Genomic DNA, 57,671 nt, shown 5'->3' on the forward strand with positions numbered 1-57,671 from the left:
CGACGAAGCCTTTCAGGCCGATCAGGAAGCCGCTGTCGTAATAGAGAGTTGTAATCGGGACGATGAGTATGCCCGACAGCGCGCCGATCACCGACGCCAGCAGGAAGGCGATCTGCCCCGACAGCGAGGTGCGGATGCCGGCGAGCCGCGCGCCCAGCCGGTTGACGGCGGTCGCGCGCAGCGCCTTGCCGTAGCGCGTGAAGCCGAAGAACAGCCAGAGGCCGACGATGAAGGCGATGGTGATGCCGTAGACCGTGATGCTCTGGCCGGTGAAGCGAAGCGCGCCGAGCGTGAAGGCCGTCGACAGCACCGCCGGTCCGCGCTGGCCTTCGGCGCCGAAGAACAGAAGGCCGAGGCCCTGCAGCGCGAGATGGACGCCGACGGAGGCGATCAGCAACACGAGCACGGAGGTGTGCGCCAGCGGCTGGAACACGATGCGATAGAGCGACACGCCGATCAGCGCGACGATCACGAGCGACAGCGCCATCGAGACTGCGACCGGCGGCTTCTGGCCGGCGAAGTAGAGGGTCACCGCCAGCACGAGTCCCGGCAGCACGATGTTGGCGAGGAAGGTGCGGAGGATCAGCCGTCCGTGCAGCGCTTTGCGCGCTGCGAACAGGTCGAACACAAAGGCGACGATGCCCATGGCAAGTGCGAGCTTGGCCGTGCCCGGCATCTGCCCGGAGGCGAGCGAGGCATAGGTCAGCGCACCATAGGTGACGAATTCGCCTTGCGGGATCAGGATGACGCGGGTGACGGCGAATACCAGCACCAGCGCCAGTCCGAGCAGCGCATAGATCGCGCCGTTGGTGATGCCGTCCTGGATCAGGAACAGCAGGATGGTGGTATTCAAGACCGGACGCTCCCCCTCAAGATCCGGGCCGATCCCGCTTTCGCGGTGAATCGTCCCTCACAGCCATTGAAAATCGCTGACGATATTTGATATGGTCAATAACAATTATCGAATATAACTTCAAGGGCCGGGGAACACCGGGCCTCAATCTAACGGGATTGCGAGCAACAGGCGATGACCGTTTCCAAAGCGGCGGAAAAATCGGCGGAAGTAACCGCAAAGGGCGCGGAGGCAGCCAGGGCGCGCAAGGACGCGAATGATGATGCCAGCGAGGCCATTCAGCTTGGCGAACTCTCCGAACAGCTCGGCTACGTGCTCAAGCGCGCCCAGCTCAAGGTGTTCGAGAATTTCCTGCGTTGCATGGCCTCTCTCCAGCTCACGCCGGCTCAGTTCTCCGTGCTGCTGCTGGTCGAGAAGAATCCCGGCCGCAATCAAACCGAGATCGCCTCCACGCTCGGCATCCTGCGCCCGAATTTCGTGGCCATGTTGGATAACCTCGAGAGCCGCGACCTTTGCGCGCGGATCCGCTCCACCAACGACCGCCGCTCGCACATCCTGGTCTTGACCGACAAGGGCAAGGCCGTGCTGTCCCGCGCCAAAAAGCTCGTCGCCACCAAGCACGAGGCGCGGCTGAACGAGCTGCTGGGCGGGGCCAACCGCGAGTCCCTGATCGCCATGCTCTCCAAGATCGCCAACGAGTTTTGAGGCGAGCTGTTTCTCGACTCTAACGCTGTTGCCGAATGCCTTCGCAGTCGAAGGCGATTACGCTGCAGCGAACCGGTCGGGCAAGGCAGGCGCTTCCGGGGACAGGAAGCGGCGCTCGATTTCGGCTGCGGGCAGTGGACGGCTGAACAGGTAACCCTGCATCTCCGTGCATCCTTCCGCCGCGATCCGGTCGAGCTGCTCGCGCGTTTCGACGCCTTCCGCGGTCGCCGTCATCCCCAACCCGCTTGCGAGCGCAGCAATCGCCCGCACGATGTTGAGCGATCCGGCATCGGTGGCGATGTCGCGTACGAAGGAGCGGTCGATCTTGATCTTGTCGAACGGGAAACATTGCAGATAGGTCAGCGACGAATAGCCGGTGCCGAAATCGTCCATCGCGATCCGGATTCCGAGCTCGCGTAGCCGGTGCAGCGTGGCGAGCGTCCCCTCCTTGTCCTGCAGGAGGACGCTCTCGGTAATCTCGATTTCGAGCCGGCTGGCGTCCAGCCCGGCGGCTGCGAGCGCGCCAACGATCACCTCGGCGAGACCGGCGAAGCGGAATTGCACTGCCGATATGTTGACGGCGACGTGGAGGTGCTTTGGCCATCGGCTGGCGGTCATGCAGGCCTGTCGGATCACCCACTCGCCGATCGGCACGATCAGGCCGATCTCCTCGGCAAGCGGAATGAAGCTGCCCGGAGGGATCAGTCCGCGCTGCGGGTGCTGCCAGCGGATCAGCGCCTCGAAGCCGCTGATCGCGCCGCTGTGGCTCTTCACCAGCGGCTGATAGTGAAGCTCGAATTCTCCGCTGGCGAGCGCCTTGCGCAGATCGCGCTCGAGCGCGCGGCGGCTTTGCACCTGCTCGTCCATGGCCGGCTCGAAATAGCGGTACGTACCCCGGCCGTCGCTCTTCGCCCGGTAGAGCGCAAGGTCTGCATTCCGCAGCAATTGCTCCGGTGTTGCTCCATCGGCCGGCGCAATGGCGATGCCGATGCTTGCCCCTGCGATCGTCTGCTGGGCGTCGATCTCGAACGGCGCGCTCATCTGCCCGATAATGCGCTGCGCAAGTGTGCCTGCTTCGCTTGCCTCGCCGATCGGGGTCTGCAGGACGACGAATTCGTCGCCGCCCATCCGGGCGATCGTGTCGCTAGGGCGAACGAGGCGGCGGAGACGCTCGCTGACGCCCTTGAGCAGGGCATCGCCGGCATGATGACCCAGCGTGTCGTTCACCGACTTGAACTTGTCGAGGTCGATGTGATGTACGGCGAACGTCTGTTTCGACGCGAACGCCTGCTCGAGCCGCTGGTTGAGCAGGGCGCGATTGGCGAGGTCGGTCAGCGCGTCGTGATGCGCCATATGCGCGATTCTGAGCTCGGCCCGCCGCTGCTCAGTGATGTCTTCGTGGGTCGCCACCCAGCCGAGATCCGGCATTGGGCGATGGCGGATCTTGAAGGTGCGCCCGTTTCGCATCTCGACGATGCTATCGACGGGCTCGGCCGAAACGACGACGCCGGTGCGCCATTTCATGTACTCGTCCCGCGACATCGCGGGCACGCTGCCGGCCTCAAAGCGCATGTCGACGATGTCCGTCAGGGGCGTGCCGGGACCGACCCGCTCGGGCGGCAGACCGTACATGTCGATGAAGTCCTTGTTGCACACGATCAGCCGGTGATCGGCATCGAAGAAGCACAGCCCGTGCGACATGTTGTTGATCGCGATGTCGAACTGCATGTTGCGCTGTTGCAGTCGCGCACTGAGCTCCTCGCGTTCTGTGATGTCCTCGTGGGTGGCCATGCCGCCGCCATCCGGCAGAGGATGAACGGCATAGGCGATGATCCGTCCGTCCGCGAATTCCTGCACGGTCCGCTCGTTGACGACCGCGCGCTCCGTCCGCGCGCGAACATAGTCCTCGGCCTCACCGCGAATCTTCAGCCCCAGCTTGAGCCGATGCTGGATCAGGCTGCTCACCGGTGTGCCCGGCCGCACCTCGTCTGGCGCAAGGCCGTACATGTCCATGTAGCGCTGGTTGCAGTAGATGACCTCGCGGCTGCGGTTGAACAGGATGATGCCGAGCCAAAGATTGTTGACCGCTTGCTCGAGCAGCCCGCCCAAGGCGAGCGAGCCGAGCCCGCCGTTGTCGGCGACCAGCCTGTCGCGATCCTCCATGTGTGTTCGCCCCCTTCCAGCGCGGCAAGCATTAGAGCAGAGGCCGGTGAATGGTCTCCACGATCTGCCGCCCCCACAGGCAGCTTCCTGAAGTTGCAGCGAATTTCACGTTAAGGAAGCGCGACGAGATTGCAGCATGCGGGCAATTTCTTCTTGATGTGCAGTGCAGCATAATTGATGCTTGATACATCATTTTAGATATAATATGTTTGCTTTATCAATCATGGCACCTGCCATGGAGGCGCTTTCAGTGATTACCGCCGCGCAGCTCCGGGCCGCTCGGGCCCTGCTCGGGATCGACCAGCGCGAGCTGGCGCAGCGCTGCTCGCTATCGCTGCCGACGATCCAGCGCATGGAGGCCTCCGAGGGCGTCATTCGCGGCAACGTCGATTCCCTGATGAAGCTGGTCGAGGCGCTCGCGGCCGCGGGCATCGAACTGATCGGCGAGGGCGCGCCCTCGACCGGAGGCGGCCGCGGTGTGCGGCTGAAATCCCAGCCGAGCGCGGGCGAGGGCAACAAATGACGACGCGCGCACAACTCGCAACCCGGGAACTCTGATGATCTCGGTGGCGCTATGGTCGGTGGCACTGCTGCTGGCGATGGCGCCGGTCGGGATCGCGCTGTCGACGCGTCCGCGCGGTTCGATCGTGCTCTATGGCGTCTGCCTCGTCATCACGGCGGCGCTCTGCGCCACCGCGCTCGTTCACTTGCTCGATCCTGCGCATCCCGTGTTGAGCGCTACGCTTCCGATCGGCCTGCCCTGGCTGGGGGCTCACTTCCGTCTCGATGCGCTGTCGGCTTTCTTCCTGGTCGTGATCAACATTGGTGGCGCAGCCGCGAGCCTGTTCGCGCTCGGCTATGGCGTTCATGAGGAATCTCGCGGCCGCGTGCTGCCGTTCTATCCGGCCTATCTCGCCGCCATGAACACCGTGGTGCTCGCGAACGACGCCTTCAGCTTTCTGGTGGCGTGGGAGTTCATGTCGCTGACCTCCTGGGCGCTGGTGGTGGCGCATCATCGCGAGGCCGACAACGTTCGCGCCGGCTACGTCTATCTCCTGATGGCGAGCTTCGGCACGCTGGTGCTGCTGCTCGCCTTCGGCCTGCTCGCCAATGGTGCCGGTTACGATTTCGATGCGATCCGCGCCTCGCATCCGTCGGCCGCGCTCGCCGGCACGGTGGTGATCCTCGTCCTGCTCGGCGCCGGCTCCAAGGCTGGCCTCGTGCCGCTGCACGCCTGGCTGCCGCTGGCCCATCCCGCCGCACCCAGCCACGTCTCGGCACTCATGAGCGGCGTGATGACCAAGGTTGCCGTCTACGGTTTTGTCCGCGTCGTTTTCGACCTGCTGCCGGAGCCTGAGTGGTGGTGGAGCATGGTGGTGCTGCTCGTCGGCGGCCCCACCGCGACGCTGGGCGTGCTCTATGCGCTGATGCAGCGCGACATCAAGCGCGTGCTGGCCTATTCGACCATCGAGAACATCGGCATCATCTTCACCGGTCTTGGGCTCGCGCTCGCCTTCAAGGCGCAGGGGCTCGACTGGGTGGCGGCGCTCGCCTTCACCGCGGCGATGCTGCACGTCTTCAATCATGTGCTGTTCAAGAGTCTTCTGTTCTTCGGCGCCGGCGCGGTGCTGGAAGCAACCGGTGCGCGCGACATGGAGAAGCTCGGCGGGCTGATCCATCGCATGCCCCGCACGGCCTTCGCGATGCTGGTCGGCTGCGTCGCGATTTCGGCGCTGCCGCCGTTCAACGGCTTCGTTTCGGAATGGCTGACCTTCCAGGCGATCCTGCTCTCCCCGCAACTGCCGTCCTGGGGCCTGAAGCTCGCCATCCCCGCCGTCGGTGGGCTGCTGGCGCTGGCGGCCGCATTCGCCGCGGCCTGCTTCGTCAAGCTCTATGGCATCAGCTTCCTCGGCCGGCCGCGCACGGATCTCGCGGCGAACGCGCATGAAACCGACCGCTTCTCGCTGGCCGCGATGTTTGCGCTCGCAGCACTCTGTCTCGTCGCCGGCATCCTGCCCGGCCTTTTCATCGACGCCCTGGCGCCGGTGAGCAAGGCCATGGTCGGCAACGCCATGCCGCATCAGACCGGACTGCAATGGCTGACCGTGGTGCCGATCGCGGAGAGCCGCAGCTCCTATAACGGCCTTCTGGTCTTCCTGTTCGTCGCGCTCTGCGGCACCGCCACAGCGTCGGCGATCCATCGGCTCGCCTCCGATCGCCTGCGCCGCGCTCCGGCGTGGGATTGCGGCTATCCCGATCCCAGCCCGCTGATCCAGTACTCCGCCTCGAGCTTCTCACAGCCGATCCGCCGCGTATTCGGCAGCGTGATCTTTGCAGCACGCGAGATCGGCGAGATGCCGCCGCCGTCCTCGCCGGCGCCCGCGCGTCTCACCGTCCAGTTGCATGACCTGATCTGGGAGGTCCTCTACGCGCCGATCGCAAAGGGCATCGGCTTCGCCACCGAGCACATCAACGTTCTCCAGTTCCTCACCATCCGCCGCTATCTGACGCTGGTTTTCGTGGCGCTGATCGGGCTGCTCCTGGTGGTGGCACTATGAATGCGCTGCGCGACGTCATCTCGCAAGGTGCGCAGATGCTGCTGGTGCTGATGCTCGCGCCGCTGCTCACCGGCTTCGTGCGCAAGGTGAAGGCGCGGCTGCTCCGCCGGCGCGGACCGCCGCTGCTCCAGCCCTATCGCGATCTCGTCCGTCTGATGCGCAAGGATGTCGTGCTCGCGGACAACGCCTCCTGGCTGTTCCGCGTCATTCCCTATCTGATGTTCGCGGGCACCTGGGTGGCGGCCTCCCTGGTGCCGACCTTCGGCAATGGCCTGTTGTTCTCCTGGACCGCCGATCTCATCGCCATCATTGCGCTGCTCGGCAGCGCCCGTTTCTTCCAGGCGCTTGCCGGCATGGATGTCGGCACTGCCTTCGGTGGCATCGGCTCCAGCCGCGAGGTGATGATCGCCTCGCTCGCCGAGCCCGCGATCCTGATCACCGTATTCTCCGTCGCAATGATCGCCGGATCGACCCAGCTTTCCAACGTCGCCGAGTTCATGGGCTCGGATGCGGTCGGTCTGCGCGTGTCACTTGGCATGGCGTTCGTCGCGCTGACCGTCGTGGCGCTGGCGGAGAACGCCCGCATTCCCGTCGACAATCCTGCGACCCATCTCGAGCTCACCATGGTCCACGAGGCCATGGTGCTGGAATATTCGGGGCGGCATCTCGCGCTGGTCGACCTGTCGTCGCAGCTCAAGCTGCTGCTTTATGTCTCGCTGATCGCCTGCGTGTTCCTGCCGTGGGGTACGGCGGCCGGGGATGCGAGCGTCGCGACACTGGCGTTGGGCGCGTTGCTGTATCTCGGCAAGCTTGCAGTCCTTGGCTTCCTGCTCGCCGTGTTCGAGACCTCGATCGCCAAGATGCGCGTGTTTCGTATTCCGGAGTTTTTGGGCGCGGCGCTGATGCTGGCGCTGCTCGCGACCTTGCTGCGCTTCGTGTCGGGGAGCCTGTAAGACATGAGCAGCCTGCAATTCGATATCGCCCACCTGCTCGCCGGCTCGCTCGTGCTGGCGAGCTTCATGCTGCTCTACCAGGACCGGCTCTATGCGCTGCTCAACGTCTATGCGCTGCATGCGACCGTACTGGCGCTGTCGGTGGCCTGGCAGGCCTACGTCCAGGCCGCGCCGCATCTCTATGTCACCGCGCTGATCGCCCTCGTTTTCAAGGCCATCATCATTCCGGTGGCGCTGCATCGGATTATCCGGCGGCTCGGCATCCATCGCGAGATCGAGAACGTGATCGGTATCGGGCTGACCATGATGGCCGGCATCGGCCTCGTCGCGCTGTCGATGGTGGTGATGCTGCGGGTCACGCCTGGCGCAGATGCGCTCGCGCGCGAGGACCTCGCCTTCGCGCTGTCGGTGGTGCTGCTCGGGCTCTTGATCATGGTCACAAGGCGCAATGCGGTCAGCCAGGTGGTCGGCTTCATGTCGCTGGAGAACGGCTTGGTGCTGGCGGCGACGGGCGCCAAGGGCATGCCGCTGGTGGTCGAGATCAGCGTCGCCTTCTCGGTCCTGATCGCCTTCATCGTGATCGGCATCTTCCTGTTCCGCATCCGCGAGCGCTTTGACAGCGTCGACGTGCAGGCGCTCGACCGCTTCAGGGGAGAGCGACGATGACGATCGACGCACTCGGTGCGATCCTGCTGATTCCGGCCGTTTCGGCCGCGCTGCTTGCGATCCTGCCCGGCTACCTCTTGACGGCGAAGCTCAATGTCGTGGCATCGCTCGCAACTTTCCTCACCTCGCTCTCGCTGTTCGTGATCGAGCCGACGTCAGGGCAATACCTGCTGCTCGATGACCTCAACAGGGTCTTCATCGTGCTGACGACATTCGTCGGATTCACGACATCCGTGTTCAGCGCCAGCTACATCCATCACGAGATCGAGACCGGGCGGCTGACGCCAACCTTCCTGCGCTTCTATCACGCGATGTACCAGACGCTGATGTTCGCGATGAACCTCGCGCTCGTCGCCAACAATATCGGCCTGATATGGGTCGCGGTCGAGATCGCGACGTTGACGACCGTGCTGATGGTCGGCATCTACCGCACTCATGAGGCGCTGGAGGCCGCCTGGAAATATTTCATCCTCGGCAGCGTTGGCATTGCGCTGGCGCTGTTCGGCACCATCCTGGTCTACATGGCGGCGCGCCCGGCGGTGGGTGAGGGGCTCGACGGCATGGTCTGGACCGTGCTCGTGCAGCACGCCGCCGCGTTCGATCCGGCGCTGCTCAACGTCGCCTTCGTCTTTCTGCTGCTCGGCTACGGCACCAAGGTCGGCCTGGCGCCGCTGCATGCCTGGCTGCCCGATGCCCATGCCGAAGGTCCGACGCCGATCTCCGCGGTGCTCTCGGGCCTTCTGCTCAATGTCGCGCTCTATGCGCTCCTGCGCTTCAAGATGATGCTCGCGGTCAATTCGGCGGCGATCGCGCCGGGGCCGCTGATGGTGACCATGGGCCTGGTCTCGGTGATCTTCGCGGCGCTGATGCTGTATCGCCGCCGCGACATCAAGCGCATGTTCGCCTATTCCTCGATCGAGCACATGGGAATCATCGTCTTTGCCTTCGGCATGGGCGGGCCGCTCGCGAATTTCGCCGGCCTTCTGCACATGACCATGCACTCGCTGACCAAATCCGCGATCTTCTTCGCGGTCGGCCATGTCGCGCAGGTCAAGGGTACCCAGAAGATTGCCGATATCGGCGGGCTCACGGTGACCAATCCGGTGCTCGGCTGGGGCCTGATGCTCGGCGTCATCGCCATCGTCGGCCTGCCGCCGCTCGGCATCTTCATGAGCGAGTTCCTGGTCGTCAGCTCGACCTTTTCTCGCGCGCCATGGCTGACCGCGATCCTGGTGCTCGGCATCATCATCGCGCTCGGCGGGCTCCTCCTCCGAATCGGCGTCGTGATGTTCGGCGAGCCCAGGGGCAAGACCGCGCCGGCGGAAGCCTCCTACGTGCCGATGTTCACGCATCTGGCGCTGGTCGCGATGGCTGGCATCTATCTGCCGCCGGTCCTGGTGACCGGCTTCACGAACGTTGCAAGGCTGCTGGGATAGGCGATGGGCATCCTCGACAGCATCCCCCATGTTCACGCGGTGCCTTCACACCGGCCCTGGCCGCGTGTCGTCGTGGCGGAAGCGGGCTGGCGGGCGGCGATCGACCAACTGGTCGCCGGACGCCTGACCCTGCTTGGCTTTTGGGGCGAGCCGGCCGATGTTCACATGGCGCTGCTCGATGGAGGCGTAGCCGAGATCGCGGTCGTCACCTACGAATGTGCGGCGGGTCACTTTCCAAGTGTCGCTCGCCATCACCCGCCTGCGCTGCGGCTGGAGCGTAGCATCCACGACCTGTTCGGGCTGACGCCAACCGGCGCGGACGATACGCGGCCGTGGCTCGATCATTACGTTTGGGGCAAATCGTTTCCGCTCGGCAGCCGCAACGCGCCGCGCGAGGCGGTCCCGTATAAATTTCTGCCGGCAGAAGGCGAGGCGCTGCACCAGGTTGCGGTCGGACCCGTCCATGCCGGCATCATCGAACCGGGCCACTTCCGCTTCACGGCCAATGGCGAGCACGTGGTGCGGCTGGAGCAATTGCTCGGCTATACCCACAAGGGCGTCGAATCCCTGATGCAGGGCGCAAGCCTCGAGGGCGCGGCCAAGCTCGCCAACCGAACCTCCGGCGACAGCGCGGTCGCCTATGCCTTCGCCTTCGCGCGCGCCGTCGAAGCGGCGCTCGACATCGAGGCGTCGCCGCGCGCGACGTATTTGCGGGCGCTGATGGCGGAGTTGGAGCGGCTCGCCAATCATTTCGGCGACATCGGAGCGATCTGCAACGACGCCTCCTTTGCGCTGATGCATGCGCAGACCGGCATTTTGCGTGAGCGCTGCTTGCGCGCCGCCGATCTCGCTTTCGGTCATCGGCTGATGATGGACGTCATCGTGCCCGGTGGCGTCGTGCGTGACATCACGCCGGACGGCGTCGCAGCACTGCGCACGGTGCTTGCCGAAATCAACAAGGTGTTCCCGCGTCTGATCGAACTCTACGACAACACGGCCTCACTTCAGGACCGCACCGTCACAACGGGCATCGTGAAGGCGGAATATGTGCGCCAGTTCGGCGCCGGCGGTTTTGTCGGCCGCGCCTCGGGTCGCGATTTCGATGCTCGGCGCATGCTTCCTTATGCACCCTACGATCGCTTGTCGTTCGAGGTTCCAGTGCTCGAGACGGGCGACGTCAATGCGCGGGTCTGGATCCGAGTCCGCGAGGTCGAGCAGAGTGTCGCGCTCATCACGCAGATTCTGGACCTGATGGCGCCGGGCGAGATCATGCGCGTGCTGCGCGCTGCGCACGGTGAATGCGAAGGCCTGGCCGTGACGGAAGCGTTTCGCGGCGACGTGCTGGTCTGGCTCAGGCTGGACACCGAGCTGCGTGTGCAGCGCTGCCACCTGCGCGATGCCTCGTGGTTCCAGTGGCCGCTGCTGGAGACTGCGATCGATGGCAACATCATCGCCGACTTCCCGCTCTGCAACAAGTCGTTCAACTGTTCCTATTCGGGCGCGGACCTCTGAGCCATGCGCAAGACCCTGCTCGAAAGCCTCACCCACGGCTCTCTCACCGAGCCCGCCCCGGCACCCGACGATACGGCGCTAGCCGAACTCGCGGCGAAGGTCGACCGGGCCGCGCAGGCAAGACTTGGCCGCTCGCTCGCGATCCGCCAGGTCGATGCCGGATCCTGCAACGGCTGCGAGCTCGAGATCCACGCGCTCTCCAACGCCTTCTACGACATCGAACGTTTTGGTCTGCGGTTCGTCGCCTCGCCGCGCCATGCCGACGTGCTGCTGGTCACGGGACCGGTGACGAAGAACATGAGGCAGGCGCTGGAGCGCACCTACAACGCCACGCCCGATCCGAAATGGGTGGTCGCCGTGGGCGGCTGCGCCGCGGATGGCGGCATCTTCAAAGGCAGCTACGCCTGCGTCGGCGGCGTATCCGAGGTCGTGCCGGTGGACCTGCACATCAAGGGCTGCCCGCCGACTCCAACGGATTTGCTGAAGGGCCTGCTCGCGCTGTTGGAGCACGTCGGCAGGAATGGGTGAGCTGCCGCTATACCCTCAGTCGTCATGCCCGGGCTTGACCCGGGCATCCACGTCTCTCCACATACACGGCGGCACGTGGATGGCCGGGTCAAGCCCGGCCATGACGGAGGAGAGGCCCGTCTCTCAATCCACCAAAATCACCCTGATGTCGTTCACGTTCGTCAGCGTCGGCCCCGGCAGCAGCAGATCGCCCGTGGCCGCAAGAAACGCCGTCGCGTCGTTGTTGTCGAGATAGGCCTGCGGTTCCAGCGCCAGAGCGTTCATCTTCGCAAACGTCGCCGCGTCGATCATCGCGCCGGCGGGGTCGGTGGGCTTGCCCGCGCCGCCGTCGGCGCCGTCGGTGTCACCGGCGAGCGCGGCGATGTCGGGCGTGTCCTTCAGGAGGCTGGCGAGCGCCAGCGCGTATTCCTGGTTCGGGCCGCCGCGGCCGTTGCCGCGCACGGTCACCGTGAGCTCGCCGCCGGAGAGGATGGCGGTGCGTTTGCCGGCGGCGCGCGCCGTCAAGGCCAGCCTCGCATGCTCGGCGGCAACCTCGCGCGCCTCGCCTTCGAGATCGGCGCCGAGATCGATCACCTCATAGCCCGCCTCCTTCGCGAGCTTGACTGCGGCGTCGAGCGACTGCTTGGGCCGCGCGATCAGTTCGAAATGTGCGTGCGCAAACGCGGCATCGCCGGGCTTGCAGCTTTCGTTGGCGGGATCGTCGAGCGCACGGCGAACGGCATCGTCGATGTCGAGCTTGTATTTCGCGACGATCGCGCGCGCGTCAGCCAGCGTGGTCGGATCGGGCACGGTGGGGCCGGAGGCGATCGCGGAGGGGTCGTCATGCGGCACGTCGGAGATCGCGAGCGTGACGATCTCGGCGGCATTTTTGCCGGCGCGCGTCAGCCGCCCGCCCTTGATGCGCGACAGATGCTTGCGCACGACATTCATCTCGCCGATCGGTGCGCCCGAGCGGAGCAGCGCCTTGTTGACCGCCTGCTTCTGCGCAAAGCTGATGCCGTCCACCGGCGCGATCCAGTTGGCCGAGCCGCCACCGGTGAGCAGCACCAGCAGCAGATCATCGGGACCGGCCTCGCCTGCGAGCGCGAGCGTGTCGGCGGCGCCCTTCAGGCCGGCTTCGTCCGGCACGGGATGGCCGGCCTCGACCACGCGGATTCGCCGCGTCGGTACGCCGTAGCCGTGGCGGGTGGTGGCGATGCCGACCAATCGTTCCGGATCGAGCTTGAGCGTATCGAGATAATGCCGCTCGGCGGCCGCGGCCATGGCGCCCGCGCCTTTGCCGGCGGCGAGGCAGATCACGCGGCCTCTTGGCGCGGGGCGCAGGTGCGGCGCCAGCACCACGTCGGGATGGGCGGCGGCGACGGCGGCGTCATAGAGGGCGCGGAGCAGGGGGCGTCGGTCGGTCATGGCGATGCTTTCGTCAAGGAGAGGCGGTTGCCGGCGACCTCGCCAGAGTTCGCCGCCTCTTGCCTAGCGCATCGCCGCGCAAAGCGTAAGCGGGCTTGCTCATCATTCGATTATGCGATCGCGTGATGATCATCGAAAGGCCATGAAAAGCCCCCCGCGAGGCTCTCGCGAGGGGCGTTCTCGTACCTCAAATCCGCCGGTGGTCAGCCTCCGACGTCGGCGCTGATCACGTCGCCGAACAGCTCCCATTTCTCGCCCTTGAACTTCTCGAGCTGGAGCTGGCTGATCGGCGCAAAGTCGGTCGGGGAGGTGTTGATCTGGACGCCGGGCAGCAGCACCTCGGTGCGGAAGTTCTTCAGGTTCGCCGCCTGCTTCATGATGTTCTCGCGCGTGAGATCGTCGCCGCACTGCTTCAACACCTGCACCAGGGTCTGCGCTACGCCGTAGCCGGTGATGGTGCCGTGATCGAGTTTGTCGCCGTCGGGGAAATACTTCGTCATGAAGGCGAGGAATTCCTTCATGCCGGCATCGTTGGCCCACGTCGGATCGGACACGTCCTTCAGATAGTCGGCGGAGATGATGTCCTGCGAATTCTCGAAGCCGGCGGGCTTGAGCACGCTGCCGACGGAGGCGGAGACGTTGTTGAGGAAGTGCAGCGGCTTCCAGCCGATCTCGGCGTTCTTCTTGATCGCTTGCGCGGCGAATTTCGGCGTCGTGATGTTCATGAAGACGTCGGCGCCGGTCGCCTTCAGTCTCACGATGTGGTTGTCGATCGTCGGCTCGGAGGTCTCATAGCTCTCCTCCGCGACGATCATGCTCGCCGCCTTCGCGCCGAGACCGTCCTTCAGGCCCTTGAGATAGTCCTTGCCGTAGTCGTCGTTCTGGAACAGCACGGCAATCTTGGCGTCCGGCTTGTTCTTCAGGAGCCACTTCGCGTAGATCTGCGTCTCGCTCTGGTAGTTGGGCTGCCAGCCCATGGTCCAGGGGAAGTCTTTCGGATCATTCCACTTGGTGGCGCCGGTGGCGACGAAGAGCTGTGGCACCTTCTTGGAGTTCATGTATTTCTGGATCGCCGAGTTCGGCGGCGTGCCGAGCGAGTTGAAGATGAAGAGCACCTCGTCGCTCTCGACAAGCTTGCGCGCCTGCTCCACCGTCTTCGGCGGCGAATAGGCGTCGTCATAGGAGATGAAGTTGATCTTGCGACCGTTGATGCCGCCCTCATCGTTGATCTTCTTGAAATAGGTGGCTTCGGTGCGGCCGATGATGCCGTAGGCGGAGGCCGGTCCGCTATAGGGCATGATGTTGCCGATCTTGATCTCGGTGTCGGTCGCACCGGTATCGTATTTCTTCTGGGCTGATGCAGTGGAGGTCGAGGCCGCGAACAGCGCAAGCGCGACTGACGCGGCAACAAATTTGCCAGTGACAGCGGGCATTCCAATCTCCCTGATTTTCTTGGCGTGTGTGCGTCCTTCTTCTTGTCGTTGGTTTCTTTGCGACGCACCTGCAATTGAATACGATTTGCGTTGCAGCATCAAGAAAAAGGCCCTGCGACGGCGTCGCAAGGCCTTCTCCTTTAGTAGTCATCCATCTGATGGAGGTCAGCGAACCGGTTGCGGTCGCGAGATAGCGGCACGCGTTAACCAGGCTGTTGGAAGTTGCGGCAGCCGTCGCTACCGATTACCGGTTGCGCAGCTTCCCCGCGCCCTAATGGCCGAGCTCGCTGGAGATGACGTCGCCGAACACCGCCCACGACTTGCCCTTGAAGCGCATCATCTGGAGCTGTGCGATCGGCGCGAAATTGTCCGGCGCGGTGTTGATCGTGATGCCGGGAAGCAGCGTGTCCGGCGCAAAATCCTTCAAGCTCGCAGCCTGCCTCATGACATTCTCGCGCGTGAGATCGTCGCCGCACATCTGAAGAACCTTCACCATCGTCTGCGCCGCGCCGTAGCCGAACGCGACGGCGGCATCGACCCTGTTCGCCTTGGGATCAAACTGCGCCAGGAAATCGTAGAACCTCTTCATCCCGTCATCAGCGTTCCACTGCGGATCCGAGCCATCCTTGACATAGGTCGCCGAGAGGATGCCCTGCGACACCTCGAAGCCGGCTGGCTCGATCACGCCGCCGACCGATGCTGAAACGTTGGAGATGATGTGCATCGGATGCCAGTTGATCTCGGCCGCCTTCTTGATCGCCTGGGCTGCGAATTTCGGCGTGGTGATGCTGATGAAGACGTCGGCACCCGAGGCCTTCAGCTTCACGATGCGCTCGTCGATCGCGGGCTCGGAGGTGTCGTAGCCGTCCTCGATCACGATCATCGAGGCCTTCGGCCCGAGGCCGTCCTTCAGGCCCTTCAGATAATCCTTGCCGAAATCATCGTTCTGGTAGAGCACGCCGATCTTGGCGTCCGGCTTCTCCTTGATGATGTATTTGGCGTAGATGCGTGCTTCGCTGGCGTAGCTCGGCTGCCAGCCCATGGTCCATGGGTAGTTCGTCGGATCGTTCCATTTGGAGGCGCCGCTTGCCACGAACAATTGCGGCACCTTCTTCTCGTTCATGTACTTGCGGATGGCGCTGTTGGTGGAGGTGCCGAGCGATCCGAAGATCAGGAATACTTCGTCGCTCTCCACGAGCTTGCGGGCCTGCTCGAGCGTCTTCGGCGGCAAGTACGCGTCATCGTAGGAGATGAACTTGATCTTGCGGCCGTTGATGCCGCCTTCCGCATTGATCTTGTTGAAATAGGCCTCCTCGGTCTTGCCGATCACGCCATAGGCGGAGGCCGGACCGCTGTAGGGCATGATGTTGCCGATCCTGATCTCGGTGTCGGAAGCGCCGGTGTCATATTTCTTTTGTGCCAGAGCAAGGCCGTTCGCTGCGGCGCACAAGACGAATACGACCGACAGGGCCGCGAACTGAAGACGGACGGCAGTCATTGCTCCCCCACCCGGTTGGATTGGCTCTGCATTGAACAAGATTGGCGTCGGCCGTCAACAAAAAGCCCCCGCGATAACTCGCGGGGGCTCATCTGGTAAGCTGTTGCGTCAGCGTATCACTCGGAAGCGACGTCGCCGCTGATGATCTCGCCGAAAAGTTCCCATTTCTCACCCTTGAAGCGCTGCATCTGGAGCTGGCTGATGGGGGCGAAATCGGTCGCGCTGGTGTTGATCTTGATGCCGGGCAGCAAGGTGTCAGGAACGAAGTCCTTCAGGCTCGCCGCCTGCTTCATGACGTTTGCGCGGGTGAGATCGTCGCCGCACAATTCCAGCACCTTGGCGAGCGTCTGCGCCGCACCGTAGCCATAGACGACGAAGCTGTCGTTCTTGTCAGTGCCAGGCATGTACTTGTCGACGAACTCCGACCACTTCTTCAAGCCGGGGTCATTGTTCCACTGCGGGTCGCCGGCGTCCTTGCCGTAAGTGGCAGACAGGATGTCCTGCGAGTTTTCAAGGCCGGCCGGCTTCATCACACCACCGACCGAGCTCGAAACGTTGGTGACGATCTGGAGGGGCTTCCAGGACAGCTCGGCCACCTTCTTGATGGCCTGGGCAGCGAATTTCGGCGTTGCGTAGATCACGAGCACGTCCGGATTGGCAGCCTTGATCTTGACGATATGACCGTCGATCGACGGTTCGGACACCTCGTAGCTTTCCTCCATGATGATGGTGGACGCCGCCTTGGCGCCGAACCCGTCCTTGGTGCCCTTCAGGTAGTCCTTGCCGAAATCATCGTTCTGGTAGAGCACCGCGACCTTGGCGTCCGGCTTCTCCTTCATCAACCACTTCGCGTAGATCTGCGCTTCGCTCTGGTAGGAGGGCTGCCAGCCCATGGTCCAGGGGAAGTTCTTCGGATCGTTCCACTTGGTCGCGCCGGTCGCGACGAACAGCTGCGGGATCTTCTTGGCGTTGAGATATTTCTGGATCGCTGTGTTGGAGGGCGTACCGAGCGGGTTGAACACGGCCAGCACCTCGTCGCTCTCGACGAGCTTGCGGACCTGCTCGACCGCCTTCGGCGGCGAGTAAGCGTCGTCATAAGTGACGAAGTTGACCTTGCGACCGTTGATGCCGCCCTTCTCGTTGATCATCTTGAAATAGGCTTCTTCGGTCTTGCCGATGACGCCGTAGGCGGAGGCCGGACCACTATACGGCATGATGTTGCCGATCTTGATCTCGGTGTCGGTCGCGCCGGTATCGTATTTCTTTTGGGCGAGCGCTGCGCCGGAGGTGATCGTTGCGACCGCCGTTACGACCGCGGCGGTTCCGAGTAGTCTTGCAAACAGCAATTCAGTCTCCTTTGGACGTTTCAGTTCTTCTTGAGTTTGCCAATCAACTGTTGGCTGACGATCGCAACCTGCCTTGCGCCATGCGGCACCAGGAAGATGACGAGGAACAGGAGCACGCCGAACACTGCGCCGGAAAGGCCTTTTGAGATGCTTTCCGCCATGTTCGGCACGAAGATGATGAAGGCCGCGCCGACGAACGAGCCGGGCAGCCAGCCGACGCCGCCGACGACCATGCCGAGGAACAGCGAGATCGCGAGCGTGATGTTGTAGCTGTCGGGCGCGACGAACTGCACCGCGATGGCGCTGAGGCCGCCGGCGACGCCGGTGATGCCGGCGGACACACCGAAGGCCAGCGTCTTGTACAGCGCAACGTTGACGCCCATCGAGGAGGCCGCGATCTCGTTGTCGCGGATCGCCATGAAGGCGCGGCCCGAGCGGGAACGCAAGAGATTCACCGAGAAAACGTAGATCGCGAGCGTCACGAGGAGCGTGAAGTAGTACAGCCACATGTCCTGGCCCATCGGCAGGCCGAACGGGGCGTCCGGCTTGGTGACGACGAGACCCTGGACGCCGCCGGTCCAGTGCTCGAGGAAGTTCAGCTTCAGAAGCTGCGGCATGGCGGTGGCGAGCGCAAACGTCGCGAGCGCCAGATAGACGCCGGAGAGTCGCAGCGCCGGCTGGCCGAACAGGAAGCCGAAGCCGAAACAGACCACGCCGGCGACCGGCAGCGTCAGCGCATAGTTGACGTTGAGCTGCTCCATCAGCACCGCTGTGACGTAGGCCCCGACGGCATAGAACGCACTCTGGCCGAGCGAGAACTGGCCGCTTCCGCCGGTGAGAATGTTCAGCGCCAGCACAGCGAGCCCGTAGATCAGGAGCATCGTCAACTGGAAGATGATGAAGTTCTTGGCGAACAGCGGAACGATCAGGAGCGCTGCGAGCACCACCAGCGAGGTGGTCGTGCTCAGCGTCATGGCCCGCTTCGGAACGGCCTCGACCGTCTCGTGGCCTTCGGCAACGACTTCTTCTGCTGCGCTCATGATCAAACTCGCTTGACGATGTGCCGGCCGAACAGGCCAGCGGGTTTGACGACCAGGACGGAAATGATCAGCGCAAGGGCGATCGGGAGCTTCAGCTCATTGCCGACGCCGGGGACGTAGGTGCCGACAAGGTTCTCGAAGATACCCATGAGGAAACCGCCGACGACGGCGCCGAACGGGCTTGACAAGCCGCCGAGCACTGCAGCTGCAAAGCCATAGAGCAGGACGCCGACCATCATATTGGGCTCGAGGAATACCACCGGGGCGATCAGCATGCCGGCAATGGCGCCGATAGCGGAGGCCATGCCCCAGCCGAGCGCGATCATCCAGCTCGTGTTGATGCCGACGAGGCGGGCCGATTCAGGCAATGAGGCTGCCGCCCGCATGGCGAGGCCGATCCTCGTGTACCGGAAAAAGAAGAACAGGCCGATCAGCAGCAGTAGGGTCACGCCGATCATGCCGGCCTGGTGGGTCGAGATGAGTTGGCTGCCGAGGAACGGCGAGGAGCCGAACGGGGTCGGATATTGCTTGATGGTGAAGTCCCAGATCAGGCCGGCCGAGGAGTTGATGATCGAAAACAGCGCGATGAAGCCGGCGACGTTGGTCAGGATCGGCGCCTTGGCGAGCGGCTTGAACAGGATGCGCTCGATCGCGATGCCGCCGACAAAGGCGAAGACCAGCGTGAGGACGAACGCGCCCCAGTAGGGCACGCCCCATTGCATCAGCTGCCAGGAAATGAAGGTTGAGAACATCGCCATCTCGCCTTGCGCGAAGTTGAGATGGTCGATCGCCTGGTAGATCATGACCACGGCGAGCGCCATGCAGGCATAGATCGCGCCGGTCGCAATCCCGGCCAGGACCTGGTTGGTGAAAAGCTCCATCGTCCCGGCTCCCTCAGTAACCCAGATAGGATTTGCGGATGTCCTCGTTGTTCGCGATGTCCTTGGCATTGCCCGACATCACGATGCGGCCGGTCTCGATCACATAGGCCTGGTCGGCGAGTTCGAGCGCGAGCTGGGCGTTCTGCTCGACCACCAGGATCGTGACCTTGTCCTCGCGGTTGATCTTGCCAAGGATCTTGAAGAGGTCGCGCACGATCAGCGGCGCGAGTCCAAAGGACGGCTCGTCGAGCAGCATCAGGCGGGGCCGCAGCATCAGCGCGCGGGCAACCGCGAGCATCTGCTGCTCGCCGCCCGAGAGCGTGCCGGCCTGCTGGGTATGCCGCTGCTTGAGGACCGGGAAATGCGCATACATGCGCTCGATGTCGGAGACGATGCCGGCATTGTCCTTGCGGGTGATGGCCCCGAGCTGAAGATTTTCCTCGACCGTCATGTTGGTGAAGGTGCCGCGGCCCTGCGGCACATGCGCGATGCCGAAGCGCACGATGTTTTCGGTCGAGCGGCTGGCGAGCGGCTTGCCGTCGAACTCGATCGCGCCGGTGGAGCGCACCATGTTGCAGATCGCGCGCAGCGTGGTGGTCTTGCCGGCGCCGTTGGCACCCAGGAGCGTCGTCAGCGAGCCCTCGTTGAGCGAAAAGGACAGGCCGTGAAGGGCCTGCACCTGGCCGTAATAGGCGCGCAGGTCCTTGACGTTGAGCAGCATCGTCATTGGTCCTTGCTCCCGAGATAGGCCTTGATGACGTCGGGATCCGCCTGCACCTGGGCGGGCGTGCCTTCCGCGAGCTTCTTGCCGAAATTCAGCGCCACGACGTGGTCGGCGATCGACATCACCAGCCCCATGTGGTGCTCGACCAGCAGCACGGTCATGTGGCGATCGTCGCGGATGCGGCGGATGAGGTCGCCGAGCACATAGACCTCCTCATGGTTGAGACCGCCGGCCGGCTCGTCGAGCAGCAGGATCTTGGGATCCGCCGCCAGCGCCCGCGCCAATTCGACGCGCTTCTGCGTGCCGAAGGGCAGGCCGGAGACGATGGTGTGGGCGACGTCCTCGAGGTCGAGATAAGCGAGGATCTCGTGCACCTTCTTGTTGACGCTGGACTCGCTGCGGCGAACCCAGGCGAGACGAAGCGAGTCACTGACGATGTCGCTGGAGGTGCGCGCATGGGTACCGACGCGCACATTGTCCATCACCGACAGGTTGGGGAACAGCGCCACGTTCTGGAAGGTGCGGCCGATGCCGATCTCGGCGATCCGGTGCGGCGGTCGCGTCAGGATGCTCGCGCCTTCCATCAGGATGTCGCCGGACGAGGGCTGGTAGAGCCGGGAGAGGCAATTGAACAGCGTGGTCTTGCCGGCGCCGTTGGGACCGATCAGCCCGAGGATCTGCCCCTTGTGCATGTCGAAGGACACGCCGTTGAGCGCGACGATGCCGCCGAACACGACGCTGACGTCGCGAACCGCGAGCAGAGGAGAATTCCCCTGCGCGAGCTGTACCTGCGTCATCTCGTCTCGCCCACACCGTTGAGTGGGCCGGAGGGCGACACGATGCACCCTCTGCAACGACGACGGCTATCTGATCCCCTCGGCCACACGTGCAACTTTCCCTCCTGATTTCAGCTTCTTGCCGGCTTCTTTTTTGAATTGCGGCGCTATTCCCCCGAGCGCCGCTTCGATGTTCCTTACCATCGCCAAGAGACGTGGTCCAATGTCGGTGATCAAACGCTCTTCCGTGAAGCGGAATGCGGGCGCGCCGCAATTGAAAGCGTAGGGACCGGTTCCATCGTTCAGCCTGAGCGCGACGCCCGCGGCGCCGATGTCGTCGTGCCAGTCGCCGACCGAAATCGCAAAGCCGTATTTCGCGACGATCTCGCCGGAACGCTCCAACCCGTCGCGCAATTTCGGCCAGCGGCTGCCGTAATGTTCGCGCAAGTCACGCAAGAGCGACGCGCGTTCCTCTTCTCCCAGCGCCCAGAAATAGGCGCGGCCCATCGCGCTGGTTGCAATCGGCACGCGAGAGCCGACGTCAAGTTGAACGCCGACGGTCTCGTTACCTCGGCTCTGCCCGAAATAGATCATGCTCTGGCGGTCGCGCCCGCCCACCGCGACGGCGCCGCCCGTGGCGCGCATCATTTCCTCGCGAAACGGCTCGGACAGATGGCGAATGCCGAGATTGGCGAGCGCCGCATAACCGAGCGCCAAAGCGGCGGGTGCGAGCTGGTACTTTTCGAAGCGGGGAACCGGTGTAAGATAACCGAGCCTGGTCAACGTATAGGTCAGCCGCGAGACGGTTGGCTTGGGCAAATTCGTGCGGGCCGCGATCTCCTGATTGCCGAGAAGCCCGTCATTGGGTTGGAATGCGCGCAATACATCGAGCCCGCGGGAGAGCGCGACGACGAAGTTCCGATCGGTCGCTGGTTTCTTTCCCGTACGCTTCGTCATCCCTGATCTGCTTCTTGCGCGGAGTCGTTGACAAGCCACGTGCTTCAAAATAACCCTGCCGTCAAGATGCGGAATTAAATTCCGCACTGCGAAATCGAAACAAAAGTAAATCCTTAACCGGAGGGTATGCCGTGAGCGAAGTGGTCAAGCTTGAGCGTCATGACGAGATCGGGGTCGTCACGGTCAACAGTCCTCCGGTGAACGCGCTCAGTGCGGCCGTCCGCGGCGGAATCCTGGAATGCGTCAAGCAGGCGGTTGCCGATCCCGCCATCAAGGGCATCGTGCTGACCTGCGCGGGCCGCACCTTCATCGCCGGCGCCGACATCACCGAATTCGGCAAGCCGCCGAAGCCGCCCGCGCTCAATGACGTGCTCGCGGAGATCGAGAATTCGCCCAAGCCGGTAGTTGCTGCGATCCACGGCACCGCGCTCGGTGGCGGTCTCGAGGTCGCACTTTCCTGTCATTTCCGCGTGGCGACGAAAGAAGCAAAGCTCGGCCTGCCCGAGGTGAAGCTTGGCCTGCTGCCCGGCGCCGGCGGCACCCAGCGCCTGCCGCGCGCGGTCGGCCCGGAACTCGCGGTCAAGATGATCGTCGGTGGCGATCCGATCGGCGCGGCAGAGGCGCTGAAGAGCGGCCTGATCGAGGAGATCGTCGAGGGGCCGGCTACGGGCGGCGAAGCTTTCGTCCGCAAACTGCTCGCCGAGAAGCGCCCCTTGCGGCGCCTGCGCGACGATGACAGCAAGATCGCTGCGGCCAAGGCCGACCGCTCGATCTTCACCAATGCGGTTGCCGCGATGACCAAGAAGTCGCGCGGCCTGGAAGCGCCATTCGCGGCTGCCGACGCCGTCGGCTACGCCATCGACCTGCCGTTCGACGAGGGTCTGAAGAAGGAGCGCGAAGGCTTTCTCAAGCTCCTCACCAGCGACCAGTCCAAGGCGCAGCGTTACGCCTTCTTCGCCGAGCGCGAGGCCAACAAGATCGCGGGCGTGCCCGAGGGCACGAAATCGCGTCCCGTGGAGCGCGTCGCCATCCTCGGTGCCGGCACCATGGGCGGCGGCATCGCGATGTCCTTTGCCAATGCCGGCATTCCCGTCACCCTGATCGAGACCGGCGAGGAGCAGCTCAAGCGCGGTATGGGCATCATGCAGAAGAACTGGGAAGCAACCGCGGCGCGCGGCGGCATCCCGGCGGATGCGCCCGCCAAGCGCATGGCGCTGATCAACGGCGTCGTCGGCATCGAGAATGTCGGCAATGCCGATCTCGTCATCGAAGCCGTGTTCGAGACCATGGCGGTCAAGAAGGAAGTGTTCGGCAAGCTCGATCAATACGTCAAGCCGGGCGCCGTGCTCGCCTCCAACACCTCGTATCTGAACATCGACGAGATCGCCAAGTCCACCAAGCGTCCGCAGGACGTTTTGGGCATGCACTTCTTCTCGCCGGCCAACGTCATGAAGCTGTGCGAGATCGTGCGCGCCGACAAGACCGCGCCCGATGCGCTGGTGACCGCAGTCACCATCGCGCGCAAGATCGCGAAGGTGCCGGCCGTGGTCGGCGTCTGCGACGGCTTTGTCGGCAACCGCATGCTGGCGCAGCGCGGCAAGCAGGCGGAAAAACTGCTGTTCGAAGGCGCGCTGCCGCAGCAGGTCGACGCCGTCGTGACGAAGTTTGGCATGCCGATGGGGCCGTTCGCGATGGGCGATCTCGCCGGGCTCGATATCGGCTGGCGCTCGCGGAAGGATCGCGGCATCAAGTCGGAGATCGCGGACGCGCTGTGCGAAGCCGGCCGCTTCGGCCAGAAGACCGGCAAGGGCTATTACAAGTACGAGGCCGGCTCCCGCGCACCGCTGCCCGATCCGGAGGTCGAGAAGCTGATCGACGAGACGCTGCTGCGCCTCGGTCGCAAGAAGCGCGTCGTCAGCGACGAGGAGATCCTCGAGCGCATGATGTACCCGATGATCAACGAGGGCGCGAAGATCCTCGAAGAAGGCATCGCCGCGCGTCCGTCGGATATCGACGTAGTCTGGCTCTACGGCTATGGCTGGCCGATCTATCGTGGCGGCCCGATGTACTGGGCCGACACCGTTGGCCTCAAGCACATCGCCGACCGCCTGTCGGTCTATGCCAAGGAGACCAACGACCCGAGCCTCGAGCCCGCGCCGCTGCTGAAGAAGCTCGCAGCAGAAGGCAAGACCTTCGCCTCGCTCGCGGCAGAGTCGAAAGCGGCGTGATGGGGTTTACCACAAGTCGTCTGTCGTTCCGGGGGCGCTCTCTCCGTTCCCTCCCCGCTTGCGGGGGAGGGGCAGGGAGGGGGGTAGCCCCGGGTGAGGTCAGCACTTGTGGCTACCCCCTTCCCCAACCCTTCCCCACAAGGGGGAAGGGAGCCCGTCCGCTTGTGCCCACCTCACGCGACATTGTTGCGGCCGCTTTGCAGAGTATCGATCGCCCATGACCCATCCCGGCGAACAGTTTTATCCCGAAGGCGTGCATTGGGACGACGCGATTTCCCAGGGCACGTTGCCTGATCTGCTGTCGAAAGCCGCCGCCGACTTCGGCGCGCGTGCTGCGCTCGAATTCCGCGATCGCCCGATCAGCTACGGCGAGCTCGAAGCGATGGCGGAAGCGGCCGCCGCTGCCTTCCTGCGCGCCGGCTGCGGCAAGGGCTCTTCCGTTGCGCTGTTCCTCGGCAACACGCCCGATCACCCCGTCAATTTCTTCGGCGCACTCAAAGCCGGCGCGCGCGTCGCGCATCTGTCGCCGCTCGACGGCGAGATCGCGCTGTCGCACAAGGTCAGCGATTCCGGCGCGCGGGTGCTCGTCACCTCGAACCTGGCAGCGCTGCTGCCGACTGCGCTGAAGTTTCTGGAAAAAGGCCTGATCGACCGCCTGGTCGTCTGTGAGGACGATCATTGGGGCAAGGTCGGCACGCCGCAAGCCGCGATCCCCGCCGATCCGAGGATCATTACCTTCAAGAGCTTCGTCGAGGGCGCCCCCAAGCCGGCACGATGGCCTGCCGTCGACGCCGATGACGTGGCACTCCTGCAATATACCGGTGGCACCACGGGCCTGCCGAAAGGCGCCATGCTCACGCACGGCAATCTCACCTCGGCCGTCTCGATCTACGACGTCTGGGGCAGGCCGAGCCGCGCCGCGCGCGGCAACGTCGTCGAGCGCGTGATCTGCGTGCTGCCGCTGTTCCACATCTACGCGCTGACCGTCGTTCTGTTGTCCTCGCTTCGCCGCGGCAATCTGATCTCGCTCCATCAGCGTTTCGATGTCGAGGCGGTCATGCGCGACATCGAGGTCAAGCGCGCGACCTATTTTCCGGGCGTCCCGACGATGTGGATCGCGATTGCGGCGCTCCCCGATCTCGACAGGCGCGATTTCTCCTCGCTTGCCATGATTGGCTCAGGTGGCGCGCCGCTGCCGGTGGAGGTCGCGAACTTCTTCGAGCGCAAGGTCGGCAAGAAGCTCAAGAGCGGCTGGGGCATGACCGAGACCTGTTCGCCAGGCACGGGGCATCCGCCCGTCGGCCCGGAAAAGCCGGGATCAATCGGCCTGATGCTGCCCGGCATCGAGCTCGACGTCGTGTCGCTGGATGATCCGACAAGGGTGATGCCGCCGGGCGAAGTCGGCGAGATCCGCATCAAGGGCCCGAACGTCACCAAGGGCTACTGGAACAAGCCGAAGGAGAGCGCGGAGTCCTTTGCCGATGGCCGCTTCCTCACCGGCGACATCGGTTATCGCGACGCGGACGGCTATTTCTTCCTGGTCGATCGCAAGAAGGACATGATCATCTCCGGCGGCTTCAACGTCTATCCGCAGATGATCGAGCAGGCGATCTATACGCACCCGGGCGTGCACGAGGTCATCGTGATCGGTATTCCCGATCAGTATCGCGGCGAGGCGGCCAAAGCTTTCATCAAGCTCAAGCCGGATGCAAAGCCGTTCTCGGTCGACGATCTCCGCAGCTTCCTTGCCGGCAAGGTCGGCAAGCATGAATTGCCGGCGGCGATCGAGTTCGTCGACGAGCTGCCGCGCACGCCGGTCGGCAAGCTGTCGCGCCACGAATTGCGCCAGCAGCAGAAACCATCTCAATCCACCCAACAAAGCGCTACAGGAGTCCGCTCGTGACCGACGCCGTCATCGTTTCCACCGCCCGCACGCCAATCGGCAAGGCCTATCGCGGCGCGCTCAACGCCACCGAGGGCGCGACGCTGCTCGGCCACGCCATCGGCGAGGCCGTCGCGCGTGCGAAGATCGATCCGAAGGAGGTTGAGGACGTCGTGATGGGTGCGGCCCTTCAGCAGGGCGCGACCGGCGGCAACATCGCGCGCAAGGCGCTGCTGCGTGCCGGCCTGCCGGTTACCGTCGCCGGCACCACCATCGACCGGCAATGCGCCTCGGGCCTGCAGGCGATTGCCCTTGCCGCGCGCTCGGTGATCTTCGACGGCGTCGAGATCGCGGTCGGCGGTGGCGGCGAGTCGATCTCGCTGGTGCAGAACGACAAGATGAACGGCTTCCATGCCCAGGATCCGGCGCTGCTGAAGATCAAGGGCGAAGTCTACATGCCCATGATCGACACGGCTGAGGTCGTGGCGAAGCGCTATGGCATCTCGCGCGAACGCCAAGACGAATATTCGCTGGAGAGCCAGCGCCGCACGGCGGCCGCGCAGCAGGGCGGCAAGTTCAAGGACGAGCTCGCGCCTATCACGACCAAGATGGCCGTGGCCGACAAGGCGACCGGCGAAGTCTCCTTCAAGGATGTGACACTGTCGCAGGACGAGGGTCCGCGCCCTGAAACCACCGCCGAAGGCCTCGCCGGTCTGAAGCCCGTGCGCGGCGAAGGTTTCACCGTCACTGCCGGCAATGCCAGCCAGCTCTCGGACGGCGCCAGCGCGACCGTGATCATGAGCGACAAGGAAGCGGCCAAGCGCGACCTGAAGCCGCTCGGCATCTTCCGCGGTTTCGTCTCGGCCGGCTGCGAGCCCGACGAGATGGGCATCGGCCCGGTCTTCGCCGTGCCGCGGCTCCTCAAGCGCCACGGACTCAAGGTCGACGACATCGGTCTCTGGGAATTGAACGAGGCGTTTGCCGTGCAGGTGCTTTATTGCCGCGACAAGCTCGGCATCGATCCCGACAAGATCAACGTCGATGGCGGCGCGATCTCGGTGGGCCATCCCTACGGCATGTCGGGCGCGCGGCTGACCGGCCACGCCCTGATCGAAGGCCGCCGCCGCAAGGTCAAATACGCGGTCGTCACCATGTGCGTCGGCGGCGGCATGGGCGCAGCGGGACTTTTTGAGGTGTTGCAGTAGGACTTTTTCGTCATTCCGGGGCGCCGCGAAGCGGCGAGCCCGGAATCCATAGCCACCGATCGGGGATATGGATTCCGGGCCTGGCCCTTCGGGCCATCCCGGAATGACGCGGGATTGATATATTCACAGGAGGATCCGATGGATCTCGCATTCACGAAAGAAGAGCAGGCGTTTCGCGAGGAAGTGCGGCAGTTCTTCCGCGACAACGTGCCGCCGGACACGCGCCGCAAGCTGGTCGAGGGCCGCCACCTCTCGAAGGACGAGATGGTGACGTGGTGGCGCATCCTCAACAAGAAGGGCTGGGGCGTCAGCCACTGGCCGAAGCAATATGGTGGCACCGGCTGGACCAGCGTGCAGCACTACATTTTCAACGAGGAGCTCCAGTCCTATCCGGCGCCGCAGCCGCTCGCCTTCGGCGTCAGCATGGTCGGCCCGGTGATCTACACCTTCGGCAATGAGAAGCAGAAGAAGCAGTATCTGCCGCGCATTGCCAATGTCGACGACTGGTGGTGCCAGGGTTTCTCGGAGCCGGGCTCGGGGTCGGACCTGGCTTCGCTGAAGACCAAGGCCGAGCGCAAGGGCGACAAGTGGATCATCAACGGCCAGAAGACCTGGACCACGCTCGCTCAGCACGCCGACATGATCTTCTGCCTCTGCCGCACCGATCCGTCGGCCAAGAAGCAAATGGGCATTTCGTTCATCGTCTTCAGCATGAAGTCGAAGGGCGTGACCGTGCGCCCGATCCAGACCATCGACGGCGGCGTCGAGGTCAACGAAGTCTTCTTCGACGACGTCGAGGTACCCTACGAGAACCTGATCGGCGAAGAGAACAAGGGCTGGGACTACGCAAAATTCCTGCTCGGCAATGAGCGCACCGGGATTGCGCGCGTTGGCGTCTCCAAGGAGCGCATCCGCCGCATCAAGGAGCTGGCCTCCAAGGTCGAGTCCGGCGGCAAGCCGATCATCCAGGACGCCGCCTTCCGTGAGAAGCTCGCGGCCTGCGAGATCGAGCTGAAGGCGCTGGAGCTCACGCAGCTCCGTGTCGTCGCGGATGAGGGCAAGCATGGAAAGGGCAAGCCCAATCCGGCGTCCTCGGTGCTGAAGATCAAGGGCTCCGAGATCCAGCAGACCACGACCGAACTGCTCATGGAAGTCATCGGCCCGTTCGCTGCGCCTTACGACATCCACGGCGACGACGGCTCGAACGAAGCCATGGACTGGACCGCCCAGATCGCGCCGAGCTACTTCAACAACCGCAAGGTCTCGATCTACGGCGGCTCCAACGAGATCCAGCGCAACATCATCGCCAAGGCGGTGCTGGGGTTGTGAGGGGACCGTCATTCCGGGGCGCCGCAATAGCGGCGAACCCGGAATCTCGCGCCACAACCTCTGGATTCCGGGTTCACGCGCTATGGCGCGTGCCCCGGAATGACGAAACCAAATGATTCCGGGTACGAGGAAAGCTTAGAACCATGGATTTTGATTTGACCGAGGAGCAGCGGCTTCTCAAGGACAGCGTCGACGGCCTCTTGACGGATTCTTACGACTTCGAGAGTCGCAAGAAGTACATGGCCGAGAAGGGCGGCTGGAGCAAGGCCGTCTGGGGCAAGCTCGCCGAGCAGGGCCTCTTGGGCCTGCCTTTCACCGAAGCCGATGGCGGCTTCGGTGGCGGCGGCGTCGAGACCATGATCGTGATGGAGGCGCTCGGCAAGGCGCTCGTGCTCGAGCCCTATCTCGCGACGGTGGTGATCGGCGGCGGCTTCCTGCGCCATGGCGGCTCGGATGCGCAGAAGGCCGCGCACCTGCCCGGCATCATCGACGGCAGCCAGACGCTTGCGTTTGCGCAGCTCGAGAAGAATTCGCGCTACGATCTCTTCGATGTCGCGACCACGGCGAAGAAAAAGGGCAGCGGCTGGGTCATCGACGGCGAAAAGTTCGTCGTGCTCAACGGCGAGAACGCCGACACGCTTGTCGTCACCGCCCGCACCAACGGCGACCGCCGCGACAAGACCGGCATTGGCGTCTTCCTGGTTCCCGCCAACAGCAAGGGTGTCAGCAAGAAGTCGTATCCGACGCAGGACGGCCTGCACGCTGCCGACATCACCTTCACCGGCGTCGAAGTCGGCGCCGATGCGGCGATCGGCAACCCCGAGGATTCGCTCGCGCTGATCGAGCGTGTCGTCGATGAGGCCCGCGTCGCGCTCTGCGCCGAAGCGGTCGGCCTGATGGATGAGTCGCTCAAGACCACCGTCGAGTACATCAAGACGCGCAAGCAGTTTGGTGTGGCGATCGGCTCGTTCCAGAGCCTCCAGCACCGCGCCTCCGACATGTTCGTCGCCGCCGAGCAGGCCCGCTCGATGTCGATGTTCGCGACCATGGCTGGTGATTTCGAGGACGCCAGGGAGCGCTCCAATGCGGTTGCAGCAGCCAAGGTGCAGATCGGCAAGTCGCTGAAATTCGTCGGCCAGCAGGCGATCCAGCTCCACGGCGGCATCGGCATGACCATGGAGGCCAAGATCGGCCACTACTTCAAGCGCCTGACCATGATCGAGAACACGTTTGGCGATACCGAGTATCACCAGCGCCGCGTCGCCGACGCGGGCGGGTTGATCTGACTTCGACCGTCATCCCGGGGCATCGCGAAGCGATGAGCCCGGGATCCATCGTGCGGCATTGCGCGCGGTGAAATGGATACCGGGCTCGCGACGGAGCCCGGGAAGACGAGGCCGTGCTGAAGCGTCGCACCACCCCAGCGGTGCAGCAGCCGTACGACTTGTAATTGTATCGATGTCGCGCTTCACTTCACCCTCCCCTGGAGGGGTCCGAGACGAGCGTAGCTCGCTCGTGGGTCGCTCGCGCGAAGCGCGAGCGGGGTGGGGTGAAGCCGCAAAGATGGTCTCAACATCGATTCGACGCGCTGCCGCGAAGAGACTGGGAGCGAATACCACGCCGCACGAACGGACCCTGTGGCGTGCTCTCAAGGAGCTCGAAGGGTCGCACTTCCGCCGACAAGCGCCGATCGGTCCTTACGTCGTCGACTTCTTCTGTCCAGCCAAGCGTCTCATCCTGGAAATCGACGGCGGACATCATAACGAGGATGATGCGGCCAAGCGTGATCGCGAGAGGCAACAATGGCTTGAAAGTGAGGGGTATCGTGTCGTGCGGTTTTGGAATTCCGAGATTGCGGTCGACCTGAATGCCGTGCTCGAGCGAATCTACATCGAGCTTTACGGATCAAGGGATGCTGAGATCGCCCGATTGAAGCACCGAAGGCGCTGATAGTCTGTCACCCCACCCCGCCCACGCTTCGCGCGGTCGACCCACGAGCGAGCTACGCTCGTCTCGGACCCCTCCAGGGGAGGGTCAGCGGTAGCACCTTCATCTTACCTTGACCTTCCCGCCCCAATCCGCTCCCTTAGCCGCGACACAAGAACCCTCCCGGCACACCGGAATCGCCAAGGTCAACATTCATGTCTTTCGTCCTCGCCATCGATCAGGGCACCACCTCCTCGCGCGCCATCGTGTTTCGGAGCGATATTTCCATCGCGGCGACCGCGCAGCAGGAGTTTCCGCAGCACTTCCCGGCCTCGGGCTGGGTCGAGCATGAGCCGGAGGACATCTGGACCTCGACCGTGACGGTCTGCCGCGACGCGCTTCAGCGTGCCGGCGTCACCGCCAAGGACATTGCCGCGATCGGCATCACCAACCAGCGCGAAACCACCGTGGTGTGGGACCGCGCCACCGGCCAGGCCGTGCACCGCGCCATCGTCTGGCAGGACCGCCGCACCGCCGAGATCTGCTCGAAGCTGAAGGCCGAAGGCCACGAGCCGCGGATCTCCCAGAAGACCGGCCTGATCATCGATCCCTATTTCTCCGGCACCAAGGTCGCCTGGATCCTCGACAACGTCCCCGGCGCCCGTGCGCGGGCCGCGCGCGGCGAGCTGATGTTCGGCACGGTCGATTGCTACCTGCTCTGGCGGCTGACCGGCGGCAAGGTGCATGCGACGGATGCCACCAACGCCTCGCGCACGCTGCTGTTCAACATCCACACCGGCGAATGGGACGACGAACTGCTGGAGCTGATCGGTGTGCCGCGCTCGATGCTGCCGGAGGTCAAGGATTCCTCCGCCCGCTTTGGCGAGACCACCCCCGACCTGCTCGGCGGCGCAATTCCGATCTGCGGCATCGCCGGCGACCAGCAGGCCGCGACCATCGGGCAAGCCTGCTTCCGTCCGGGCATGATGAAGTCGACCTACGGCACCGGCTGCTTCGCCCTGCTCAACACCGGCACCACGCCGGTGGCCTCGAAGAACAAGCTGCTGACCACCATCGCCTATCAGCTCGGCGGAAAACGCACCTACGCCCTCGAAGGCTCGATCTTCGTTGCCGGCAGCGCGGTGCAATGGCTGCGCGATGGCCTCGGCATCATCAAGCACGCGGCCGAGACTGGCCCGCTCGCCGACCAGTCCGATTCCATGCAGAGCGTCTATCTCGTGCCGGCCTTCGTCGGCATGGGTGCGCCGTACTGGAATCCACGCGTGCGCGGTGCGCTGTTCGGGTTGACGCGCAACACTGGCCCGGCCGAGCTCGCGCATGCCACGCTGGAGAGCGTCTGCTACCAGACGTTCGACCTCTGGGCCGCGATGCGCGCCGACTGGCCCGATTCCGAGACCGCCCACATCGTGCTGCGCGTCGACGGTGGCATGGCTGCCTCCGACTGGACCATGCAGCGCCTCGCCGATCTCCTCGACGCGCCCGTCGACCGCCCCGTGATCCAGGAGACGACGGCGCTGGGCGCGGCTTATCTCGCCGGCCTCAATGCCGGCGTCTATCCCGAACCGACGCAGTTTGCCGACAACTGGCGGCTCGAGCACCGCTTCAAGCCGAACATGAGCCAGGCGACGCGCGAGCGGAAACTTGCCGGCTGGGCGCGTGCGGTGAAGGGCGTGCTCGCGAGCGACGAGGGAGAGTGAGCGGCGAATGATCCTCCCCGACGGCTACTCGGACGTGCCGAGCGGGAAGATCACCGCGGTCGTCACGCATCTGGAGATGACTGCGCGGCCGCCGCTGCGCGACGATCCGGTCGGCGCCTGGACGTTGTGCCGGGTCGAGCGCCCCGATCTCGACTGGTTTCGCGCACTCTATGCGCGGGTCGGCGAGGACTGGCTGTGGTTCTCGCGCCAGCGCATGCCGGACGCCGAGCTCGCGGCAATCGTGCAGTCGCCGCGCGTCGAGATCCACGTGCTCGTCGATGATGGCCGCGAAGAAGGCCTGCTCGAGCTCGATTTTCGCGAGGCAGGCCAATGCGAGATCGTGTTCTTCGGCGTCACCGCAAAACTCATCGGCACCGGTGCCGGCCGCTGGCTGATGAACCGCGCGCTCCAACGCGCCTGGTCGCAGGAGGTCAGGCGCGTCTGGGTGCACACCTGCACCTTCGATCACCCCTCGGCGCTCGCCTTCTACCACCGCTCCGGATTTCGCGCCTTCCGCCGCCAGATCGAGATCGGTGACGACCCGCGCCTCGACGGCGCGGTGCCGCGAACGGCGGCGAAGCACGTGCCGATCATCGAGTGATACGTCGAGATTTTAGCCCGGATGAAGCGCAGCGAAATCCGGTAAGTCGCTTGAAGGATTTCCGATTAGGCAGTTACGATATTTCAGCGTCTTCCGTTGTAAAAGGCGATCCGCCACAACAGGAGGCACCATGGACGCCGCGAGGCGCGTGCTGGTGATCGAAGACTCCGATGGACGCCCAACAAGAATGGTATCGGTTCTAGCGCCTAAGAACGCGCATTTTGGAAATCAATTGATCTCGAACTAAATCGATTGCGTTGCCGTCCGTCTGCGCAGAGAGATCTTCTTTAGATTTCTTACCCAAGAAATAAGCTATTCGTTCTGCATTGGCGCCACTTGGATGGGGCAAGCCACTCAGGCATCGTTCTTCTGAGATTCCTGCTTCCCTCGCAACACGCGCAAAGACTTGCTGGACCTGGGCTCCAAGAGGAATGAACACGCTCTTTGACAAAAGCTTGGGCTCGGCCGCAAACCATTTGTCGACCTGATTTCTGAGAAAACTGATCCGATCAACCGAAGGCTGCCCACTGTAGTTCAACTTATTCCTAAAAACGGGATAGCGCAGAATGGATGTGTGATGAGCTAAAGAACGAAATTCGGAGAAAAGAAGCGCGCAAGTGTCTATCCCGAGCAATTTGTTAAGGCCGATATGATCGAGCATCCTCGTGAGATTTGTTCTCATGGGGCCGCCGAAGCTCGCGAGATATTTGGCTCTTTCGATAGCCTCCTTCCACGAAAGACCACTCTTAATACCCAAGCAGGTTTCATTTAGAGCAATCCGCGCTTGCGTTTGACCGGGTGTCAACCCGACAATAGTGACACGTGCGTTTGTATTGATGTGTTCGAAAGGTGCATAGAATGTCTCAAACTCGCCGTCGCAGGCAATACGTATGCGCGGGTCCAATATACCAATCTCGGCTTCGTTGCTCTTAATGAGTTCGATAATTCGTCCAATTCCTTCGAAGTCTTGCATCAGAACAGCAGAGCCCACGCTTTTCGGCCGAGCGCTTCGAGAGCATGGCTCACGATCGGCAGACTAATAATCGCGATGACATAGTATAGAAAAACTTCTCGTCCGAATTCGCGCGACAAATCCATATAGGCTCGATAAGGGTGGTCGATACTGATTTCTGTCTCGCCTGTGTATCTCCACTGATGGATCGAGAATTTTGCTCCATCAGTATGTGTCGAGAAGCCGGCCAAGTACTGTTCCCAGACCTTAGGCTCCAATAACCGCGTGTAATGAAGCATTGGGCTGAAGTGATTTGGCACGAAGTAGGAAGGCGCTACCAGGAATAGAAAGAGCTGCTTTATAGGTAGAAGATGAGCAGACTCGGCTTCTCCGTGTCCCAAGAGAAGGGATTCGCGAATATCACAAACTCGTAGATCGACGACTGCGCCGCGCTTGGCTAGGCCCCATCCCTTGGACGCCCAAATGCGCCAAGGGTTCCTAGCCGATATTCGGAACCTAACATAGGTCCACTCGTCATTTTCCGTCGAGTCTCTGAGCTCAATCGTCCAAATTGAGAAGCCTGCTGCCCCTGTTTGGGGTTGTTCTGCCGACGAGTTTTCAGGCGAAACCGCGACCACGCGGTCACTTATCTTGTCGGGGCCATCCAAAGGACCGTCATAGGTGACGCGATCGCCCGTAACCGTAACAGGCTTGCCAAAGATCAAGGGGCTGAAGTCTTGATCAAGAACAATCGTGGAAAGATCAAATATCCGGCTCTTCTCTGAATCAAAAGGAAGCACGAAGCGCAGGCGCCGTAGCGGAGCTTCCGATTTGAATCGTAACCCCACATCGAGGCAAAACGTATATCCAAAGACGCGATACCACGGCCTAGGCAGCACCCAGAAGCTAATATGGCAGGCCTCTACCTCGAGCGGCGCTTGTAGTCCAAGCGTAGAGATAGCGAAGAAGCCCATTTAGTTTAGCTTCAGCGTGTAGATTGCCTCGTCTCGGCCCGGACCATAACGGTCTAGGAGATACGCCGACTCAAGGAAACCTTTGTTCTCCAGAAAGGGAGCCAAGCGTTGGAGCCGCGATTTGGCGACGGTGAGGTATACGTTATCGATGCCGACCCTCCGCCAGCGTACTAGGCTAGCCTGAAGCAAGAGGGAGCCTAGGCCTCGGTGAGCAGGAGCGTCTTTAACGTACAAAGTAGATATCTTGATACTTCGAACTCCCTTGGGGGTCTCGATCAGAACCCCGGCGATGCCGTAGCGCCCAACAGCCAGTCTACAAACAGCGTGCTTCTGCTCGACTTCCAGTAGCCGTCTCTCGAGCCAATCGAGCCCCTTTGGGTATAGTGTTGGAAGGAATGACAGGAGGCGTAACACACGCTCGCGATCCCCCGGCTCATAGTGCCGTACCCCGACGTTTGGTCGAATTATGGGCTCAAAAATCTGCATTTGAGTTTCCACGTTTATCGTTGGCATACAACCACAAGGCGCCCCGCTAGTCCACTTTTGGTCGCAAATGCTAGCCTGTCGTCCCGCCGGGAGGCCCCAAAGCTCCGCCCGCCTCGCCCGTGCCAGCGAGAGGCCGTGCTGCATGGCGTTGAAGCAGGTCAGGCCGTTTTGCGTCGACCAACACATGAATCCCGCGCGCTCCGCCATAGGCAAGCACCGGAAGCGAAGTGCCCATTGCGCATCGCTAGCACAAGATGCCGCCCGCGCTGCTTTTCGCCGTCGTCTCGAAGGCGTGGCCTCAGTCGATCTCGCAATCGTCGGGTCGTCGCGGGCGCGCCTCCAACTGGTGCCTCGAGCACCGCTTCAAGCCGAACAAGAGCCAGGCGACGCGCGAGCGGAAGCTTGCGGGCTTGGCCCGCGCGGTGAAGGGCGTGCTCGCGAGCGACGAGGGGGGGTGATGGCTTCGCGTCAACTGTCAGCCACGATAGTTACAAATTCAGCATGCTGCTGGCCAGCCTTCGAGGCATACAGCAGTGAAGAAACCTCTTTAACCGTCTGATTAAAGAAGTCGTCATTCGAAAGATTTGCCGACAGATTTGCTGCATTCGATCGAGTGGCCATAAACGACAGAATAGTTTCCACCACAGGGACCCATCGCGCAATTAGGTCGACGAGGCTATTCTTCTTTGCATCAGCCGTGGACGCATCAAAGGCAATCGTCATTGGGTCTACTTTGCGGCCGATTATCGACTCTAGGACCGCTGCCGTTACTGCCATGAGGAAAGACTTAAAACGCAAATTTCTGAGCAGAGCCAATTGGTCTTCTTCAATTGAGATGATGTTTCCTGCAATCGATTTTGCCTTTAAAGCGAGCCTTCTATCGTCAATTGCGCGAGCTAGCGTGTAGACGAAAAGAACGTGTCGCGCTTTCTTTCCTTCGAATGCATTAGTGTAGAGCGGCTTACGATCGAAGATTTGACCTTTGCCGCGATTCGCATCTTGGTAGCGCCCGTGAAATGCAAGAAGGGGCTGCATGACCTCCTCAATACCTATTTCCCCCTCGTCGGTGCGAAAGCCCCGTTTTCGGCTATAGATGTACCCCATCGCCTGAAATTCTGACGCGATACGATTTTGCTCAGGATCATTGCTGTACTGATCCCAAGTTGTGATCTCATTCTGTGTGTTGTTGAACTTTACAATATCGTTGATCGTTTGTGCATCGCTGCTCTGGATAACTCGACAGAGTACTTTGACGTCTTTGATGTCATTCTTTGTGAGATCAGTCGAGCCAATGGATCCTGTCGTCTGAGCTCCATTGATGATCGAAATGCCGGTCAGCTTTATTCCGCTTTTGGTCTCCTTTATTCCCAAAGTGAGCAGTGTGATTCCATTGTTAAACACCCAGAAGTCCTTCGGCTTTGTTTCAGCCGATTGACGAATTCCAGTGTTTATGCGTCGGCGGCGGGTAATTCCGAGAAAGCCCCGATAATTTGCTGAAAAAAGCCGATCCGAGTGGATCGAGTAAAGCTTGTGCAGCCACAGGCCTGGTACAGATGCGACCGAGGCCTGCCAATTAGGACCCGATTCCTTGAACGCAACCGGTACGGGAAAGTCAATTTCGTCCTTCACTTCAATTTGGGACTCTTGTGTTGCGAATAGGTGCTCGATGATCGACGAGCCTAGTTCTCGAGACGTTATGGTAAGCTTTTCGGGTTCACCCAGCGCCTTGCGCAGATGTTGCGCAGTGGTTTGCAGTTCTCGTGTGACATTTACCGACTCAGGCAAGTTATGGACGAAGAGCAAATCGATCGTATCTACTTCGCCCTCTTCGATAGCCTCTCGAAAATCCTCGAAGGCCGATCTGAGTTGGGACGGCACCTGCTTAACATCGCCAGAGACAAGCCAAGCCGCTGCCGTGTTTAGGTCCGAAGCTTTGTTCGCCGGAGCCGAGTCCTTGGCCGAGGTCGAATAATAGCCCTGAGCGAAGATGAGACGCTTCCCGTCCTTATCGAAATAGATGAAGTCAATCTTCTTATCATTTGGCCCATCGGTGATGCCTTCGGAAGCAAGTGCTTCGACGTCAGGCTCCTCCAGATAAAGGGCGATCGCCCAAGCTAAATGGGCGTTACTCTCGCCCAATTGTTGAATCAGAGCTGTGTTCTTGTTGAAGGCAGTGAGATAGGGCATGAAAGGTCCTCAGCGCAATCGACATGATTGAGGGTATATTGAACAATCTAAAGTTGACAATCAGGTTTTGACAGTCTTTCGTCTAAGTGCTCACGACGGGGGTGCTTTTTTTGTGTAGCTCGGCAAGCGAGTGACGAGCCGCTGGGGATATCAAAGCACCTCGTGCCCGTGCTGCATGGTGTTGAAGCAGGTCGGGCCGTTTTTGCTCGGAACGACAAGCGAGTTCGGCGCACTTGAGCGGACTTGTTGCAGCCAGTGCAATGCTCCCTTTCCAAGATTTTTCTTGTCAGCCGCGCGCATTGGCGATGAACTGCCCGGCCCTGCCGGGTCAATGAGAAAGAGCGCAAAACCATGTTCCTGATCGGCCAATATGATTCTCCCTTCGTCCGCCGCGTGGCGATTGCGCTGAAGCTTTATGGCATCGCCTTCGAGCACAGGCCGTGGTCGACCTTCGGCGACGCCGACAAGATCGCGCCGTATAATCCCCTGCGCCGCGTGCCGACGCTGGTGCTCGACGACGGTGAGGGGTTGATCGAGAGCACGATCATCCTCGATTATCTGGACGATCTCGTCGGGCCAGAGAAAGCCATGTTGCCGGGTGGCGGCATCGAGCGGCGGCGGCATTTGCGCATCTGCGCGCTGGCGGGCGGTCTCGGCGACAAGGCAGTCAGCCTGCTCTACGAGCGCGTGCTGCGGAAAGAACAGCTCGCGCTGTGGGTCGAACGCTGCCAGGCACAGATTGCAGACGTGTTGAAGGTGCTGGAAGCCGAGCGCGCGAAGATAACGACGCCGTACTGGCTGGGGACGCGCATCGGCCACGCCGACGTCATAGTCGCCTGCGTCGTCCGCTTCACCCGCGAAGCGCATCCGCAGCTGTTCGATCCCGCGCGGTATCCGGCACTCACGGCGCATTCCGAGCGCTGCGAGGCGCTGGCGCCGTTCAAGGAGATCGTGCAACCACTCGCGCCGCCCAAGGGGTGAGCGAGCGCAGGTCCGTAGGGTGGGTTAGCGACTTGTCCGCCGTAGCTCGAAGAGCGAAGGCGGAAGCGTAACCCACCACTTCTCTCAATGCGCGGAAAGCAAAGAGGTGGGTTACGCCGAGCGGACTGCGCTTCGCGCAACCGCGGGGCTAACCCACCCTACGCGCCTAGCGAGCTCTCCTGCGTCCCGTCACCGGCCGTAGAGACCGGTCAGGGTCGCCTTTCCGAGCGTATGGAAGTGCAGATCGAAACCGACCGTTGCCGCGGATGCTGAATGGTCCTTGGCGTCCGGAAGCTTATCGACGTCAACGGCGAATACGGTGATCTGATAGTGGTGCGGCTTGTCGCCAGGCGGCGGACATGGTCCGCCATAGCCGTCGCTGCCGTAGTCCGTGCGGCTCTGGATCGCTCCTTTCGGCATCAGCTTCTTCTTTGGATCGCCGGCCCCCTTGGGAAGCGCAGTGACGGATGGCGGAAGATTGAAGACGACCCAATGCCACCAGCCGCTGCCGGTTGGCGCATCAGGATCATACATCGTCACGGCGAAGCTCTTGGTGCCCGCCGGAGCACCGCTCCAGCTCAAAGCCGGAGAGATGTTGTTGCCGGTACAGCCGAAGCCTTTGAATACCTGCTCGCTGGCAATCGTGGCGCCTTCGCTGATGTCCGGGCTGCTCAGCGTGAGGCTCTGCGCACCAGCTTCGCCCGCATGAAGCAGGAGCACGCAAGCTGCTGCAAATGAGAATGCAAACCTTGTCATCGGAAGCACCTCTTCGACAATGAACTCAGAGATCGGAAAGTAGCGCCCGAGGAACTCGGTTTCAATCAGTCTGCGCGGTTGTTCTCGATGCTGCGGCGCAAATGGGCAGGCGGATGAGGGTTGCGCGCCGTGCGTCCATCTCCGAGCTTGCCAGGTTGCTGATCCCGCTGAAGGGGTGAGTGAACACATTCGCCGTCATTCCGGGGATGCGCCGTTAGGCGCAGACCCGGAATCCATCGGGCGGCATACTTCGCAGTGGAATGGATTCCGGGTTCGCGCTTTGGCGCGCCCCGGATGACGGGCGCGACTATTTCTTCCGCTTCACACCATTCGCGTTTAGATACTCGTCCAGCTCGAACCCCAGCTTCTCGGCGCGATCGAAATACGCCTCCGCCGCATCCGGGTCCTTCGCCATCCCTTCGCCGCGCGTCGCCATCACGCCGAGCGCTGCGGCGGCGCGGCCGACGCCGAGATCAGCGGCGCGCTTGTACCAGTGGACGGACTCCGTGAGATCCTTCTCGATGCCAGCCAATTGCCCAGTGGCATAGAGCGCCCCGAGATTGGCGCAGGCGCGCGGCTGGTCGCGTTGTCCGGCCTGCTTCAGGTAGAACACCGCCTTGCTGCGGTCGCCGATGCCCTGCATCGCATAGACGGACAGCTCGAAATAGGCGTCGGCATTACCGCGCTTCGCCGCCTCCAGATGCAATGCAAGACTTTCTGCCACGTCCTTCGGCCGCCCGCGACCGTTGTAAGCCATCAGCCCCAGGAGGTAGCGCAGGGCGCCGTCGGGATCAGTGCCCTTGAGGGCCCTGATCGCGTAATCATAGGCTTCGTCATAGCGCTTGAAGGTCCAATAGAGATTATAGGCGACGATATAGGCGCCATAGTCCGATCCGAGATCGGCGCCGTGCTTGTAGGCGGCAATGGCCTCCTCCTTGCTTTCAGGCACGCCCCAGCCGTTCCAGAGACAGCGGCCATAGTCGATCCAGGCGTCCGCATGCCCGCCAATCGCCACCGCATGCAGCGCTCTCGCCAGCATGTCGCGATTCTCGACCGGCGCCTCGCCGGCTTCGATTGCTTTGAACAGGGCCAACGCTGCGGCATAGAGCTGGTCGTCGCGCGACGGCGAGCCGGGCTCGGTGAGGAGCTTTGTGACGGTTTGCATGGTTGAGCTGGTATCGTTTGGTTTGGACGGACGCTGCGCAGCCTCCGCCATCGCCGCATCGGGCGAGGCAGCATGACGCGAGACAAATATCCCGCCAACCATCACCAGGCAGACGGCCAGGATTTCCAGACGATTGCGAATGCCGCCCTCCCACGCCCGCGCCAACCGGGTGTTTGTCGGCACGAGGCGAGCGCCGGTTCATGGGACGGAGATGCGATCGAGGCGACGAACGCTCCGCGAGTCCATCCGGCGCGGTTCGCAACGATGACATTTTGCCGGTGATTTGCCCGACGAGTCAAGTCATTTCGGTAAATACGTAGTCGGTCAGCCCCGGCAATTTTCTACTTTGCATGGGGTTGTTTTCCGCCTTTTAGTTCGTCGCGTGGGTTAGCGCAGCGTAACCCACCGCTTTTCTTGATTCGCGGAAGGGAGGTGGGTTACGCTGACGCTAACCCACCCTACGCAACTGGCGCGCGGCACAGGGCGAGGGACCAGCTCAGCCGGCGCCGACGCGCTTCTTCTGCCAGACGAGATGCGCGGCGCAGGTGCAGCCGGGTGGATGCGAGGCGAGGTCTTTGGACGTCACATCGTTCGCCGGCGTCGCCGCGAATGTTGCCTCCGGCTTCGCAGCGGCCGCTGTTGCTTGCGCCGGGATGTAGTTCAAGATCGGCGCCAGCCAGCGCTCGACCTCGGCAACGCTCATGTCCTTGCGGGCCGCATAATCCTCGACCTGGTCACGCTCGATCTTGCCGACGCCGAAATAGAAGCTTTCGGGATGGCTGAAATAGAGCCCCGACACGGAGCTGCCCGGCCACATCGCAAAGCTCTCGGTCAGCTTCACACCGGCGGTATTCTCTGCATCGAGCAAGTCGAACAGCGTCTTCTTCTCGGTGTGGTCGGGTTGCGCGGGATAGCCGGGCGCGGGACGGATGCCCTGATACTTTTCGAGGATCAGCTCCTCGTTGGAGAGTTTCTCGTCCGGGGCATAGGCCCAGAACTCGCGGCGGACGCGGGCATGCATGCGCTCGGCGAAGGCCTCGGCGAGGCGATCGGCCAGCGCCTTGCACAGGATCGAGGAGTAATCGTCATTGGCCTTCTTGAAGCGGTCGGCGACCGCATCCTCGCCAATGCCGGCGGTGACGACGAAGCCGCCAATGTAATCCGGCACGCCCGTACCTGTGGGCGCGATGAAGTCGGACAGGGCCGCGTTGAAGCGGCCCTCGCGCTTCTCGAGCTGCTGGCGCAGCGTGTGCAGCGTGGCGATTCTCTTCGTCCGATTCTCATCGGCATAGAGCACGATGTCGTCGCCTTGTGCGTTCGCAGGCCAGAAGCCGATCGTCGCGCGTGCCCGGAACCATTTCTCCCTGACGATGAGGTCGAGCATCTTGCGCGCGTCGTCATAGAGCGAGCGCGCGACCTCGCCGACCTTGGGATCATCGAGAATCGCGGGGAAGCGGCCGGCGAGCTCCCAGGTCTGGAAGAACGGCGTCCAGTCGATGCAGTCGACGAGCTCGGCGAGATCGTAGTCGTCGAACGTCTTCGTGCCGAGGAAGGTCGGCTTCACCGGCTTCGCCGCTGCGAAGTCAACGGGCACGCGATTGGCGCGGGCAGCACTGAGCTTCAACCGCTTCTTGTCGGCCTGCGCGCGCAGATGGGCTTCCGAAATCTTTGCGTATTCGGCGCGCACCTCGGCCGCATAGGCATCGCGCTTCTCGGGCGACAGCAGCGAGGAGGCGACGCCGACGGCGCGGCTCGCGTCGTTGACATGCACCACGGGGCCGGCCTTGTAGTTCGGATCGATCTTGACGGCCGTATGCACGCGGCTCGTCGTGGCGCCGCCGATCAACAGCGGCAGCTTCAAGCCCTCGCGCTGCAACTCGCCGGCGAAGAACGCCATTTCGTCGAGCGAGGGCGTGATCAGGCCGGACAGGCCGACCATGTCGGCCTTCTCCGCCTTCACGGTCTCGACGATCTTGGCGGCCGGCACCATCACGCCGAGGTCGATGACCTCATAATTGTTGCACTGGAGCACGATGCCGACGATATTCTTGCCGATGTCGTGAACGTCGCCTTTCACGGTCGCGAGCACGATCTTGCCGGCCGACGAGTTGGCATCGCTGCCGATGCCGTTCGCGAGGTTGCGTGCCTTCTCCTCCTCCATGAACGGCATCAGCCAGGCCACCGCCTGCTTCATGACGCGCGCGGATTTGACGACCTGTGGCAGGAACATCTTGCCGTCGCCGAAGAGGTCACCGACCACGTTCATGCCGGCCATCAAGGGGCCTTCGATCACGTCGAGCGGGCGCGAGGACGCCTTGCGGGCTTCCTCGGTATCCTGCTCGATGAACTCGGTGATGCCATGCACCAGTGCGTGCGACAGCCGCTTCTCGACCGGCCATTCGCGCCAGGCGAGATCGGCCTCCTTGCTCTCCGTCTTCTTGCCGCGGAATTTCTCGGCGAGCGCCAGCAGTCGCTCGGAGGCGCCGGGATCGCGATTGAGGATCACGTCCTCGCAAACCTGTCGCAGCTCGGGATCGATGTCGTCATACACGATCATCTGCCCGGCATTGACGATACCCATGTCCATGCCCGCCTTGATGGCGTGATACAGGAACACGGAATGCATGGCTTCGCGCACCGGCTCGTTGCCGCGGAACGAGAAGGACAGGTTGGAGACGCCGCCCGAAATGTGAGCGCCGCGCAGGTTCTGGCGGATCCAGCGCGTCGCCTCGATGAAGTCGACGCCGTAATTGTTGTGTTCTTCAATGCCGGTTGCGATCGCAAAGATGTTGGGATCGAAGATGATGTCTTCCGGCGGGAAGCCGACGCGATTCACCAGGATGTCGTAGGCGCGCTTGCAGATCTCGGTCTTGCGCGCGAACGTATCGGCCTGGCCGACCTCGTCGAATGCCATCACCACGACAGCCGCGCCGTGGCGCCGCGCGATCTTGGCCTCAAAGATGAACTTCTCCTCGCCTTCCTTCATCGAGATCGAATTGACGACCGGCTTGCCCTGCACGCATTTCAGCCCGGCCTCGATCACCGAGAATTTCGAGGAATCGACCATCACAGGGACGCGCGCGATGTCGGGCTCGGCGGCGACGAGGTTGAGGAAGGTCCGCATCGCGGCTTCCGAGTCCAGAAGACCCTCGTCCATGTTGACGTCGATGATCTGGGCACCGTTCTCGACCTGATCGCGCGCGACCTGGAGCGCAGCCGTGTAATCGCCGGCCGTGATCAATTTACGGAAGCGGGCCGACCCCGTGACGTTGGTGCGCTCGCCGACGTTGACGAAGGGGATCGCATCCGTCAGCACGAACGGCTCGAGGCCGGAGAGCCTTAAGCGCGGCTCGATCTCCGGCACGACGCGCGGCTTATGCGGCGCCACTGCTGCGGCGATCGCGGCGATGTGCTCAGGCGTGGTGCCGCAGCAGCCGCCGACGATGTTGACCAGACCATCACGCGCGAATTCGCCGACGAGGCGGGCCATGTATTCCGGCGTCTCGTCGTACTGGCCGAACTCGTTGGGCAGGCCGGCATTGGGATAGGCGCAGACCAGCGTGTCGGCAACGCGGCCAATGTCGGCGATATGGGCGCGCAGATCCTCCGCGCCGAGCGCGCAATTGAAACCGATGGTGACGGGCTTTGCGTGCCGCACCGAATTCCAGAACGCCTCCGGCATCTGACCCGACAGCAGGCGGCCGGACTTGTCGGTGATGGTGCCTGAGACCATCACGGGCACGTCGATGCCGCGTTCTTCCGTGATCTCGACGATCGCATAGAGCGCGGCCTTGGCGTTCAGCGTGTCGAAGATGGTCTCGACCAGCAGGAGGTCGACGCCGCCGTCGAGCAAGCCCCGAATCTGCTCGCCATAGGATTCGCGCAGGTCGTCGAAAGTGACGGCGCGGTAGCCGGGGTTCGCGACATCAGGCGAGATCGAGGCGGTGCGGTTGGTGGGGCCGATGGCGCCGGCAACGAAGCGCGGCTTGCCGTCCTCGGCCTCGACACGTTTGGCGGCGTTGCCGGCGAGGCGGGCGCCTTCGCGCGCCATCTCGTAGACGACCTCGGCGAGGTCGTAATCGGCCTGCGCGATCGAGGTCGTGGAGAAGGTGTTGGTCGCGACGATGTCAGCCCCGGCACGCAGGTACGCGGCGTGGATGTCCTCGATCGCCTGCGGCTGGGTCAGGATCAACAGGTCGTTGTTGCCGCGCAGGTCGCGGTGGAAATTCTTGAAGCGCTCGCCGCGGAAGGCGGCCTCGTCGAACTGCAGGCCCTGGATCATCGTGCCCATGGCGCCGTCGAGCACCAGGATGCGATCGCGCGCGGCGGCGAGCAGGGCAGTACGCTTGGGAGACGCGGTAACGGTCATCGGTTACGCCGCCTTCTGCGCGCTCTTGGCGCGAATGCCGAGCAAATGGCTGATCGCGAATACGAGATCGGCGCGGTTCATGGTGTAGAAATGGAAGGTGTCGACGCCATGCTTGGCGAGCTTGTGCACCTGGCCGGCGGCTACCGTCGCTGCGACGAGCTTTCGCGTTTCCGCATCGTCGTCGAGCCCATCGAACTTCTCCGCAAGCCAGTTCGGCACGCTTGTGCCGGCGCGGGTGACGAAATTGCGGGCCTGCTTGAAATTGTGCATGGGCATGATGCCCGGCACGATCGGAATCTCGATGCCGCGCGCACGGACGCGGTCGAGGTAGCGGAAGTAGAGATCGTTATCGAAGAACACCTGGGTGATTGCGCGCGTCGCACCCGCGTCGACCTTGGCCTTCAGCGTGTCGATATCGGCATCGAAGTCGCGCGCTTCGGGATGCTTCTCAGGATAGGCGGAGACCGAAACCTCGATATCGGCATGGCGCTTCTTGATGCCGGCGACGAGCTCGGCCGACGTCTGGTAGCCGTCGGGATGGGTGGCGTAGGGCGTGCCGATGCCGCCGGGCGGATCGCCACGCAGACCGACGATGTGGCGGACGCCGACCTCGTGGTAGCGGTCGACGATCTCGTCGATCTCGCCGCGCGAAGCGCCGACGCAGGTGAGGTGCGCGGCCGGCAGCAGCGAAGTCTCCTTCAGGATACGGGCGATGGTGGCGTGGGTGCGCTCACGGGTCGAGCCGCCCGCGCCATAGGTCACCGAGACGAATTTCGGGTCGAGCGGGGCGAGGCGATTGATGGTCTCCCACAGGTTCTTCTCCATCTCCTCGGTCTTAGGCGGAAAGAACTCGAAGGAGATCGCCGGACGCTTGGTGAGGTGCCCGTCTTGCCCATTGTCTTGCCCGTTATATTTGGCAGGCGTCGTCGGCTCAGTCATGGCGCCACTCACTCCAGATCTCTTCGCAACTGCGGCAGATTTAGCTTGGGAAGCGCCAAGATAGGCCAAAAGGGGCTCATTCGACAGCCCATCGGTAATGGGAAGTAGCCCACTATTGCCTATTATATCGGTATTCTTGTGCCAGGTGTGAGTTTGGTGGGAAATCACGGAGATCAATAAATATTCAGTATTTCAATGCATTAAATGGCGTTCGATGGTTTGTTGGTCTTTGGCAAGCTGGTGGGCAGCTTGAAAGTTAGGTGATTAAGGCTTACGAAATCCCACCAGCCTCCAGCAAGTCGGCCGGGCGCCTCGCTCCCAGCACACGCCAGCCTTGCTCCATCCGGCCATTGCCGCCCCGACGCGGCGCACTACTTTCTACCGGCCATGATTCCGCTCTCCGTCCTCGATCTCTCCGTCGTCACGTCCGGCACAAAGCCGGCGGCGGCGCTGCGCAACAGCATCGACCTTGCGCGCCATGTCGATGGGCTCGGCTATGTCCGCTATTGGCTCGCCGAGCACCACAACCTCGCTTCCGTCGCGAGCCCGGCGCCTGATGTCATGATCGGGCAGATCGCGGCGGTGACGAAGCACATCCGTGTCGGCTCCGGCGGCGTGATGCTGCCCAACCATGCGCCGCTGGTAGTGGCCGAACGCTTCAAGATGCTGGAGGCGCTGTTTCCCGGCCGGATCGATCTCGGCCTCGGCCGCGCGCCCGGCACCGACGGTGCCACGGCGTACGCGCTCAGGAGCCGGCTCGATCGCCGCGAGGGCGACGATTTCCTCGAGCGGCTGCATGAACTGATCCTGTGGGAGACCCGCGAATTCCCCTCGGGCCATCCCTACAACAACGTGGTCGCAATGCCCGACGACACGGCGCTGCCGCCGATCTGGCTGCTCGGCTCCAGCGACTATTCGTCGGAACTGGCAGCCCAGGTCGGCATGGGCTTCGCCTTCGCGCATCATTTTGCGAGCCATGATGCGATCGACGCCATGGTACATTATCGCAACCGTTTCCAGCCGTCCGCCTGGCGCGCGACGCCGCAGGCGATTCTCGCGGTGGCAGTCGTCACGGCGGATACGGACGAGGAGGCGGAAAGGCTCGCCTCGTCCTTCGATCTTAATCGCCTGCGCCGCGACCGCGGCCAATATCTGCCGCTGCCGAGCGTGGAGGAAGCGCTCGCCTATCCTTACACCGATGCCGACCGTGCCTCGATCGCCCGCAACCGTTCGCGCCTGTTCGTCGGGAGCCCAGCGACCGTGCAGCAGAAGCTGAAGCCGCTGCTCGACGCCAGCAAGCCGGACGAATTGATGGTGATCACCGCCACGTATGACCACGAGGCGCGGAAGAAGTCGTATTCGCTGCTGGCGGAGGCGTTCGGGCTTACGAAGAGCGTGGCCGCCTAACGTCGTCATTCCGGGGCGATGCGAAGCATCGAACGGAATCCAGAGGTCGTATGCGGCGCGAGATTCCGGCTTCGCGCTGGCGCGCGCGCCGGAATGACGATGGCTAATCCATCTTCTCGCTGAACGTTGCGCGGAACGGATGCCCCGGATAGACGCCGACAATGCGGAATTCACGCGAGAAGAACTTCAGCTCCTCCAACGCAAAGGCGAGTCCCTTGTCGTTGGGATGGCCGTCGACGTCGGCATAAAACTGCGTCGCGAAGAAATTGCCGTCGACCATGTAGCTTTCGAGCTTGGTCATGTTGACGCCGTTGGTGGCAAAGCCGCCCAGGGCCTTGTAGAGCGCCGCAGGCAGGTTGCGCACCCGGAATACAAAAGAGGTGACCAGCGGGCCCGATCCCTGCTCGGCCCATTTCGCCTCACGGGCCAACACCACGAAACGCGTGGTGTTGTGAGCCTCGTCCTCGATGTCCTCGGCCAGAATGTCGAGGCCGTAGATCTTTGCGGCAAGCCGCGAGGCGATCGCGGCGACGCTCTTGTCCTTGCGCTCGGAAATGTCGCGCGCGCTGCCGGCAGTGTCGGCGGCGACGATCGGCTTGATGCCGAGCTTGCGGATGATGCGCCGGCACTGGCCGAGCGCGTGCACATGGCTCTCGACGCTCTTGATGTCCGATAGCTTGGTGCCCTTCACCGCCATCAATTGATGCTGGATTGGCAGAAACCACTCGCCGATGATGAAGAGGCCGGAGGCCGGCAGCAGATGATGGATATCGGCGACGCGTCCTGCGACCGAATTCTCGATCGGGATCATGCCGAGATCGGCCTCGCCCGACGAGATCGCCGACAGCGCGTCCTCGAAGGTTGCGCACGGCATCGGCTCGGCGTTGGGAAAGGCCTCGTCGATGGCGATGTGGGAGTTGGCCCCAGGCTCGCCCTGGAATGCGATTTTCATCTTGCTCATGTCGGGCCTTGTAACAGCGGCTCAGGATTTGGAAAGGATGCTGCGGGCGGTCTCTAGGTCCGCCGCGGTGTCGACGCCGCGGGGCACGGTATCGACGATGGTGAAGTCGATGCGCATGCCGGCCTCCAGCGCCCGGAGCTGCTCCAGCTTCTCCTGCAATTCCAGCGGCGAGGGCGGCAGCGACACGAACCGCTCCAGCGCCGCGCGGCGGTAGGCGTAGAGGCCGATATGGTGGTAACGCGGTCCGTCTCCGGTGGGGGCGGTGGCGCGGGTAAAATACAGCGCGCGCATGCGCTTGCCCCCGAGTGAGGTTCCCACCGCCTTCACCACGCTGGGGGCGAGGTCCTCCTCCTGGGAATGGATTTGCGAGGCCAGCGTCGCGATATCGACCGCGGGGTCGGTGAGCGGCGGCAGCACGTCGCGAATATTGCCGGTCGAGATCGTCGGGAAATCGCCCTGGAGATTGACCACGATCTCGGCCTTGCCGTCGGGGTCGAGCGTCCGCATGGCCTCGTGGATGCGGTCCGACCCCGACGGATGCTCGGGGCGGGTCATCACGGCAACGCCGCCATGCGCGGTGACGACGTCGGCGATCTCCTGCGTGTCGGTTGCGACCGCAACCCGGCCGATGGCGGCCTCTTCCGCCCGCCGCAGCACGTGCACGATCATCGGCTGGCCGGCGATGTCCTTGAGCGGCTTGCCGGGCAGGCGGGTGGCCGCCATGCGGGCCGGGATCAGCACTAAAATGCGAGGATCGGTCATCGGGTCAAGGGCCTGGAAACGGGGCGTTTTCCGCACCGGGAAATCGGGTGGGGATGGGAGGAAAGCGGGGCTGTTTATACGGGTTGCCAGACCACGGGCAAACCGATATCTCAATGTCAAAACTCGGGGGAACGATAAGGAACATTTGATTCTCCCGAGGCACGTCCTGGCGGCCGCTTGAGGCCGCTTTATCCTTCTTGCGGTGTGGGGCCTGGCCGGAAATGGACTCTTTCGAACTCAACAAGATCCTCGGTGCCATTCTCGGCACCTGCCTCATTGTCCTGGTGACGAGCTTCACCGCCCAAGCGCTGTTCGCCGCGAAACCGCCTGAGAAGCCCGGTTTCGAGATTGCCGTGAAGGAAGAGGCTGGCGGCAAGGAAGGCGGCGCGGCTGCGGCTGCGCCCTCCGAGCCGATCGAGAAGCTCCTTCAAACGGCCTCTGTCGAAAAGGGCGCGGCTGCCGCCAAGAAGTGCCAGGCCTGCCACACCTTCGAGAAGGGTGGTCCTAATCGCGTGGGTCCGAACCTCTTCGGCATCGTCGGCGATCATCGGGGCGAAGGCCGCGGCGGATTCAATTTCTCGGCTGCGATGAAGGCCAAGGGCGGCACCTGGACGATCGATGAGCTGAACAAGTTCATTGCCAATCCCAAGGGCGATATTCCCGGCACGGCGATGGGCTTTGCAGGTATTCCCAAGGACTCAGAGCGCGCCGACGTGATCGCCTATCTGAACAGCCTGTCGGATAACCCGCAGCCGCTGCCGACCGCATCGAAGTAAGATCGCCAAAAGATTATGCTGACCTGCGGCCAGGCTCGAAAAGCCTGGCCGTTTCCTTATCTACCGCTTGGCCGCCTCGCAGCGTTGTTATCGAGGCGTTTCGCCGCAGCGAACGGTCCGCTCCGACTTCCAAGATGAGGAAAAAGCAACACAATCGGTCGAAACCTTGCCGTATATTGGGGCCTTAAAGGGGTAACCTCCTTCCATACAGGGACGTTCATTTGGCCATTACCCGACGCGACCTTCTGCTAGCTGGCGCCGCGACTGCTGCGCTCCCCACCCTCGGTTCCCGTGCTCCGATCATTGGGGCCGCCCGGGCGCAATCAGCAGCCGAGCTTCCTTGGCGCCACGGACTGTCCCTGTTTGGCGACATCAAGTATCCGGCAGATTTCAAGCGCTTCGACTACGTCAATCCGGACGCGCCAAAGGGCGGCGTCGCGCGCATGATCTCGATCGGCACCTACGACAATTTCAACCTCGCAGTTGCCGGCATTAAGGGTGCGATCGCGCCGGCGGTGGCCATGATCTACGAAACGCTGATGACCCGGGCGCAGGACGAGGTGGCGACCGAGTACGGCGAACTTGCCGAAGCGGCCCAACATCCGGACGATTTTTCCTGGGTGATCTATCGCCTCCGCAAGGAAGCCCGTTGGCATGACGGCAAGCCAGTGACGCCGGAGGACGTCATCTTCTCGCTGGAGACGTTCAAACAGCAAAGTCCGCAATATGCGTCCTACTATCGCCACGTGGTGAAGGCCGAAAAGGTCGGCGAGCGCGACGTCAAATTCTCCTTCGATGGGCCGGGCAACCGAGAATTGCCGACCATCGTCGGCGAGCTGATTGTGCTGCCGAAACATTGGTGGGAAGGCGCCGACGCGCAAGGCAAGAAGCGCGACGTCGGCGCGACGACGCTGGAGATCCCGCTGGGGTCCGGACCGTATCGGATCAAGGAATTCGTGGCGGGACGCTCGATCAAGCTCGAACGGGTGAAGGATCATTGGGGCGCCAATCTGCCGAGCCAGATCGGCCAGAACAATTTCGACGAGTTGCGCTTCGAGTTCTTCCGCGACAACATCGTTGCGCTGGAAGCCTTCAAGGCCGATCAGGCCGACTGGATCGCGGAGAATTCCGCCAAGCAATGGGCAACCGCCTACGATTTTCCGGCGGTCACCGAGAAGCGGGTGGTCAAGGAGGAATTTCCGATCAACGACTCCGGTCGCATGCAGGCCTTCGTGGTCAATACACGGCGCGACCAGTTTAAGGACCCGCGGGTGCGGCGGGCTTTCAACTACGCCTACGACTTTGAGGAGATGAACAAGCAGCTGTTCTTCGGTCAGTACAAGCGGATCAACAGCTACTTCGAGGGGACGGAGCTTGCCGCAACCGGCCTGCCTCAGGGTGAGGAATTGCAGATCCTCGAGACCGTGAAGGACAAGGTGCCGCCGGAAGTCTTCACCACGCCATATCAGAATCCGGTCGGCGGCACTCCGGAAGCGGTGCGCGCCAACTTACGCGAAGCGGCAAAGCTGCTGAAAGAGGCGGGCTTCGAGGTGCGCGACCACAAGCTGGTCGACGCCTCGGGCAAGGTTCTGACGGTCGAGATCCTGGTACAGGATCCCTCGTCCGAGCGTATCGCGCTGTTCTACAAGCCGTCGCTGGAGCGGATCGGCGTCAATACGTCAGTCCGCACGGTCGACGACGCGCAGTACCAAAACCGGCTGCGCAGCTTCGATTTCGACATGATCATCGATCAGTGGGGCCAGTCGCTCTCGCCCGGCAATGAGCAGCGCGAGTTCTGGGGATCACAGGCGGCCGAGGTGCCCGGGGCGCGCAACACCATCGGCATCAAGAACCCGGCCGTAGATGCATTGATCGAGAAAGTGATCTTCGCCAAGGACCGCGCCGGTCTCGTCGCCGCAACGCGCGCGCTCGATCGCGTGCTGTTGTGGAATTTCTATGTCGTGCCCCAGTTCACCTATCCGTTCTCGCGCTACGCCCGGTGGGACCGCTTCAGCCATGCCGAGCCGCTACCGAAATATGGCAGGTCGGGCCTGCCGACGCTGTGGTGGTATGACGCCGAGAAGGCCGCCCGAATCGGAAAACGCTCTTGAGGAAGCTTTCGCGCATGGCGCAGCTTTCACGCCGGCATGTGCTCGCCTTAGGTGCTGGCGGCGCCTTGAGTGCATCGCTGGGCCCGTCCTTGCTGCTTCGCGCGGCGGCATCGGAGATGCCGGCCGAGATGCACGGCATCTCGGCGTTCGGTGATCTCAAATATCCGGCCGACTTTCACCATTTCGACTACGTCAATGTCGATGCACCGAAGGGCGGCACGTTCTCGCTGATCCCGGCCGTACGCGCTTACAACCAATCCTATTTCACGTTCAGCTCGCTCAACGCCTTCATCCTCAAGGGCGAGGGCGCGCAAGGTATGGACCTGACCTTCGTTTCGCTGATGGCGCATGCCGGCGACGAGCCCGATGCGATGTACGGCTATGCCGCCAAATCGGTGCAGATCTCGCCCGACATGCTTAGCTACCGCTATACGATCCGGCCCGAGGCGCGGTTCCACGACGGTTCGAAGCTGACCGCGCATGACGTCGCTTTCTCCATCAATACGCTGAAGGAGAAGGGCCATCCGCTGATCCAGTTGCAGATGCGCGACGTCAAAGGCGCCGAAGCACTCGATGACGCCACGGTGGTGGTGAAGTTCGCCGAGAAGCGCGCGCGCGACGTGCCGCTTTATGCGGCGGGCCTGCCGATCTTCTCGAAGACCTATTACGCGACGCGGCCGTTCGACGAATCGTCGACCGACGTTCCGCTGGGGTCTGGCCCTTACAAGGTCGGGAAATTCGAGATCAACCGCTACATCGAGTTCGAACGGGTGAAGGATTGGTGGGCGGCCGATCTTCCCGTTTGCCGCGGCTGCAACAATTTCGACATCGTGCGCTACGAGTTCTACCGCGATCGGGACGTTGCATTCGAGGGCTTTACCGGCAAGAACTACCTCTACCGCGAGGAATTCACCTCGCGTATCTGGGCGACGCGCTACGATTTTCCGGCCGTCAAGGACGGCCGCGTCAAGCGCGAACAAGTGCCGGACCGCACGCCGTCGGGTGGCCAGGGCTGGTTCATCAACACCCGCCGCGACAAGTTCAAGGACGTGAAAGTCCGCGACGCCATGAATTGCGCGTTCGACTTCGAGTGGACCAACAAGACCATCATGTACGGCGCCTATGCGCGCACAATCTCGCCGTTCCAGAACTCGGACCTCGTCGCGCAAGGCTTGCCTTCGCCCGAGGAGTTGAAACTGCTCGAGCCCTATCGCGGCCAGGTCCCCGATGAGGTGTTCGGCGAGCCCTACGTGCCGCCGGTGACGGACGGCTCAGGCCAGGACCGCACGCTGTTGCGCAAGGCGCAGCAGTTGCTCCAGGAGGCAAAGCTTCCGGTCAAGGACGGCAAGCGTCTGCTGCCGAACGGCGATGTTTTCACCGTCGAGTTCCTGATCGACGAGCCCTCCTTCCAGCCGCATCACGCATCCTTCATCAAGAACCTGAACACGCTGGGGATCGAGGCCAGTCTTCGGGTTGTCGATGCGGTCCAGCATCGCGCGCGCGTCGAAGCGTTCGATTTCGACATCGCAATCGAACGCATCAGCATGACGCCGACGCCCGGTGACAGCCTCCGCACTTATTTTACCACACAGGCGGCGACGACGAAGGGATCGTACAATCTGGCAGGCGTCGCCAGTCCCGCGATCGACGCGCTGGTGGAGAAAGCGATGGCGGCCAATACGCGCGATGAGTTGACGGTCGCCTGCCGCGCGATCGATCGCGTCTTTCGCGCCGGGCGCTATTGGGTGCCGCAATGGAACAATACCAGCCACCGGCTGGCCTATTGGGACATGTTCGATCACCCAAACAAGTTGCCGCGCTACCAGCTCAGCGACTATTCCAGCGACGTCGGCGAACGGACTCTGTGGTGGTTCGACGCCGCCAAGGCCGCCAAGCTCGATCAGGCGAAGTAGCTCATGAGCGCCTATATCGCCCGCCGCATTCTCCTGATGATACCGACGCTGCTCGGGATCCTCTTCATCTCCTTCGTCGTGGTGCAATTCGCGCCGGGCGGCCCGGTGGAGCGCGTCATTGCGCAGCTCTCCGGCGCCGACACCGGCGGCAGCTCGCGCATCTCGGGCGGCGGCGACTTCGCGCAGCGTGCGCCGGGACAACTCGGCGCCGGCGCCGACGCCGTAAACTCGAAATACCGCGGCGCGCAGGGGCTCGATCCCGAGTTCATCAAGAAGCTGGAGCAGCAGTTCGGCTTCGACAAGCCGGCGCCCGAGCGCTTCCTGATGATGGTCTGGAATTTCGCGCGGTTCGATTTCGGTACCAGCTATTTCCGCACCGTCAGCGTCATTCAGCTCATCAAGGAGAAACTGCCGGTCTCGATCTCGCTCGGCATCTGGCTGACGCTGATAACTTACCTGATCTCCATACCGCTCGGCATTCGCAAGGCGGTCAAGGACGGTGCACGTTTCGACACCTGGACCTCGGCAGTGATCGTGCTCGGCTACGCGATCCCCGGCTTCCTGTTCGCGATCCTCCTGATCATCCTGTTTGCCGGCGGCTCGTTCTTCAACTGGTTCCCGCTGCGCGGGCTGACATCGGACGGCTGGTCGCAATTCCCCTGGTACTGGAAGATCCTCGATTATTTCTGGCACCTGACCTTGCCGCTGATCTCGATGGCGCTCGGTGCATTTGCGACCATGACGTTTCTCACCAAGAACTCGTTCCTGGACGAGATCCGCAAGCAATACGTCATGACTGCGCGGGCAAAGGGCTGCAGCGAGCGCCAGGTGCTCTACGGCCACATCTTCCGCAACGCCATGCTGATCGTGATCGCGGGTTTCCCCGGCGCCTTCATCAGCGCCTTCTTCTCCGGCTCGCTCCTGATCGAGACCATCTTCTCGCTGGACGGGCTCGGGCTGCTCGGTTTCGAAAGTGTTCTCAACCGTGACTATCCCGTCGTGTTCGGCACGCTCTACATCTTTTCGCTGATGGGTCTCGTGGTCAACCTGATCTCCGATCTGACCTATATGTGGATCGATCCCCGGATCGATTTCGAGGCGCGGGAGGTCTGATGACGGTCACCGCGCCCACCCCGATCGAGACCAAGACCCAAGTGCCGCTGGGCGAGGCGGTGCCGCCTACGCGCAAGGCGTTCGAGCCATCGCCGCTCAACCGGCGGCGCTGGCAGAACTTCAAGGCGAACAGGCGCGGCTACTGGTCGTTCTGGATATTCATGGTCCTGTTCGTGGTCTCCCTGTTCGCCGAACTGATCGCCAACGACCGTCCCTTCGTGATCAAGTTCGATGGTCGTCTCTACTGGCCCGCCTTCGTCACCTATTCGGAGACCACCTTCGGCGGTGACTTCGAGACTGCGGCCGACTATCGCGATCCCTATTTGCAGAAGCTGATCAAGGACAAGGGGGGCCTGATCGTCTGGCCGCTCATCCGCTATTCCTACGACACCCACAATCTCGATTTGCCGACGCCCGCGCCGTCGCCGCCGACCTGGATGCTGACGGAGGCGCAATGCAAGCCGGTGGTGGAGAAAAAGGGCCTGAAGAGCTGCCGCGATCTCGAATACAACTGGCTCGGCACCGATGACCAGGGCCGTGACGTGGTCGCGCGGCTGATCTACGGCTTCCGCATCTCGGTGCTGTTCGGCCTGACACTGACCATCGTTTCGTCCGTCATCGGCATCATCGCCGGCGGCGTGCAGGGCTATTTCGGCGGCTGGATCGATCTGTTGTTCCAGCGCTTCATCGAGATCTGGAACGCGATACCGTATCTCTATCTGCTGCTCATCATATCGGCCGTGCTGCCGCCGGGTTTCTTCATCCTGCTCGGCATCATGGTGCTGTTCCACTGGGTGGCGCTGGTCGGCCTCGTGCGCGCGGAATTCTTGCGAGGGCGCAATTTCGAATACATCCAGGCTGCGCGGGCGCTCGGCGTCTCCAACGCCGTGATCATGTTCCGGCACCTGTTGCCGAACGCAATGGTGGCGACGATGACGTTCCTGCCGTTCATCGTCTCCTCGTCGGTGATGACGCTCACGGCCCTCGACTTCCTGGGCTTCGGGCTGCCGCCCGGCTCGCCGTCGCTCGGCGAGATGTTGTCGCAGGCCAAGGCCAACGTACAGGCGCCGTGGCTCGGTTTCTCCGGCTTCTTTGCCGTCGCGATCATGCTGTCGCTCCTGATCTTCACCGGCGAAGCGGTGCGCGACGCCTTCGATCCGCGCAAGACGTTCAGGTAAGCGATGGACGCGATCAACCAGCCCCTGCTTAGCGTGCGCGATCTCTCGGTAGCCTTCCACCAGGGCGCAGGCACGACGCTCGCCGTCGACAAGGTGTCGTTCCAGATCAAGCGCGGCGAATGCGTGGCGCTGGTCGGTGAATCCGGCTCCGGCAAGTCGGTCAGCGCGCTCTCGGTCATGAAGCTCCTGCCTTATCCGAACGCCTCGCACCCCTCGGGAAGCATTCGCTTCAAGGGGCGTGAAATCCTGAGCCTCTCGGAACAGGAGATGCGCGGGATCCGCGGCAGCGACATCTCCATCATCTTCCAGGAGCCGATGACCTCGCTCAATCCGCTGCACACGATCGAGGCGCAGATCGGCGAGATCATCCAGCTCCACAATCCGACCAGCAACGCGCTGGCGCGCAAGCGGACGCTGGAGTTGCTCACGCAGGTCGGCATCCCCGATCCCGAGACGCGGCTCGCGAGCTATCCGCATCAGCTCTCCGGCGGCCAGCGCCAGCGCGTGATGATCGCGATGGCGCTCGCCAACGAGCCCGACCTGTTGATTGCGGACGAGCCGACCACGGCGCTCGACGTCACGGTGCAGGCGCAGATCCTGGCGCTGCTGGCCGAGATCCGCTCGCGCCTCGGCATGAGCCTGCTCTTCATCACCCATGATCTTGGCATCGTGCGCCGCATCGCCGACACCGTCTGCGTGATGAACGGCGGCAAGATCGTCGAGCAGGGCCCGGTCGAGCAGGTCTTCAACAGCCCCAAGCATCCCTATACGCGCGACCTGCTCGCGGCCGAGCCGAAGCCCGATCCGGCGCCGCCGCAGCCGAACGCGCCGCTCGTAATGTCGGCGGATGCGCTGAAGGTCTGGTTTCCGATCAAGCGCGGCTTCCTGCGCAAGACTGTCGGCCACATCAAGGCGGTCGACGGCGTCAGTGTCGCGGTGCGCAAGGGCGAGACGCTCGGCGTCGTCGGCGAGTCCGGTTCCGGCAAGACCACGCTCGGGCTCGCGCTGTTGCGGCTGATCTCGTCGAACGGCCGTATCGTGTTCCTGGGAAAAGACATCCAGGGACTGCGCTTCAAGGAGATGCGCCCGTTCCGCCGCGACATGCAGGTCGTGTTCCAGGATCCGTTCGGCTCGCTCAGCCCGCGCATGTCGATCGCCGATATCGTCGGCGAAGGGCTCTCGGTGCATCAGCCGAAGCTGTCGCGCGAAGACCGCGAGGCGCGCGTCATCAAGGCGCTCGAGGATGTCGGTCTCAATCCGGAGACGCGTTTCCGCTATCCCCACGAATTCTCCGGCGGTCAGCGCCAGCGCATCAGCATCGCGCGCGCGATCGTGCTCGAGCCGGATTTCGTCGTGCTGGACGAACCGACCAGCGCGCTCGACATGCTGTTCCAAGCGCAGATGGTCGACCTCCTGCGCGAATTGCAGCGCAAGCGCAATCTCACCTACATGTTCATCTCGCACGATTTGCGCGTCGTGGCCTCGCTCGCCAGCCATCTGATCGTGATGCGCGGCGGCAAGGTGGTCGAGGAAGGGCAGGCGGCGGAGCTGTTCAAGAACCCGAAGACCGATTACACGCGCGCGCTGTTCGCGGCGGCGTTCCGGCTGGAGACGGCGGGCGACGGGTCGGTGGCGACGTAGTCTTGGTCATTCCGGGGCGATGCGAAGGTCGAACCCGGATCTCGAGATTCCCCAATGCGCAATTGCGCATTGGGGTTCACGCTTCGCGTGCCCTGGAATGACGATCAGAGGTCAGAGCCGCTTGATCGCGACGATCTCGCTGCCGGCCAGCTTGATACGCGCGATCGCCGGGTCGATCGGCTCAATCACCGTCGCCATGTGATGTGCATTGGCGTGGACCATGGTGCTGCCATCGCGCACGATCGCGACATGGCCCTTCCAGAAGATCAGGTCGCCGCGTTGGAGCTTGGCCCTCTCATGCGGTTCCAAGGCTCGCCCGAGACCGGCCAGTTGCATGTCACTGTCGCGCGGGCAGCCGATGCCAGCGGCGGTGAGTGAAACCTGGACCAGCCCGGAGCAATCGATGCCGAGTGAGCTCTTGCCGCCCCAGAGATAGGGCGTGCCGACGAAGCGCTCGGCCACGCTGACGAAATCCGCCTCGCGATGGTCGAGAGCGACGACGTGCGTCCTCGGCAGATAGTGTCCCTCGCGGGTGATCGCGAAGGGACCGTCGTCGCGTGTCACGACAACCTTCGATCCCATCACGAGCGCGTCGGATGGCGGCAGCTTGATCGATGGGCCTGGAAAAGCAAAGGTCCGGAGGGCGCCGACCTTGTGCGTCGGCGCAGCCGCGGG

At 62.8% G+C, this 57,671-nt stretch carries 47 protein-coding genes (2 of these 47 only partly in view); 25 read left to right on the forward strand and 22 right to left on the reverse strand.

Going from position 1 to position 57,671, the window contains the following annotated elements; translation table 11 throughout:
• Positions 1-853, reverse strand: partial view of a branched-chain amino acid ABC transporter permease gene (locus Q3C01_RS12710; RefSeq protein WP_458145666.1) — the 5' portion only. It extends 188 nt beyond the left edge of the window; 853 of the gene's 1,041 nt are visible here — the first part of the coding sequence; the start codon lies at positions 851-853; its stop codon lies off the left edge, out of view.
• A gap of 174 nt (positions 854-1,027) precedes the next feature.
• Here Q3C01_RS12710 and Q3C01_RS12715 point away from each other — a divergent pair, with 174 nt between their 5' ends.
• A complete protein-coding gene (locus Q3C01_RS12715; RefSeq protein WP_458145667.1) occupies positions 1,028-1,558 on the forward strand; it encodes a MarR family winged helix-turn-helix transcriptional regulator in 531 nt (176 codons plus the stop codon).
• A 57-nt stretch (positions 1,559-1,615) separates the two neighbouring features.
• Here the strand turns inward: Q3C01_RS12715 and Q3C01_RS12720 are convergent, their stop codons facing one another.
• Positions 1,616-3,721, reverse strand: coding sequence for a putative bifunctional diguanylate cyclase/phosphodiesterase (locus Q3C01_RS12720; RefSeq protein ID WP_458145668.1), 2,106 nt, complete (start codon positions 3,719-3,721; stop codon positions 1,616-1,618).
• Positions 3,722-3,971: 250 nt separating this feature from the next.
• Between Q3C01_RS12720 and Q3C01_RS12725 the strand changes: the two genes are divergently transcribed.
• From Q3C01_RS12725 to Q3C01_RS12755, 7 genes are read left to right on the forward strand one after another with little or no spacing between them, the layout of a single operon-like run.
• A complete protein-coding gene (locus Q3C01_RS12725; protein ID WP_458145744.1) occupies positions 3,972-4,244 on the forward strand; it encodes a helix-turn-helix domain-containing protein in 273 nt (90 codons plus the stop codon).
• 34 nt (positions 4,245-4,278) lie between these two features.
• Positions 4,279-6,279 carry a hydrogenase 4 subunit B gene (gene hyfB, locus Q3C01_RS12730; protein WP_458145669.1) on the forward strand — a complete coding sequence of 667 codons (2,001 nt, stop codon included), beginning with the start codon at positions 4,279-4,281 and terminating at the stop codon, positions 6,277-6,279.
• A complete protein-coding gene (locus tag Q3C01_RS12735) occupies positions 6,276-7,232 on the forward strand; it encodes a respiratory chain complex I subunit 1 family protein (RefSeq protein WP_458145670.1) in 957 nt (318 codons plus the stop codon). Before hyfB ends, Q3C01_RS12735 begins: the two co-directional genes overlap by 4 nt.
• 3 nt (positions 7,233-7,235) lie before the next feature.
• Positions 7,236-7,898 carry a hydrogenase-4 component E gene (locus Q3C01_RS12740; protein WP_254102932.1) on the forward strand — a complete coding sequence of 221 codons (663 nt, stop codon included), beginning with the start codon at positions 7,236-7,238 and terminating at the stop codon, positions 7,896-7,898.
• Complete coding sequence (locus Q3C01_RS12745) at positions 7,895-9,334, forward strand: hydrogenase 4 subunit F (RefSeq protein WP_458145671.1); 1,440 nt, start codon at positions 7,895-7,897, stop codon at positions 9,332-9,334. The genes Q3C01_RS12740 and Q3C01_RS12745 overlap by 4 nt, the downstream gene beginning before the upstream one ends.
• Before the next feature lie 3 nt (positions 9,335-9,337).
• The gene (locus Q3C01_RS12750) at positions 9,338-10,846 is read left to right on the forward strand and encodes a hydrogenase large subunit (protein WP_458145672.1); all 1,509 of its coding nucleotides are present in this window, start codon (positions 9,338-9,340) and stop codon (positions 10,844-10,846) included.
• Between the two features lie 3 nt (positions 10,847-10,849).
• Positions 10,850-11,374, forward strand: a complete 525-nt coding sequence (locus tag Q3C01_RS12755) for an NADH-quinone oxidoreductase subunit B family protein (protein WP_458145673.1) — start codon at positions 10,850-10,852, stop codon at positions 11,372-11,374.
• Between the two features lie 123 nt (positions 11,375-11,497).
• Here the strand turns inward: Q3C01_RS12755 and Q3C01_RS12760 are convergent, their stop codons facing one another.
• The 9 genes from Q3C01_RS12760 to Q3C01_RS12800 form a co-directional block, all read right to left on the reverse strand.
• Positions 11,498-12,781: a glycerate kinase type-2 family protein gene (locus Q3C01_RS12760; RefSeq protein ID WP_458145674.1), complete on the reverse strand. Its 1,284-nt coding sequence runs from the start codon at positions 12,779-12,781 to the stop codon at positions 11,498-11,500.
• Between the two features lie 203 nt (positions 12,782-12,984).
• Positions 12,985-14,214: an ABC transporter substrate-binding protein gene (locus Q3C01_RS12765; protein ID WP_458145675.1), complete on the reverse strand. Its 1,230-nt coding sequence runs from the start codon at positions 14,212-14,214 to the stop codon at positions 12,985-12,987.
• Between the two features lie 271 nt (positions 14,215-14,485).
• On the reverse strand, positions 14,486-15,712 hold the full coding sequence (locus Q3C01_RS12770) for an ABC transporter substrate-binding protein (protein ID WP_458145676.1): 1,227 nt from the start codon (positions 15,710-15,712) through the stop codon (positions 14,486-14,488).
• A gap of 116 nt (positions 15,713-15,828) precedes the next feature.
• The gene (locus Q3C01_RS12775; RefSeq protein ID WP_458145677.1) at positions 15,829-17,058 is read right to left on the reverse strand and encodes an ABC transporter substrate-binding protein; all 1,230 of its coding nucleotides are present in this window, start codon (positions 17,056-17,058) and stop codon (positions 15,829-15,831) included.
• 20 nt (positions 17,059-17,078) lie between these two features.
• Positions 17,079-18,098, reverse strand: coding sequence for a branched-chain amino acid ABC transporter permease (locus Q3C01_RS12780; protein WP_458145678.1), 1,020 nt, complete (start codon positions 18,096-18,098; stop codon positions 17,079-17,081).
• A 2-nt stretch (positions 18,099-18,100) separates the two neighbouring features.
• The gene (locus Q3C01_RS12785; protein WP_458145679.1) at positions 18,101-18,979 is read right to left on the reverse strand and encodes a branched-chain amino acid ABC transporter permease; all 879 of its coding nucleotides are present in this window, start codon (positions 18,977-18,979) and stop codon (positions 18,101-18,103) included.
• A 13-nt stretch (positions 18,980-18,992) separates the two neighbouring features.
• Positions 18,993-19,706 (reverse strand): ABC transporter ATP-binding protein, encoded by a 714-nt coding sequence (locus Q3C01_RS12790; protein ID WP_458145680.1) that lies wholly within the window; start codon positions 19,704-19,706, stop codon positions 18,993-18,995.
• Positions 19,703-20,500 (reverse strand): ABC transporter ATP-binding protein, encoded by a 798-nt coding sequence (locus tag Q3C01_RS12795; RefSeq protein ID WP_458145681.1) that lies wholly within the window; start codon positions 20,498-20,500, stop codon positions 19,703-19,705. The genes Q3C01_RS12790 and Q3C01_RS12795 overlap by 4 nt, the downstream gene beginning before the upstream one ends.
• Before the next feature lie 66 nt (positions 20,501-20,566).
• Positions 20,567-21,436, reverse strand: a complete 870-nt coding sequence (locus tag Q3C01_RS12800) for an IclR family transcriptional regulator (protein ID WP_458145682.1) — start codon at positions 21,434-21,436, stop codon at positions 20,567-20,569.
• A 131-nt stretch (positions 21,437-21,567) separates the two neighbouring features.
• Between Q3C01_RS12800 and Q3C01_RS12805 the strand changes: the two genes are divergently transcribed.
• The 8 genes from Q3C01_RS12805 (at position 21,568) to Q3C01_RS12840 (ending at position 32,325) form a co-directional block, all read left to right on the forward strand.
• Positions 21,568-23,664 carry a 3-hydroxyacyl-CoA dehydrogenase NAD-binding domain-containing protein gene (locus Q3C01_RS12805; RefSeq protein ID WP_458145683.1) on the forward strand — a complete coding sequence of 699 codons (2,097 nt, stop codon included), beginning with the start codon at positions 21,568-21,570 and terminating at the stop codon, positions 23,662-23,664.
• Between the two features lie 217 nt (positions 23,665-23,881).
• Positions 23,882-25,567 carry a dicarboxylate--CoA ligase PimA gene (pimA, locus tag Q3C01_RS12810; protein ID WP_458145684.1) on the forward strand — a complete coding sequence of 562 codons (1,686 nt, stop codon included), beginning with the start codon at positions 23,882-23,884 and terminating at the stop codon, positions 25,565-25,567.
• The gene (locus Q3C01_RS12815) at positions 25,564-26,751 is read left to right on the forward strand and encodes an acetyl-CoA C-acyltransferase (protein ID WP_458145685.1); all 1,188 of its coding nucleotides are present in this window, start codon (positions 25,564-25,566) and stop codon (positions 26,749-26,751) included. Before pimA ends, Q3C01_RS12815 begins: the two co-directional genes overlap by 4 nt.
• A gap of 138 nt (positions 26,752-26,889) precedes the next feature.
• A complete protein-coding gene (pimC, locus tag Q3C01_RS12820) occupies positions 26,890-28,080 on the forward strand; it encodes a pimeloyl-CoA dehydrogenase large subunit (protein WP_458145686.1) in 1,191 nt (396 codons plus the stop codon).
• 143 nt (positions 28,081-28,223) lie between these two features.
• The gene (pimD, locus tag Q3C01_RS12825) at positions 28,224-29,366 is read left to right on the forward strand and encodes a pimeloyl-CoA dehydrogenase small subunit (RefSeq protein ID WP_458145687.1); all 1,143 of its coding nucleotides are present in this window, start codon (positions 28,224-28,226) and stop codon (positions 29,364-29,366) included.
• Between the two features lie 229 nt (positions 29,367-29,595).
• Positions 29,596-30,030, forward strand: coding sequence for an endonuclease domain-containing protein (locus Q3C01_RS12830; protein ID WP_458145688.1), 435 nt, complete (start codon positions 29,596-29,598; stop codon positions 30,028-30,030).
• A 191-nt stretch (positions 30,031-30,221) separates the two neighbouring features.
• Positions 30,222-31,724, forward strand: coding sequence for a glycerol kinase GlpK (gene glpK, locus Q3C01_RS12835; RefSeq protein ID WP_458145689.1), 1,503 nt, complete (start codon positions 30,222-30,224; stop codon positions 31,722-31,724).
• A gap of 7 nt (positions 31,725-31,731) precedes the next feature.
• Entirely contained in the window at positions 31,732-32,325 is a 594-nt protein-coding gene (locus Q3C01_RS12840) for a GNAT family N-acetyltransferase (protein WP_458145690.1), read from the forward strand.
• A gap of 199 nt (positions 32,326-32,524) precedes the next feature.
• Here Q3C01_RS12840 and Q3C01_RS12845 read toward each other — a convergent pair whose 3' ends face one another.
• Both Q3C01_RS12845 and Q3C01_RS12850 read right to left on the reverse strand, forming a co-directional pair.
• Positions 32,525-33,298, reverse strand: coding sequence for a hypothetical protein (locus Q3C01_RS12845; RefSeq protein WP_458145691.1), 774 nt, complete (start codon positions 33,296-33,298; stop codon positions 32,525-32,527).
• The gene (locus Q3C01_RS12850) at positions 33,298-34,251 is read right to left on the reverse strand and encodes a hypothetical protein (RefSeq protein ID WP_458145692.1); all 954 of its coding nucleotides are present in this window, start codon (positions 34,249-34,251) and stop codon (positions 33,298-33,300) included. The genes Q3C01_RS12845 and Q3C01_RS12850 overlap by 1 nt, the downstream gene beginning before the upstream one ends.
• A gap of 740 nt (positions 34,252-34,991) precedes the next feature.
• Between Q3C01_RS12850 and Q3C01_RS12855 the strand changes: the two genes are divergently transcribed.
• Entirely contained in the window at positions 34,992-35,195 is a 204-nt protein-coding gene (locus Q3C01_RS12855; RefSeq protein WP_458145746.1) for a hypothetical protein, read from the forward strand.
• A 10-nt stretch (positions 35,196-35,205) separates the two neighbouring features.
• On the opposite strand, the gene Q3C01_RS12860 is transcribed toward Q3C01_RS12855, so the two are convergent.
• Both Q3C01_RS12860 and Q3C01_RS12865 read right to left on the reverse strand, forming a co-directional pair.
• Complete coding sequence (locus tag Q3C01_RS12860) at positions 35,206-36,924, reverse strand: AIPR family protein (protein ID WP_458145693.1); 1,719 nt, start codon at positions 36,922-36,924, stop codon at positions 35,206-35,208.
• A 150-nt stretch (positions 36,925-37,074) separates the two neighbouring features.
• Positions 37,075-37,293 carry a hypothetical protein gene (locus tag Q3C01_RS12865; protein ID WP_458145694.1) on the reverse strand — a complete coding sequence of 73 codons (219 nt, stop codon included), beginning with the start codon at positions 37,291-37,293 and terminating at the stop codon, positions 37,075-37,077.
• Here Q3C01_RS12865 and Q3C01_RS12870 point away from each other — a divergent pair.
• Positions 37,276-37,905, forward strand: a complete 630-nt coding sequence (locus Q3C01_RS12870; protein WP_458145695.1) for a glutathione S-transferase family protein — start codon at positions 37,276-37,278, stop codon at positions 37,903-37,905. The two genes, Q3C01_RS12865 and Q3C01_RS12870, sit on opposite strands and share 18 nt — an antisense overlap.
• A gap of 189 nt (positions 37,906-38,094) precedes the next feature.
• On the opposite strand, the gene Q3C01_RS12875 is transcribed toward Q3C01_RS12870, so the two are convergent.
• The 4 genes from Q3C01_RS12875 to metF all read right to left on the reverse strand — a co-directional run bounded on the left by Q3C01_RS12875 (position 38,095) and on the right by metF (position 45,134).
• A complete protein-coding gene (locus Q3C01_RS12875) occupies positions 38,095-38,661 on the reverse strand; it encodes a YbhB/YbcL family Raf kinase inhibitor-like protein (RefSeq protein ID WP_458145696.1) in 567 nt (188 codons plus the stop codon).
• Between the two features lie 307 nt (positions 38,662-38,968).
• Entirely contained in the window at positions 38,969-40,009 is a 1,041-nt protein-coding gene (locus Q3C01_RS12880) for a tetratricopeptide repeat protein (protein ID WP_458145697.1), read from the reverse strand.
• Positions 40,010-40,322: 313 nt separating this feature from the next.
• Positions 40,323-44,195, reverse strand: a complete 3,873-nt coding sequence (metH, locus tag Q3C01_RS12885) for a methionine synthase (RefSeq protein WP_458145698.1) — start codon at positions 44,193-44,195, stop codon at positions 40,323-40,325.
• 3 nt (positions 44,196-44,198) lie between these two features.
• On the reverse strand, positions 44,199-45,134 hold the full coding sequence (gene metF, locus Q3C01_RS12890) for a methylenetetrahydrofolate reductase [NAD(P)H] (RefSeq protein WP_458145699.1): 936 nt from the start codon (positions 45,132-45,134) through the stop codon (positions 44,199-44,201).
• Between the two features lie 387 nt (positions 45,135-45,521).
• Here metF and Q3C01_RS12895 point away from each other — a divergent pair, with 387 nt between their 5' ends.
• Complete coding sequence (locus Q3C01_RS12895; RefSeq protein WP_458145700.1) at positions 45,522-46,541, forward strand: LLM class flavin-dependent oxidoreductase; 1,020 nt, start codon at positions 45,522-45,524, stop codon at positions 46,539-46,541.
• A gap of 103 nt (positions 46,542-46,644) precedes the next feature.
• Here Q3C01_RS12895 and Q3C01_RS12900 read toward each other — a convergent pair whose 3' ends face one another.
• Positions 46,645-47,502: a prephenate dehydratase gene (locus Q3C01_RS12900; RefSeq protein ID WP_458145701.1), complete on the reverse strand. Its 858-nt coding sequence runs from the start codon at positions 47,500-47,502 to the stop codon at positions 46,645-46,647.
• 21 nt (positions 47,503-47,523) lie between these two features.
• The gene (locus Q3C01_RS12905; RefSeq protein ID WP_458145702.1) at positions 47,524-48,264 is read right to left on the reverse strand and encodes a 3-deoxy-manno-octulosonate cytidylyltransferase; all 741 of its coding nucleotides are present in this window, start codon (positions 48,262-48,264) and stop codon (positions 47,524-47,526) included.
• Between the two features lie 221 nt (positions 48,265-48,485).
• Between Q3C01_RS12905 and Q3C01_RS12910 the strand changes: the two genes are divergently transcribed.
• The 6 genes from Q3C01_RS12910 to Q3C01_RS12935 all read left to right on the forward strand — a co-directional run bounded on the left by Q3C01_RS12910 (position 48,486) and on the right by Q3C01_RS12935 (position 56,996).
• Positions 48,486-49,040 (forward strand): c-type cytochrome, encoded by a 555-nt coding sequence (locus Q3C01_RS12910; RefSeq protein WP_458145703.1) that lies wholly within the window; start codon positions 48,486-48,488, stop codon positions 49,038-49,040.
• Positions 49,041-49,261: 221 nt separating this feature from the next.
• Positions 49,262-51,151, forward strand: a complete 1,890-nt coding sequence (locus tag Q3C01_RS12915) for an extracellular solute-binding protein (protein ID WP_458145704.1) — start codon at positions 49,262-49,264, stop codon at positions 51,149-51,151.
• A 14-nt stretch (positions 51,152-51,165) separates the two neighbouring features.
• Positions 51,166-53,064 (forward strand): extracellular solute-binding protein, encoded by a 1,899-nt coding sequence (locus Q3C01_RS12920; RefSeq protein WP_458145705.1) that lies wholly within the window; start codon positions 51,166-51,168, stop codon positions 53,062-53,064.
• 3 nt (positions 53,065-53,067) lie between these two features.
• On the forward strand, positions 53,068-54,177 hold the full coding sequence (locus tag Q3C01_RS12925) for a microcin C ABC transporter permease YejB (protein ID WP_458145706.1): 1,110 nt from the start codon (positions 53,068-53,070) through the stop codon (positions 54,175-54,177).
• Entirely contained in the window at positions 54,177-55,355 is a 1,179-nt protein-coding gene (locus tag Q3C01_RS12930; RefSeq protein ID WP_458145707.1) for an ABC transporter permease, read from the forward strand. Before Q3C01_RS12925 ends, Q3C01_RS12930 begins: the two co-directional genes overlap by 1 nt.
• Before the next feature lie 3 nt (positions 55,356-55,358).
• Positions 55,359-56,996, forward strand: a complete 1,638-nt coding sequence (locus Q3C01_RS12935) for an ABC transporter ATP-binding protein (RefSeq protein ID WP_458145708.1) — start codon at positions 55,359-55,361, stop codon at positions 56,994-56,996.
• 111 nt (positions 56,997-57,107) lie between these two features.
• On the opposite strand, the gene Q3C01_RS12940 is transcribed toward Q3C01_RS12935, so the two are convergent.
• On the reverse strand, positions 57,108-57,671 hold the 3' portion of the coding sequence (locus Q3C01_RS12940) for a C40 family peptidase (RefSeq protein WP_458145709.1). It continues 279 nt past the right edge of the window; the window shows 564 of its 843 coding nt (coding positions 280-843); the start codon falls outside the window, past its right edge; the stop codon is at positions 57,108-57,110.

It is taken from the genome of Bradyrhizobium sp. UFLA05-109 (assembly GCF_054185165.1).

What these genes read in the sequence shown, in the direction of transcription:
- Q3C01_RS12910 (WP_458145703.1), top strand. Translation starts at nt 48,486, where the DNA reads ATGGACTCTTTCGAACTCAACAAGATCCTCGGTGCCATTCTCGGCACC.
- Q3C01_RS12745 (WP_458145671.1), top strand. Translation starts at nt 7,895, where the DNA reads ATGACGATCGACGCACTCGGTGCGATCCTGCTGATTCCGGCCGTTTCG.
- pimA (WP_458145684.1), top strand. Translation starts at nt 23,882, where the DNA reads ATGACCCATCCCGGCGAACAGTTTTATCCCGAAGGCGTGCATTGGGAC.
- Q3C01_RS12760 (WP_458145674.1), bottom strand. Translation starts at nt 12,781, where the DNA reads ATGACCGACCGACGCCCCCTGCTCCGCGCCCTCTATGACGCCGCCGTC.
- Q3C01_RS12785 (WP_458145679.1), bottom strand. Translation starts at nt 18,979, where the DNA reads ATGGAGCTTTTCACCAACCAGGTCCTGGCCGGGATTGCGACCGGCGCG.
- Q3C01_RS12875 (WP_458145696.1), bottom strand. Translation starts at nt 38,661, where the DNA reads ATGACAAGGTTTGCATTCTCATTTGCAGCAGCTTGCGTGCTCCTGCTT.
- Q3C01_RS12900 (WP_458145701.1), bottom strand. Translation starts at nt 47,502, where the DNA reads ATGAGCAAGATGAAAATCGCATTCCAGGGCGAGCCTGGGGCCAACTCC.
- Q3C01_RS12740 (WP_254102932.1), top strand. Translation starts at nt 7,236, where the DNA reads ATGAGCAGCCTGCAATTCGATATCGCCCACCTGCTCGCCGGCTCGCTC.
- Q3C01_RS12850 (WP_458145692.1), bottom strand. Translation starts at nt 34,251, where the DNA reads ATGGGCTTCTTCGCTATCTCTACGCTTGGACTACAAGCGCCGCTCGAG.
- metF (WP_458145699.1), bottom strand. Translation starts at nt 45,134, where the DNA reads ATGACTGAGCCGACGACGCCTGCCAAATATAACGGGCAAGACAATGGG.
- Q3C01_RS12860 (WP_458145693.1), bottom strand. Translation starts at nt 36,924, where the DNA reads ATGCCCTATCTCACTGCCTTCAACAAGAACACAGCTCTGATTCAACAA.
- Q3C01_RS12930 (WP_458145707.1), top strand. Translation starts at nt 54,177, where the DNA reads ATGACGGTCACCGCGCCCACCCCGATCGAGACCAAGACCCAAGTGCCG.
- Q3C01_RS12780 (WP_458145678.1), bottom strand. Translation starts at nt 18,098, where the DNA reads ATGAGCGCAGCAGAAGAAGTCGTTGCCGAAGGCCACGAGACGGTCGAG.
- Q3C01_RS12765 (WP_458145675.1), bottom strand. Translation starts at nt 14,214, where the DNA reads ATGCCCGCTGTCACTGGCAAATTTGTTGCCGCGTCAGTCGCGCTTGCG.
- Q3C01_RS12925 (WP_458145706.1), top strand. Translation starts at nt 53,068, where the DNA reads ATGAGCGCCTATATCGCCCGCCGCATTCTCCTGATGATACCGACGCTG.
- Q3C01_RS12770 (WP_458145676.1), bottom strand. Translation starts at nt 15,712, where the DNA reads ATGACTGCCGTCCGTCTTCAGTTCGCGGCCCTGTCGGTCGTATTCGTC.
- Q3C01_RS12905 (WP_458145702.1), bottom strand. Translation starts at nt 48,264, where the DNA reads ATGACCGATCCTCGCATTTTAGTGCTGATCCCGGCCCGCATGGCGGCC.
- Q3C01_RS12750 (WP_458145672.1), top strand. Translation starts at nt 9,338, where the DNA reads ATGGGCATCCTCGACAGCATCCCCCATGTTCACGCGGTGCCTTCACAC.
- Q3C01_RS12855 (WP_458145746.1), top strand. Translation starts at nt 34,992, where the DNA reads ATGCCGCCCGCGCTGCTTTTCGCCGTCGTCTCGAAGGCGTGGCCTCAG.
- Q3C01_RS12845 (WP_458145691.1), bottom strand. Translation starts at nt 33,298, where the DNA reads ATGCAAGACTTCGAAGGAATTGGACGAATTATCGAACTCATTAAGAGC.
- metH (WP_458145698.1), bottom strand. Translation starts at nt 44,195, where the DNA reads ATGACCGTTACCGCGTCTCCCAAGCGTACTGCCCTGCTCGCCGCCGCG.
- glpK (WP_458145689.1), top strand. Translation starts at nt 30,222, where the DNA reads ATGTCTTTCGTCCTCGCCATCGATCAGGGCACCACCTCCTCGCGCGCC.
- Q3C01_RS12840 (WP_458145690.1), top strand. Translation starts at nt 31,732, where the DNA reads ATGATCCTCCCCGACGGCTACTCGGACGTGCCGAGCGGGAAGATCACC.
- Q3C01_RS12795 (WP_458145681.1), bottom strand. Translation starts at nt 20,500, where the DNA reads ATGACGCAGGTACAGCTCGCGCAGGGGAATTCTCCTCTGCTCGCGGTT.
- Q3C01_RS12735 (WP_458145670.1), top strand. Translation starts at nt 6,276, where the DNA reads ATGAATGCGCTGCGCGACGTCATCTCGCAAGGTGCGCAGATGCTGCTG.
- Q3C01_RS12870 (WP_458145695.1), top strand. Translation starts at nt 37,276, where the DNA reads ATGTTCCTGATCGGCCAATATGATTCTCCCTTCGTCCGCCGCGTGGCG.
- pimD (WP_458145687.1), top strand. Translation starts at nt 28,224, where the DNA reads ATGGATTTTGATTTGACCGAGGAGCAGCGGCTTCTCAAGGACAGCGTC.
- Q3C01_RS12790 (WP_458145680.1), bottom strand. Translation starts at nt 19,706, where the DNA reads ATGACGATGCTGCTCAACGTCAAGGACCTGCGCGCCTATTACGGCCAG.
- Q3C01_RS12800 (WP_458145682.1), bottom strand. Translation starts at nt 21,436, where the DNA reads ATGACGAAGCGTACGGGAAAGAAACCAGCGACCGATCGGAACTTCGTC.
- Q3C01_RS12895 (WP_458145700.1), top strand. Translation starts at nt 45,522, where the DNA reads ATGATTCCGCTCTCCGTCCTCGATCTCTCCGTCGTCACGTCCGGCACA.
- hyfB (WP_458145669.1), top strand. Translation starts at nt 4,279, where the DNA reads ATGATCTCGGTGGCGCTATGGTCGGTGGCACTGCTGCTGGCGATGGCG.
- Q3C01_RS12720 (WP_458145668.1), bottom strand. Translation starts at nt 3,721, where the DNA reads ATGGAGGATCGCGACAGGCTGGTCGCCGACAACGGCGGGCTCGGCTCG.
- Q3C01_RS12935 (WP_458145708.1), top strand. Translation starts at nt 55,359, where the DNA reads ATGGACGCGATCAACCAGCCCCTGCTTAGCGTGCGCGATCTCTCGGTA.
- Q3C01_RS12920 (WP_458145705.1), top strand. Translation starts at nt 51,166, where the DNA reads ATGGCGCAGCTTTCACGCCGGCATGTGCTCGCCTTAGGTGCTGGCGGC.
- Q3C01_RS12755 (WP_458145673.1), top strand. Translation starts at nt 10,850, where the DNA reads ATGCGCAAGACCCTGCTCGAAAGCCTCACCCACGGCTCTCTCACCGAG.
- pimC (WP_458145686.1), top strand. Translation starts at nt 26,890, where the DNA reads ATGGATCTCGCATTCACGAAAGAAGAGCAGGCGTTTCGCGAGGAAGTG.
- Q3C01_RS12715 (WP_458145667.1), top strand. Translation starts at nt 1,028, where the DNA reads ATGACCGTTTCCAAAGCGGCGGAAAAATCGGCGGAAGTAACCGCAAAG.